This is a genomic window from Stenotrophomonas sp. KH_029 (assembly GCF_057839765.1).
The window spans coordinates 2,462,907-2,518,507 of record NZ_CM174498.1 but is presented as its reverse complement, the minus strand read 5'-3'; the positions used below and the strand labels follow the sequence as shown (position 1 = coordinate 2,518,507).

The window sequence follows — 55,601 nt, the reverse complement described above, 5'->3', positions numbered from 1 at the left end:
CCGGGGCGCGAACGAACCGTTCGCGATCCGCGATGGGCGCTTGATCACCGGGCAGCAGCAGTACAGCAGTGGGCTCACCGCCGAGCTGGTGCTCGATGCCCTGGACGAGTAGGGTCGTTGGGCAGGGCGGGCACCGGCATGGGCGGCGCCGTCGGCCTTCTTTGGTGGGTTGCGCGGTCAACAGGAAACAGAGGAGAGGGGACATGCACGTACTGATGGTGATGGCCGCAGGACTGCTCCTGCTGGGCGTATTCGTCCTGTTCGGCTGGCTCTGGGGCGCGAACGCGGCAGGCATGGTGCTGGCGGCCAAGGTCTTCGTGCCGGCCTGGCTGGTCGTGGCCGGTGTCAACATGTGGGTGGGCGTGGCGCATGCCGGTTACAGCGTGCGCGATGAGCTTCCGATCCTGCTGCTGGTCTTCGCGGTCCCCGCGATTGTTGCCGGCCTCATCGTCTGGCGCCTTTCGCATTCGTGAAGAACAGGATGACAGCCATGTCCAGCAGGCCCGGTTCGGAGCATCCGTTACTCCGCCATCGCGATGGCCACCACGCGCGGGTGACCTACGAAGAGCTGTTCTTTGATCTGGTCTACGTCTTTGCGGTGACCCAGCTCAGCCACGAGCTGCTGCACAACCTCACCGGCGTCGGCGTGCTCGAGACGCTTATCCTGTGGTTCGCGGTCTGGCTGGGGTGGCAGTACGCCTGCTGGGTGACCAACTGGTTCGATCCGGAAACACCGCGTATCCGCGGCATGATGTTCGTGACCATGCTGCTCGGGCTGGTCATGGCGGCCAGCATCCCGATGGCATTCTCCGATCGGGGGCTGATGTTCGCCGGCGCCTACGTGGCGATGCAGGTTGGAAGAACGGCTTTCATCGCGCTGCAATTGCGCGGCGGGCATCCGCTGGCGCCAAACTACCACCGCATGCTGGGCTGGGTGTCGATCTCGGCGGTGTTCTGGATCGCCGGGGCACTGGCGCAGCATGAGGCGCGTGCGCTGTTATGGCTGGTCGCCGTTCTTTGCGAATACGTCTCGCCCATGTTCGGCTTTGCCCTGCCGGGGATGGGCCGTTCTCGCACGCAGGAATGGACCATCGAGGGCGGCCACCTGGCCGAGCGCTGCCAGCTGTTCGTGATTGTGGCGCTGGGCGAGACGGTGCTCGCCAGCGGCGCCACCCTTGCCGCTGCGGCCACCTGGGATGTACCGGTGGTGCTGGCGCTGCTGGCCACCTTCATCGGCACATTGGCCATGTGGTGGCTGTATTTCGGCACGTCGAGCAAGGACGCGACGGCTGCCATCACACGCTCGGACGACCCCGGACGCATCGGCGCCTATTTCCATTACGTGCATGCCATCCTGATTGCCGGGGTCATCGCCTCGGCGGTCGGCAACGACCTGGTGCTCGCCCATCCCCATGCCCGTCCCGGCCTGGCGCAGACGGCCATCCTGCTTGCAGGGCCGGCGATCTACCTGCTGGGCAGTGCCATCTACAAGCGGGTGGTCTATGGCGTGGTGCCGGCGTCACACCTGGCCGGCGTGCTGATGCTGCTGGCCTTGGTGCCGGTGGCATGGGTCGTGGATTTGCTGGTCATGGGCTGGCTGACCACCCTGGTCGTGCTGGTGGTGAGTTTCTGGGAGGGGCGCCTGCTGCGGGAGCGTCGCCGCAACGACAGGGGATGAGGCACTCCCGTAGGGCGGGTTCCCGGCGCGAGCGGGTTTTGTGGGAAAGGATGAATGGATAAACTCGATCAGTACCGCATCTTCGTCCAGGTTGCCGAGATGGGGAGTTTCATCAAGGCCGCCCATGCGCTGGACGTACCGCGCGCGTCGGTATCGGCGGCGGTGCAGCAACTCGAATCGGCCATGGGCACGCGCCTGCTGCATCGGACGACGCGGCAGGTGCGGCTCACTGCCGATGGCGTGCAGTTGCTGGAGCGGGTACGCCTGTTCCTCTGCGACGCCGAAGACATCGAGCAGCTGTTTCATGCCAGCCAACGCAGGATTTCGGGGCGGCTCAACGTGGACGTGCCCAGCCGCATCGCGCGCCGGCTGATCGCCCCCGCGCTGCCAGGATTTCTGCGCCGCTATCCCGGCCTCCAGTTGGCATTGGGCTCGACCGACCGTGCGATCGATCTGGTGCACGAAGGGGTTGACTGCGCCGTGCGGATCGGCGCGCTGCACGACAGCAGTCTGGTCGCTCGTCCGCTGGGGCATATCGCCCTGATCAACTGCGCCAGCCCGGGCTACCTGCGTGAGCATGGCGTGCCGGCCGGGCCGGATGATCTGCTCCAGGGCCACCTGTCGGTGGGCTATGCCTCGCCTTCCACCGGGCGGGAGCTTCCCTGGGACTACGTTGTGTCGGGCCAGGAACGGCTGGTCGCCGTACCCAGCCGGGTGATCGTCAACAACGCCGAAAGCTACATCGCCTGCTGCGTGGCGGGGATGGGATTGATCCAGATCCCCCGGTTTGATGTCCAGCACCTGCTCGACAGGGGCGAACTTGTGGAAGTCATGCCCGGCTTTCGCGCCGCGCCCATGCAGGTATCGCTTGTCTACCCCAACCGCAGGCAGCGTTCGCGCCGGCTCAACGCGTTCATCGAGTGGTTCGAGGCCCTGGTGCGACCTCACCTGGACCTGTGAGACGGGCGAAGGCGGGGAGGGAAGTGTCGGTACCAACCTTGAGCGGCTGTGGGCGCAGTAGCAATGGTGGCGTTGGATGATGCGATATCCACACCGCGCCCGGGAGGGGATGCCAGTACGGTCCCTGGTATGCCATCGCCGGCGCAAGCGCCGTGCATTCCGGCTAAACTTCTTTGCGTCCGCACAACGGGTTATCGAAGATCGCCCGCAGCGCGTCTTGCCCCGGTTTGAGAGGAAGCCCCGTGAAGCTTGTCGCTGCCCAGATGCGGTCGGTTGCCGGTGATATTGAAGGCAACCTTCAAAGGCACATACGGTTCATCGAATTGGCAGCGTCCTACGGCGGCGCGGCGGTGTTCTTCCCCGAACTGTCGCTCACTGGCTATGAACCGCGCATGGCAGAAAAGTTGGCGATGACGCCGGCTGATGCGCGTTTGGGGGTGTTCCAGGCGCTTAGCGACCACCATCGGATGTTGATCGCAGTCGGCGCACCTTATCGCGGTCGTCGCGGGACGGAGATCAGCATGTTCGTCTTCCGCTGCCGCGAAGCGCCGGTGGTGTATTCCAAGAAAATGCTGCACGCCGATGAGCTTCCCTACTTCAGTCCTGGCGACAAGACCATGGTCTTCCCGCTGGGCGGCGCGGTGATTGCGCCGGCAATCTGCTACGAGTCGCTCCAGGAAGTACATGCACGTGCCGCGATGGAATCCGGAGCAACGGTGTATCTGGCCACTGTCGCCAAGGCCGCGCGTGGCGTCGATACCGCCTGCCGATATTATGCTTCTCTCGCGCGGCAGCACCGGCTGACCGTGATGATGACCAACGGCGTGGGCCCGGCCGATGACTTCATGCTGGCCGGGCGCTCCGCTGTCTGGCGCGACGGCGGCGCATTGGCATGCGCCGCCGATGCCGAGAACGAGGCCGTGGTGGTGTACGACCTGGCAACGGGCAGCGGCGAGGTACTGGTGCTTGCCGATCCTGCAGCTTGGTCTCCCTGAAGCGATGTTTCCTTCATGACGTCAGGCGTGCCCGCGCGATTGAGCATCGACGTGGCGCATGGGGCGGAACGGCCAGTGGTGATTTGCCTGCGGATTGTCTGAATGGATCACGGGCTCAGGGGGGGCCATGCGGCGGTGGCGAATCCCAGGGCGCGAGCGGCAGGAAATGAGCCAGCAGTTCGTCCACGGTGGCCCGGATCTTTGGCGCGAGGTCGCGGGTCGTTGGCCACATGGCTTGTATTGGCGTCCCTGGTACGCCCTGAGGTGCCAGGACGGCGATCAGTGCGCCGCTGCCAAGCGCATCGGCCACAAGCCAGGTCGGCAGTTGGGCAATACCCCGCCCATCGATCGCCGCCATCCGCAGCGCCTCCCCGTCACTGATGGTATGCCGGCCGTCGATCGCCACAGTAGTCGTGCCGGCCGTTTCCCCCGGCAGCGTCCAGGGCACGATGCCCCCTTCGCCTGCGAAGGTGAGGCAGTCGTGGGCGGCCAGATCGGCTGCACATGCCGGGGAGCCGCGTTCTGCAAGGTAGGCAGGCGACGCGCAGGTCACCACGCGCTGATGGCCCAGGCACCTGGACGACAGGAAGGCGCTGTTGCCTGGCTCGCCCAACCGCACCACCATATCGATGCCTTCCTCCAGAAGATCGACCGCACGATCGGAGAGCCGTATGTCCAGGCGAAGCAGGGGATGCCGTTTTGTCATCTCGAGCAGTTGCGGCAGGACCCACCGCCTGCCGAAACTCACCGGCAGGCTGATCCGCAACGTACCTGCTACCTCCCGCCGGCGTGACGCTGCCCGCGCTTCGGCTTCGTCCAGTTCGGCCAACACCCGTACGCAGCTTTGATAGAAGTCCGCACCTTCCTCGGTGAGGGACAGCCGGCGCGTGGTGCGCGCCAGCAACCGCACGCCCAGCCGTTGCTCGAGCGTTGCCACGCTCTTGCCGACGGCCGATTTGGTCACACCGAGCCGCTGGGCGGCGGCGGTGAAGCTGCCGCTGTCGACGGCGTGGACGAACACGCTGATGCCTTGAAGCCGGGACGCGCTGTAGGTCGTCATATCGGTGTCGATTGGAGAGTTGAAGTGGTCAGTCTATAGCGTGTAATTCAGCCATGAATACCATTTATCGCCAATAGACTGGCCGACCGCGATCCAGCGGGACACCTGAGGGTTGATGATGGGTAAATTGATGAGGGCATGGCAGCTTCCCCGATGGGGAATGGCGCATCTTGAGATGGTGCAACGCCCGGTCCCCCAGCCCGGACCCAATGAGTTGCTGATCAAGGTTGCCGCGGTATCGTTGAACTACCGCGATGCCCTGGTCATCAACGGCGCTCTGCTGCAGACGCCTCCGGCAATGCCCTTCGTGCCTGTATCGGACATGGCAGGCGAGGTGGTCGCGACCGGCACGGGCACCACACGATTCACCGCCGGCGACAGGATCGTTGGTAACTTCTGGACCCAGTGGCTGGATGATCCGCCGCCGGCTGAAATGCTCCGGCACGGGCTGTCGCTGGGCGGTCCGCTGCCGGGCATGCTCGCCGACTACGTGGTGATCCACGAAGATGTAGCGGTCCACGCGCCCAAGTCGGTTACTGATGAAGAAGCCTGCACGCTGCCGGTCGCCGCGCTCACCGCATGGTTCGCACTGACCGAAGCGGCGCAGGCGCGCGCGGGACAGACCGTCGTGGTCCAGGGGACCGGCGGCGTGTCGCTCTTCGGTCTGCAGTTTGCTACCGCCCTGGGCGCACGGGTGATCGTCACTTCGCGTAGCGAGGACAAGCTCAGCCGGGCAAGGGGCCTTGGCGCCTGGGCGACCATCAATACCCTGCAAACGCCCGACTGGGCCAGGGCGGTTGCCGACCTCACAGAGGACCAGGGCGCCGACCACATCCTGGAGATGATCGGCGGCGACAACCTGCGCCAGTCCGTGCAGGCCTTGGCCGGCGGCGGGCACATCCTCCAGATCGGCTTCATGGAGGACACCGAGCTGCGGATGCCAGCGATCCCGCTTCAGCTCCGGCGTGCCACATTGCGCGGTGTTTCCGTAGGGCATCGGCGCTCCTTCGAGGAGATGAACCGTGCCATCGACGCCTTCGACATCAAGCCGGTGATCGATCGGGTGTTTTCTTTCTCCGAAGCGCCTGCCGCGTTCAAGCGGCTTCAGGAGGGGCCATTCGGGAAGGTGGTCATTGGGGTTGCATGAGGCGCATCGGGGCCTGGATCACCGATTCCCCGCATTCGACCGGAACGAGCCTCACGCGCTTCATTCCACCAATGCCAACTGCCGCTTGAACCCCGGCCACAGCGCCAGCTTGTGGGTCACATTGGTGATGGTGCGCCGCGGGTCGGTCGGATGTGGCCGGGAGGAGGTGCTGCTGCGGCCCTGGCGCCACAGCCCGAACATCACGATCTCCGCCCCCAGCGGGAAGGACTGCAGCCAGGCGGCGTCCTCGTGGCCAACGCTGACTTCATAGAAATCGCGGCGGTCGGCAACGCCGGTGTGCTGGTATTTCGGGGCGCAGTTGAGGTAGGTGGCGGTGTAGGGCGCGCCGGGTTGCGGCGAACGGTGCGAACGCACCGTGCCGACCAGCGCCATCGGCAGCTCGCTGGCGGTGGCGCCCAGCCGTTCCCAGGCCTCGTCGTAGCGGTCCTGCTCGTAGAAGAAGTTGCTCCAGTCCACTTTTTTCTTGCCCAGGCGCAGGGTAAGGCCGGACGCCAGCAGGGCGTCGCTCTCGCACATCGCGCGCAGGGTCAGCAGGTCGGCGACGGTGCGCAGGTAACTGTCCAGGCGCTGGTCGGTGCTCTGCACGGCGATCGGCCGCCGCGCGCCGGCCGCACCGGCCGCGCTGGCGGCCTGGCCCTGGGCGCTGCCGCCGCCGCGTTTGAGTCCTTGCTGCAGGATCAACAGGCGCAGCTCATGCTTGCCATCTTCCAGCGCCTGCAGGAAATCCGGGTCCGATCCGGCGGCAAGAATGTGCTGCAGGCGCCCGGGCGCGTCGTAGCGGCAGCCCGGCTGGTGCTCGGCGCCCTTGTTCAAGCCGATGTAGGCCGGCACATGGATCGGCGTGGCGCGGTCGGCCCGGCTGCGGCTGTGTTCGGTGACGAACTTGACCGACGCGGCGCAGCCTGGGCTGTCGCACAGCAGGGTGGGCAGGGTCTGCTGGGCGTCGTGGCGCTTCTGCAGGTCGTCGATCCCGTGCCGGGTGCCGTGGGTTCCCACCGCCGTGCGCATCTTGATTCCGCGACTCATCTGCCATCACTGCTGCATTCAATGACGGCCATGATAGTCATCTTCGCGCCCGGCCAGCCGCAGGCGGGGCTGCGCGGTGCCGAGACCTGCCGGCCTGGCCCTCAATCGCCCTGGGTGGCGAACCGCAGCCGGTTGTGGTCCGGGTCCACCACCATCATCTCCCGGCCGCCCCAGGGCACATCGGCCGGCGCGCGGAATACCGGCGCACCGGCCGCGACGAACGCGGCGTGCAGCGCATCCACATCGGCGACGTGGAAGTACACCGCGCCGCCGGGCGCGCAGTCGCCGGCATGCTCGCTCAGGAACAACTGCTGCCCCTGGCGGCTGATCTGCACGAACAGTGGCATGCCTTCGGCGAAGCGGTGTTCCCAGTCGATGGCAAAGCCCAGCCGCTGGTAGAACGGCACGCTGATGCTGGCATCGGTCATGCGCAGCTGGGGAATGACGGTCTGCTGCATCGCCATCGCGCTCACCCCGGGTACGCCGGGAAGCGCTCGTCGGGGTGCCGCTTCTTCCATTCGGTATGGGCCACGGTGCCTTCCCAGGCCAGGAACGCCTTGGGCGGGCGCCCGCGGCCGCTCCAGGTTTCGCCGCTGTAGGGCAGCCAGAAGCGCGGCGGCAGTTCTTCCCGGGGCGCTTTGGCCGGCTTGGGCGCCTTGGCCGGGCCGGCCGGCGCGTCGGCGGCGACCGCAGCGCGGATCCGGCGCTGCTGTTCGGGGCTGAAATCGGCGTAGCTGGCCTCCAGCAGCGTGGTGATGCGCGCGAAGGCTTCCTTGGTGGCGGCCCGCAACAGTGCCTGCTCATCCATGCCCGATCGTTTGACGGCTGCCGCAAGTGCGGCCTTGACGGCGGAGGTGGATGCGGCGGCAGACGGCGTGCGGGGCATGGGATTCCAGGGGAAAGGGGCGACGGTGGGCACGATAGCAAATGCAGGCGTGAACTTCGGCATTGGGGGGGGCGGGGCTGCGGCGCCATCCAGCACCCCGGATTGCGCGATGGCCCGGCCAAGACCCAAGCCCTGGCCCGGGCAGGCCGCGGTCGCCGCATGCTGGCACCACCGGGATGGCCGGCTACACTCGCGGCCATACCCGCCCGTGGAAGGCTGATGCCCGCAACGCGTCTTGGTCCGCTCGCCCATGCATTGGCCCGGCAGGAATGCCAGGCGATCGCGCAGGCGCTTTGCCTGGAGGGCGATGGCCATGCGGCCGTGCATGCCGCGCGCAAGGCGGTGCGTCGGCTGCGCTCCCTGCTATCGCTGCTGGGGCGCAGCGGGCTGCAGCTGGAGCGGGCCGATCTGCGCCTGCGTCGGCTCGGCCAGGGGCTGTCCCGCCTGCGTGACGGCCATGTGGCGGTTGAAACCGCCGCCACGCTGGCCGGCCGCGAACCTGGCTTGCCATGGGCCGCGGTCATCGCGCAGCTGCAGCGGCGGCGCGACCGGCTGCTGCAGCGTGCGCTGGAAGCCGACCCGGGCTTTGGACGGCGGCACCGGGTGGTCGAGCAGGTCCTGCAGGACCTGGCGGCGCAGCCCTGGGACAGCATGCGTCGTGCCGACCTGCGCACCGGCCTGCGCCGCAGCCAGCGCCGGGTGCTCAAGGCCGGCGCGCGCGCAAGGCACAGCGGCGATGCCGACGCGCTGCACCGCTGGCGGCGCAAGGTGCGTCGTCTGCGCATGCAGGTGGAGGCGTTGCCGCAGTTGGGCATTCCCCTGGAGCGGGTGTATCGGGGCGAGCGCGACAAGCCGGCAAAGGCATTGCACCGGCTCAGCGACCAACTGGGGTGGTCGCAGGACCTGCAACTGCTGCGCAATCTGCTGCGGGGCATGCGCGAGGTGGAGGCCAAGCGCGCACTGCTCGACCAGATCGATGCCGAACAGGTGCGCGCTGCCGGCGTGGACTGGCGGCGCGGCGGCAGCGCCGCAGCGTAGGTCGGACCTGGCGGCAATCACCGGTTTGCGTGGCCGCCCGTCCCAGCCGTTTGCGGCGTCTCGCTCAGGGCTGCAGCCACGCCGGCAGTTCATGCTGGCGGCCACAGCCGATCAGCAGCCATAGCAGCAAGCGGGCCTTGCGCGGGCAGAGCAGGCCGGCCAGATGCACGCCCTTGCGCGCCAGATCCATTTCACCGCCGGCAAAACCGTAGGTGCTGCGCGCGGTGGCACCGGCCCCGGTGCGTGAGGCGACGATCACCGGGATGTGCGTGGCGATCGACGCCAGTGCCTGGGACCAGCTGGCGCTGACATGCCCGGCGCCGAACCCGGCCACCACCAGGCCGGCATAGTCCAGGGCCAGGACCTGTTCCAGCAGCGCGGTATCGGCCGACAAGCTGGCCTCCAGCAAGGCCACCTTGTGCGTGGTGCGCTGTGGCTGCGGCAGCACCCGGCGGGCGGGGGCGCCATGCAGGTAGTGCACGCGCTCTTCGATGATCAGGCCGGCAGGGCCACTGCTGGGCGAGCAGAATGCGTCCAGCGCCAGGGCGTCGGTCTTGCGTACCTGGCCGGCGGCATGCAGCCGGGCATTCATCACCACCAGCGCGCCGCGGCCACGGCTATGCGAATCCGCCGCCACCCGGCAGGCATCGAGCAGGTTGGCCGGGCCGTCGGCGCCGGCCTGGCCGGCCGGGCGCATCGCCCCGGTCAATACCAGCGGTTCGGGGTGGGGCCACAGGTAATCCAGCAACGTGGCGGTTTCTTCCAACGTATCGGTGCCCTGGGTGATCACTATCCCCTGGGCGCCCTGTTCGATCTGGTGGTTGGCCCAGCCCAGCACGCGCAGCAACTGGTCGATATCCAGCGATGCGCTGGGCAGCAGGCTCAGGCTGTCGACCTGGATCTGCGCCAACTGGGCCAGTTCCGGCAGGTGGGCAAGCAGTATTTCGCCGCCCGACGGCGGCAGTTCCCCCGCGCCAGGGCGACCGCGTTGCAGGCTCAGGGTGCCACCCAGGGTGGCAACGGCAATCTCCGGCAGGCTCATGGAACCTCTTGGTAGGCAGGGCGCGCGTGCACGGGATGGCACGGATCACTGTGCTGCAGTGGGGATTCTGCAAGAACACGCACGGCGCCAACAGGGGTTGGCCATGCAACTTTTCTTCGCTGAAACCGTGTTCGATGGCGGCAGTACATTGAACAAGGAATGCGCACAGAAACAGGGACTCTTGATCTGCGCGCCCTATGATCTGCGGTCAATCACGGAGGCGGCCACGTAGGTGGGGCGACCTGCCCGGCGCGCGGCCGCCAGCACGGCTGGCGGCGCTGGAATGCGGTTTCATCGGCGTAATCGCGGCACTCGTCGCAACGCCGCAGGCCTGGGCGATGCGGTGGCTACACTGGCGGCTACCACCCTGCGCCACAAGGAACCCGCATGCGCTTGCCCCTGATCTGTTCCGCGCTTCTGTTTGCCACCAGCGCGACCGCAACGGCGGCCCCGCCCGACCCGCTGACCGCCACGGTCAGCGCCCTGGATGCCAAGGTATTCGACGCCTACAACCGCTGCGACCTGGACACCTTCAGCACGTATTTCGATCCGGGCGTGGCGTTCTTCCATGACACCGGCGGCGCCACCTTCGACCGCGACACCGTGGTGGCCAATACCCGCGCCTACATCTGCGGCAAGGTCCGGCGTGAGTTGCTGCCGGCCACACTGCGCGTGTACCCGATCAAGGACTATGGCGCGATCGAAGAGGGCGAGCACCGTTTCTGCGAACTGGCCAGCGGGCGCTGCGAAGGCATCGCCAAGTTCGTGATGGTCTGGGCCAGGCGCGATGGGCAATGGCGCATCACCAACGTGCTCAGCTACGGCCACCGCAGCATGACCGAGGCCGAACAGCGCACGGCCGACGCGGCGGCACATCCGTTGCCGCCGGCCAACTAGGCGGCGCACGGCCAACCGGTACTTCGGCGGGAACTCCGCCGTTTCACGCCCCGGCCGGCACCGCCGTGCGTTCGGGTTTGTACTGGCAGCGCGGATAGCCCGAACAGGAATGGAACCGGCCATACGGGCCGTTGCGTTCGATGATCACGCCGGCATCGCAGGCCGGGCAGGGCTGCTCGTTGATCGCCTGGCCGGCCAGCGTGGTGACCTGCACCGCGCCATCGTCCACCAGCTCGGTGAGGAACGGCGAACGCCGCCCCTGCACGGTGAACATCGTTACCGTGCGGCGCGCGCGGGTCAGCGCGACATAGAACAGGCGGCGCTCTTCGCCCAGCGTGAAGTCATCGCCGTGGGGCATGGCCAGGCGCAGCACCGGGTCATCGGCGCGGGTGTTGGGGAAACTGCGTTCGACCATCCCGGGCAGGATCACGATATCGGCTTCGGCACCCTTGGCGCGGTGCACGGTGAGGAAGCTGAGGTCCAGCTGCTGGCCGAAACGGGCCTGCCAGTTGGGCGGCACGAAGCTGCGGTCGGCGTTGTAGCGGCCGAGCACGAAGATCGACAGTTTGCCGTTGCGGCCCGGCGCCATCTGGCCACTGAGCAGCTGGCGCTGCACCTGCAGCAGGTACTGGCCGACGGCATCGCAGATCTGCTCGCGCACGGCGACCTGGAAGGCCTGCAGTACCGGGCCATGGGCGGCGGTGACCGAACGCACCTGCTTGGGCAGCTGCGCCGGGTTGCGGGCGATGAAGCCGCTGGAGACATCGCACAGCGCCTGCGGGCAGCGGAAGGTCTGCTCCAGCTTGAGTACCCGGCCCTGCCCGAACCCGTCGATGAAGCCGGTCATCACCGACACATCGGCACCGGCGAAGCGGTTGATCGATTGCCAGTCGTCGCCCACCGCGAACAGGTGCCTGCCCGGCGCCTGCACCAGGGCCCGGCACAGCCGCGCGCGGGCGCGCGAGGCATCCTGGAACTCGTCGGCCATCACCAGATCGTAGGGCGAGCTGTAGCGGCCCTGCTCAAGGTGTTCGGCGGCCTGGTTGAGCATGTCCTCGAAATCGATGCCGTGCACGGCCGCCAGCGCGTCGTCCCAGGCGTGCAGGATCGGCGTGGCCAGTTCCAGGAACAGCCGGTGGCGGTGCTTGAACTGGTCCTCGGGCATCGCGCGCAGGCGCTGGGCCATGTCCTCCACCGACAGCGCGTTGCTCTTGGCGTGGCTGATGAAGGTGCGCAGCAGTGCGATCAGTTCGGTGTCGGGCATCGGCCTGGCGCCATCGCCGGGCAGCTCGCGGTCCGGGTTGGGGTCCAGCACGATCCCGCGCCGGGTCAGCGCCTGGCCCAGGTGGGTGAACAGCGCGCCGCTGCGCAGCTGGTGCGAGGTGGTCTCGACCAGGTCGGTGCCGCGGCGCGCATGCTCCTGGCGTTTCCACTGCAGGCTGTCCAGGTAGCCATTGAAGTGCGCGGGCGCATTGCCCTGCGCATCCAGCGCCAGGTGCTCGTGGTACAGCCCGATGCCGGGGTAGTGGAAATCGGGGCGGTACTGGCGGTACTGGTCGGTGGCCGTGTCGAATTCGTAGTGGCGCTCGTAGTTGTAGTCCACGCCGTTGTAGAACAGCCAGTCGGCGATCACGCATTCTTCGATGCTGCGGACCCGCTCCCCGCGCAGGGTGCGCACATAGCCGCTGCCGTCGGCATCCCAGCCATCGGCGCTGAGCGCACCGCCGATCGGCGGCAGGTCGCGGCCGAACACCAGCCGGAACATGTCCCACTGGGTGCGGAAATGCAGCGAGCGGTCCTTGAGCCGGTCGATCAGCTCGGCCAGCTGATGGAAACCCTGCGCCGCATCGACGGCCCAGTCGGGCACATCGGGCATGCGCCCGGTAGCCTTGCCGATGATCTGCCGGCCCAGCGCATGGAAGGTGCGCGCCTGCACCGCCTGTGCATCCAGCCCCAGCCGCGCGAAGGCCTGTTCGGTGCGTTGCTGCAGTTCCCCGGCGGCATCCTTGTTGAAGGCCAGCATGACGATGCGCTCCGGCGGCACCAGGCCGCGGTCGACCGCATAGGCGGCCTTGGCCACCAGGGTCGAGGTCTTGCCCGAGCCGGCCGCGGCCACCACCTGCACGCGGTTGTCGAAGCAGATCACCGCGCGGGCCTGTTCGTCGGTCAGCGGCTGGCGCTCGACCTGGTCCAGCAGCTCACCGGCCTGGACCAGCTCGCGCTGCAGGTACGCCTGGTTGCGCTGCTCCCAGACAGACGGCCAGTCGCTGCCCCAGCGGCTCAGTGCGTCTTCGATCTGCGCAGGCGGGCCGGGCAGCAGCGGGCGCAGCGCCGGATCATCGAATACTGCCCACAACGCGGCTTCCTCCACCGGCAGGGCCGGGCGACGCTGCAGCAGGGCCTGCTGCTGTTCCTGGGTGAACCAGCGGTGCTGCGCATCGGCCTGCTGCAGCTGGGCGTCGGCCAGCGCCAGCCAGTGCTGGACCTGCTCCAGGGCAGCGCAGCTGTCGGCCAGCCGTTGGTCCTGCTGCCGGTCCTGCTCCAGCTGGCGCAGGGCCTGGCGCAGGGTGCGTGCCTGCGCATGCGGCAGGCCGCCCAGGCGTGCCGCCTGCGGTTGGCCCGGGAACAGCTGCAGTTCGGTCCAGAGCAGCCGGCGGCGCAGGCTCGGCGATGCGGCGGCGTGCAGCGGGTGCAGCGCGCCGTCGATGTACAGTTCAAACTGCTGCCCGGCCAGGCGCAGCTGCCAGTGCGGCGAGCGCGTGATGCGTCGACCCCAGTACGAAGGGGTCCAGTGGTGCGTCATCCATACATCCAGAAGGCGGCCGGTTGCCAGAACCTGCAACGGCGGTGGGGTCAGACGGTCATGATAGGAAAATCCTGACCCCTGCGCCTACGGTTTTCCGAGTTGTGCTGGATGGCTTCGCTAGGGGCGGAACATCACCGATGCGGCGATCGCCGCCACGTTCTGTTCCAGGTCCGGATCGGCATCGGCCGGGTAGATCACGGCCATGCGCACATAGCGTTGGCCCGGCCACAGCGCCAGGTAATGCGCGAAGCGGCGCCCTTCCGGCAGGGTGCCGGTGACCACGATGCCATCGATGCCGGCGAAGCTGACACTGCGCTGGGACTGGGCAACTCCCTGGTCCAGTTCACGGGTGCCGGCGATCAAGGTGCGCGAGGTGGTCGCCGGGCTGGTTGCGCCGGCCGGCAACGCCAGCTGCGAGGCGATCACAATCAGCGGCTGCAGACCCTGCGGGTCCACATCCAGCGGGCCGGCGGTCATCCGCAGGCTCGAACCGCCCAAGGCGTCGATGATCCGAAACGGGCCGGCAGGCTCGGCGGTGAAGGGTAGAGCGGCAAGCTTGGTGGCCAGGGTTACCTCTCCCTGCAGGGTCACCGAGGCCAGCGTGTGCATCACCTGTGCATCGGTGATGGGCGAGCCGTCAGGCAACTGCACGGTCACCAGCACGGCATTGGCGCCGCGATAGAAGGCCGCCCATTTGCGGAAGGACTGGCCGTGGGCCCGCTGCGTGCCGGCCACCACCGGCACCTTGGCTCCCTGCGCCTGGATATGCGCCAGGGTATCCACCACGATGCCCTTGCTGGCAAAGGCGGTGCGCGCTGCAGGCAGGCTGTCGAACAACGTGCTGATCGGTTCGGCGGCCTCGGCCGGAAGCTCGGCCACCAGAATGCTGGCCTGGCCCTGTTCGCCGGTCAGACCGCTGAACTGGGTGGCCAGCTCCATCCCCGCCGGCGGCACCAGGCTGACCTGCGAACCGGGAATCTGCACCGGGTCGGCGGCCGCGCCCGGCGTGCAGCCCAGCAGGCAGGCGCCGGCCAGTGCCAGCAGCGTGCGCAGCAGGGCTCTGCTGCCTGCGCGCAGGCGGTGGGCCACGCCGGGGTGGGAGGAGGGAAGCTGCATGCTGTGGGTACCGCCAATGGCCAGGCGGTGCAGGGTAAGGGCGGGGCCGTGCGACGGCCATGCAATTTGTTTCAATCCGCCTGTGGTCGCCTTCGGCTGGCGCTGCGGTCAGCCTTGGCAGGCCGCCGCTGTGCCGGCGCGTGACCGTCGCTCAACCAGCATCGCCACGCCCCACAGCAGCAGGCCGCCCAGCGCGGTGGCGGCCCCCACATAGCCGGTGGTGGCCGGGCTGAAGCCGGCGCCGATGGCCATGCCGCCGAACCATGGGCCCAGGGCGTTGGCGGTATTGAAGGCGGCATGGTTGGAGGCCGCCGCCAGGGTCTGCGCTTCGCCGGCCACGTCCATCAACCGGGTCTGCAGCACTGCAGCCAGCGCGCCCATGGTGCCCACCGCGATGATCATCGGGAAGACACTCCATACCGACTGCGCGGCCAGCGGGTAGGCCAGCAGCACCAGGATCGACCAGACCAGCACCACCGCGGCGGCGCGGAAATGGAAGCGGTCCACCAGCCAGCCGCCGGCGACGTTGCCGATGATCGCGCCGACGCCGAAGATGCCCACCGCCAGCGGCATCCACGATTCGGCCAGGCCGGTGACCTGCACCAGGGTCGGCGCCAGGTAGGTGAACACACAGAACATGCCGGCAAAGCCGACCGACCCGATCGCCAGCGCCAGCCACACCTGGGTGCGGTTGAACGCGCGCAGCTCGCGCATCGGCGAGGTGCGCACTTCGTCCGGGTCGGGCAACAGGAAGCGGGCGATCATCGCCACGGTGGCGATGGCCAGCACGCTGACCAGGGCAAAGGCGGTGCGCCAGCTCAGTTGCTGGCCCAGCCAGGTGGTCAGCGGGTTGCCGACCAGGATCGCCACCGACAGCCCCAGCAGTACCTTGGACATCGCCGCGCCGCGCTGGGCCGGCGGGCTGATCGCCGCGGCCACCAGCATCGCCACGCCGAAGTAGGCGCCGTGCGGCAGCCCGGCGATGAAGCGGGCCAGCAGCATGGTGCCGTAGTTGGGCGCCAGCGCGCTGGCCAGGTTGCCCACCGCATAGAAACCCATCAGCGCCAGCAGCAGGGAACGCCGGGCGTAACCGGCGCCGGCGAAGGCCAGGACCGGCGCGCCGACCACCACGCCCACCGCATAGGCGCTGATCAGGTGCCCGACCTGGGTTTCGCTGATGGCCAGCCCGCGACTGATCTCCAGCATCAGCCCCATGCTGGCGAACTCGCTGGTGCCGATCGCAAAGCCGCCCAGCGACAGGGCCAGCAGGATGAAGGTGCGCTCGCGCGGGGACAGGCGCGCGGCCAGGGAAACGGGGGAGGAGCTCATGCGGGCAGGGCGTGACCAGGGGGCGGCCGCCCATTGTACTGCTGCGGCGCAGCATGCTGCCTGCCGCCGGCCTGGGACGCTGTGGTGCAGCGGTCGCGATCGACCCGGCGCCGGGCCAGCGGCCGCCGGGTCGGTATTTTCTGATTGGCAGCCTGCAGGCAGTGCTTTAGCATCGGCAGCCTGTCGTGGCGCGGGGAGCGTGCTTGATGGTCCAATACCCTCATGCCGTTCAGGTCAACGGCAGGTACCAGCTGGTAGCCCTGACATATTCGCCGGTGTACAGTCCGGGCGATGTGTTCGGCTATGCCGTGTTCACGTCCGAAGGGGCAAGGGTCACCGAGGTGCTGTCGCTGGAACAGGCGCGCAGCCAGTGGGCGTTGCTGTGTGACCAGGACGGTGGGACGCGGGTGCAGGACGAAATAGAACCGCGTACGACGCCGCGCAGGCGCCGGCGCAAGCAGTAGCGCCCCCGGGGCGCGTCATGGAGGATAGGGTTTGTCCACGCAGAAGATCGTTGTTGCCGTAGTTGTCACCCTGTTGACCGCGATTGCCGGCTACTGCCTTGCCGGGTATCTCACCTTGTTGCTGCTGGGCCTGGATACCGGGCTGTTCAAGTGGAACACCTACCTGCAGTACCTGCAGGCACTGGACCAGCCGGCCGTGGCGCCGTATGTGACCAAGATCAAGCTGGCCGGCGTGCTCGGTTTCGGCCTGCCGCTGCTGCTGTACCTGGTGGTGATGTTCCTGATGTTCCGGCCCAAGAAGACCTCGCTGCACGGCGACGCGCGCTTTGCCCAGGCCGCCGACCTGGCCAAGCACGGGCTGTTCAAGAAGACCGGCAACGGCATCGTGGTGGGCAGCTTCGGCGGCAAGCTGGTGCGCCTGAGCGGCCAGCAGTTCGTGATCCTGGCCGCCCCGACCCGCTCGGGCAAGGGCGTGGGCGTGGTCATCCCCAACCTGCTCGAGTACGACGAGTCGGTGGTGGTGCTGGACATCAAGCAGGAGAACTTCGACCTGACCAGCGGCTGGCGCGCCAGCCAGGGCCAGGAGGTGTACCTGTTCAACCCCTTCGCCGAAGACCGCCGCACCCACCGCTGGAACCCGCTCAGCTACGTCTCCAACGACCCGGCCTTCCGCGTCTCGGAGCTGATGAGCATTGCCGCGATGCTGTACCCGGATGGGTCGGACGACCAGAAATTCTGGGTCAGCCAGGCGCGCAACGCGTTCATGGCCTTCAGCCTGTACCTGTTCGAGAACCGCGACGACGCGCTCAGCTCCGGCTTCCCCGGCGTGCAGGACGTGCCCACCCTGGGCGCGCTGTTCCGCCTGTCCACCGGCGACGGCAGCGACCTCAAGAAGTACCTGCAGCGCCTGTCCGGGCAGACCTACCTGAGCGGCAACGCCAAATCGGCCTTCGCCAACATGCTGTCCCAGGCCGATGAGACCTTCGCCTCGATCATGGGTACCTTCAAGGAGCCGCTCAACGCCTGGATCAACCCGGTGCTGGACAAGGCCACCAGCGCCAACGACTTCCTGCTGACCGACCTGCGCAAGAAGAAGATGACCATCTATATCGGCATCCAGCCCAACAAGCTGGCCGAAAGCCGCCTGATCATCAACCTGTTCTTCAGCCAGATCATCAACCTCAACACCAAGGAACTGCCCAAGTCCAACCCGGACCTGAAGTACCAGTGCCTGCTGTTGATGGACGAATTCACCGCGATCGGCAAGGTCGACATCATCGCCTCGGCGGTGTCCTACATGGCCGGCTACAACGTGCGCCTGCTGCCGATCATCCAGAGCATGGCCCAGCTGGACGCCACCTATGGCCGGGATGTGTCGCGCACCATCATCACCAACCATGCCCTGCAGATCCTGTACGCCCCCCGCGAGCAGCAGGACGCCAACGACTACTCTGAGATGCTCGGTTACACGACCATCCGCAAGAAGAACGTCACCCATGCCCGCGAGAAGACCCACAGCTTCACCGAGGAGCGGCGCGCGCTGATGCTGCCCCAGGAGCTCAAGGCCATGGGCAACGATCACGAGGTGTTCCTGTACGAGGGGATCCCCCACCCGGTCAAGTGCGACAAGATCAAGTACTACAAGGATCGCTATTTCACGTCCCGTCTGCTGCCCAAAACTTCCGTACCAAATCTCGAAATTTGATCAAGTCGGTGTGAATTCCTGTGATGGACGTCAGATAAACGACATGTGAAGACGATTTTTGACTATGCTTTGACACCGAATTGACGCGCGGTTGTGGCATCGTATTTGTGATGGCCGTTCTATGCGCCGTGAATTTGTCGTTTAGAGTTCGCCGCACAAGGACAGCCGCAGGGTAGTTGGAGGAAATCATGGACGGTATTTTTCGAAGGGATGTGGGTGTGGGGCGACGGGGCCGGGCGATAAGCTCGGGACGCCTGCACATCGGTACATGCAGCCTTGGGCTGCGGGGACAGGGCGGGGGCCTGGTCACAACAATCCACGGTGTTTCATCGCTGTATCCGCAATCGCCATCTGCCTCCCGGGTCTTCATCCACCCGGTGCAGTGAATTGGCGTCAGCCACTCGAATCAAGTCGCGTTCCGTACGTCATAGGGAAGTCCGTATGAAGCAAGCGTATCTGTCACAGGGATTCATCGCCGTCGCCGCCGCACTGATGCTGGCCGGCTGCGCCACCAAGCCGGCCCCGGATATCGGCGGCCGCTGGAAGCCGGTCAACCGCTTCGCCAGCACCACCATGGAAATTCCGCTGTACACCAGTTACGTGTACCAGGCCACGCCCATGGACGGCACGCTCAAGACCATGCTGGAACGCTGGGCCAAGGATTCGGGCATGACCCTGGATTACCGGATCAGCTCGGACTACACGCTCTACGGCGCCGTCTCCACCATCGGCACCACCAATCCGCAGCAGGCGATGATCGACCTCAGCTCCGCCTATGCGGCGCAGGGCGTGTCGGTGTCCATCGTCGGCAACCAGATTGTCGTGCAGGCCGCCGCGTCGCCCACCGTCTCGACGGGCGCGGTCGACGCGTCCAGCGGTAGCTGACGCCGGCCGGGTATCGGTAAACGTGATGCTCCCCGCGCACCGCGCCGGGGTGCCACGCCCATTGACGTTCCAGCAGTACGGATGAACCCATGTTCCGAAAGAAGGAAACAGGCAGTAGCCAGAAGGTCGACCAGGCGGTCGCCAAAGCGGTGAGCTACGAGCTGACCGTGGCCGACATGGCACGCCGCAGCGAGCGCCGCGCATGGTGGGTGGCCTCGGCTTCGCTGGTGATGTCGCTGGCCCTGGCCGGCGGCTACTACTACATGCTGCCGCTGAAGGAGAAGGTGCCGTTCCTGGTGATGGCCGATGCCTATACCGGCACGGCGACCGTGGCGCGGCTCACCGGCAACTTCGAGAACCAGTCCATCACCGCCAGCGATGCGATCAACCGCAGCAATGTGGCGCAGTACGTGATGGCGCGCGAGTCCTATGACTTCGCGGTGATGGGGTTGCGCGACTGGCAGCTGGTCTTTGTGATGTCCGATGACCTGGTCAGCGGTTCGTTGAGGGCGCGCTACGCCAACAACAATCCGCAGAGCCCGTTCAACATGTACGGCAAGGAACGCGCGATCCGGGTCAAGATCCTCAGCATCACCCCGTTGGAGGCGCAGGCCAATGGGGGCTTCCGGGGCGCTTCGGTGCGCATCCAGCGCAGCATCTACGACAAGACCAAGGCGACCACCACCTACCTGGACAACCAGTTGGTGACCCTGCGATTCCGCTATGTGCCGAACCTGGCCTTGAACGAGCAGGAGCGCATCCTGAATCCGCTCAGTTTCCAGGTGTTCGAGTATCGAGTGGATAACGATTATTCACGTGGCGTGCCCGGCCCGGACCAGGCCGCGTTGCAGCAGCAGGCCGACCAGGCCCAGCAGATCGCCCAGCAGGGCGTGTACGACCCGAACAACCCCGCTGCGGCGACCATGGTGATCGACCCCGCTACCGGGCAGCCGGTAGTGGTGCCGGCCCCCGGCGCCCCGGGGCAGGCCTATCCGGGCCAGCCGATGCAGGGCGTGCCGCCGGTACCGGGGCAGCAGATCCAGGGCCAGGGGATGCCTGGCCAGGCGATACCGGGGCAGGCAATGCCCGGACAGCCGGCAATGACGCCGGCGCAGAACAATTCCACCGGAAGTGCTGATGGAGCAAGCAACCGATGAGTAGTCGAAAAGTCAGAGGGCGCGCATGGGCGTTGGTGTCGATGCTGTCATTGTTGTTCTCGGCCTCCGCGTTCGCGCAGGCAGTGGACTATTACGAGTATGAAAAGGACCGCATCTATCCGGTCCGCACCGGCTTGGGCCTGACCACCCAGATCGAACTGAGCCCGGACGAGAAGATCCTCGATTACAGCACCGGTTTCAGCACCGGCTGGGAGCTGACCCGTCGCGAGAACGTGTTCTATCTCAAGCCGAAGAACGTCGATGTGGACACCAATATGATGGTGCGCACCGAGACCCATTCCTACATCTTCGAGCTGAAGGTGGTGGCCACCGATTGGCGCCAGCTGGAACAGGCGCGTCGAGCCGGGGTGCAGTACAAGATTGCCTTCAGCTATCCGGCCGATACCGAATTCGGCATCGCGCAGGATGCCGTGCAGGAAGAGGCCAAGCCGCTGCTGAGCACCGAGCTGGCCAAGGACAGGCAGTACAACTTCGACTATTCCTATTCGACCCGCCGGGCCAAGAAGATGGGCTGGCTGGTTCCGGTCAATGCGTATGACGATGGTCGTTTCACCTACCTGCGTCTGCCCAATTCGCCTGAGTTCAAGACCGGTATCTTCCCGGCGGTATTCGGGCGGGATACCGAATACGGTGAAGACTTCGTGGTCAATACGACCGTGGAAGGCAACAACCTGATCGTCCACGGGACCTACCCGTACCTGGTCATCCGCCACGGCGAGTTCGTCGTCGGCCTGCGAAGGAACGTCAAGAAATGAGCCAGCACAACACTCCCGGAAACGATCCGAACGACGGACGCGACGAGAGCCAGGGCCATCACGGCGCAGGCAATGGTGCGCCCGATTCGCCCTCCAATCCGTACTTCGGGCAAGCGCAGGCCCAGCCGGCTCCCGATCTGGATGCCAGCGCACCGACGCTGCGTTCGGCCGAAGAGCAGCGCCTGAACCGCAAGGCCCTGGTGTTCATGGGTGGCATCCTGCTGCTGCTGATCGGCGTGGGTTACATGGTGTTCCACAAGTCGCGCAAGGACGAGGGGCCGGCTGCGGTGCGCGAAACGGCGCGTGCGGCCACCCCGGAATTGCCCAACTTTGGTCCGGCCGCGCAGCCGCAGGTCCAGACCCAGGCCGACCCGATCCCGATGTTGCCGGCCCTGCCGCAGGATCAGGATCAGACCCGGCTGGTGCCGATCGCACCGCCGGAGCCGATGATGCCGCGCGGCCCGACGCTGCTGGACCGGCGCATCGCCGGTTCCGAGGACGCGGCTTCGGCCGCGGGCAACCGCCAGGCACCGCAGCGCAGTGCGCTTGACGAAGCTACGCGGCAGGCGTTGCTGGCCAACCTGCCGGGCGCGCAGACCAACGAGGCTGGCAAGGTGCGCCGTGGCCCGGACGTGGAGGATGTTTCCAATGCAAGTTTCATCCGCAGCCCGGATGCCTTGCTGGTGCGTGGCACCTATCTGCGCTGCGTACTGGAAACCCGCATCATCACCGACTATGCCGGCTACACCTCGTGCCTACTGACCGAGCCGGTGTACTCGATCAACGGCCGCAGCCTGCTGCTGCCCAAGGGCTCCAAGATCTACGGCAGCTACGGCGGCCGCCCGACCGGCAAGCGTGTGGAGGTGATCTGGGATCGCATCACCACGCCCAATGGGCTGGACGTAGCCATGTCCAGCCCAGGCATCGATGGGCTGGGCAGTGCGGGCCATCCGGGCCAGTACGACGCCCATTGGGGCGCACGCATTGGCTCGGCGCTGATGATCAGCCTGATTGCCGACGCCTTCAAGTACGCCGCCGCCGAGAATGGCCCGGAAACCACTACGGTCACCGGCAGCGGTTTGGCGGTACAGTCGCCCTATGAGAGCGCCACGGCGCGGACCATGGAGCGGCTGGCTGGCGAAGCGCTCAGCGAGCGCAGCCCGCCGACCGTGACCATCAACCAGGGTACCGTGATGAATGTGTATGTCGCCAAGGATGTCGACTTCTCCGATGTGCTGGCACAGCGACGTTGATCGAGTGAACTGAACCATGGATGCCGAAGTGGCCCCCCTAGCTCTGGTTTCCAGCGACTTCCTGCGCTATCAGTACGAAGTGCTGGGCATCGCTGAGTACATGAATTCGCCGGAGGTGACGGAAATCTGCATCAACCGTCCCGGCGAGCTGTACCTGGAAACCCGGGCAGGGTGGCAGCGGGTGGATGTGCCGGGGCTGACCTTCGAGCGGGCCCGGCAGTTCTGCACCGCGGTGGTGAACGAAAGCAATACCGGCCAGCGCATCACCGATGCCGACCCGGTCGTGTCGTTGACCTTCCCGACCGGCCAGCGCGCCCAGTTCGTGATTCCGCCGGCCTGCGATGCCGGCAAGGTCTCGATCACCATCCGTTTGCCGTCCAAGCACACCAAGACGCTCAGCCAGTACAACGAGGATGGTTTCTTCAACCAGATTCTCGAACAGGATGGCAGCATCAGCGAGCAGGACCGTGAGCTGCTGGAGCTGCGCCAGTCGCGCAACTATGCCGAGTTTTTCCGGCGTGCGGTGATGTACCGCAAGAACATCGTGGTCTCCGGCGCCACCGGCAGCGGCAAGACCACTTTCATGAAGGCGCTGGTCAACCACATTCCTGACGACGAGCGTCTGGTCACCATCGAGGATGCGCGCGAGCTGTTCATCAGCCAGCCCAACGTCGTCCACCTGCTGTACTCCAAGGGCGGGCAGAGCGCCAGCAACGTCACCGCCAAGAGCTGCATGGAGGCGTGCCTGCGCATGAAGCCCGAGCGCATCATCCTGGCCGAGCTGCGCGGCGACGAGGCGTTCTATTTCATCCGCAACTGCGCGTCCGGCCACCCCGGTTCGATCACCAGCTGCCACGCCGGCAGCCCGGAACAGACCTGGGACCAGCTGGCGCTGATGGTCAAGGCGTCCACCGAAGGCTCCGGTCTGGAGTTTGCGGTGATCAAGCGGCTGCTGATGATGACCATCGATATCGTCGTGCATATCAAGGCGCACGCCGGGTCGCGCTACATCACCGGCATTGATTTCAATCCCGGCCGTGCGCAGGGACAGGAGGGCTGAACGATGATCGACATTACAACCGGACGTCGCTGCATCCACCACATCCGGGAGGCACTCTGATGCTGCCTGGAATGGAAGTGCTTGCCTGCCCAGAGATGGCCGTCTCGATGGACGTGATGAAACATGTCATCAATGTCGAATCTTCCCGCAACCCCTATGCCATCGGCGTGGTGGGTGGTGCCTTGGTGCGTCAGCCCAAGCAGCTGGAAGAAGCCCTCTCCACCGTGCGCATGCTGGAAGAGAAAGGCTACAACTTCTCCATCGGGCTGGCCCAGGTGAACCGCTACAACCTGGCCAAGTACGGCCTGGATTCGTATGAGAAGGCGTTCCAGCAATGCCCGAACCTGGTGGCCGGCTCGCGGATCCTCGCCGAGTGTTACAAGCGGTCCGGTGGCGACTGGGGCAAGTCGTTCAGCTGCTACTACTCGGGCAACTTCACCACCGGCTTCCGCCACGGCTACGTGCAGAAGGTGTTCGACTCGATCCAGCGCGGGCAGCAACTGGCCTCGGCCGGAGGTGTCGCGCCGATCGACGTGGTCAGCCGCGGCAGCCGGCGTACGGTCAAGGTCGAGCATCATCCGCAGCAGGTCTCGGCGGCGCAGTCGCGGATCGTGGCCCAGGCCGATGGTCCGCTGTATGCGCCCGAGCCGCCGGTCGATCCGGCGCGCGCCTATGTTGTGTACCCCTCGACCGGTGCCATGGCACGTGGCGCGCTGGTCAATCTTGCCGACCAGGCCCTGTCAAGAGTGGTATTGGGCGCGGTGGACCGCGCCGGTGCCGCAGCTCCGGCCCAGCAGGCCGCTTCACCGTATGCGCAGTACCCGCAGGAAGTGCAGGATGCGCTGAGCCAGGCCGGTGCACCACCTGTACCGCAGGCGCCTGTTGGTGGCGCCGCGCAACAGGCCGGCCAGCCAGTAATGCTGCGGCCGTGGAATGAACGCAGTACGCCAGCTGCCTTGCCCAGCCAGAACGGTGAAGCAACCAGGCAGCCGGTGCAACAGATTCCCGCAGGGGATGCGGCCTTCGTTTTCTGACGAAGTCGTGGCGTGGCCAGGCCCTCGACTGGTCAATTGAGTTATGTACGTCCAACTACAAGGAAACCCACCCATGAAGCGTTCCAACCTCGACCTCGTCCACGCCCAGCGCATGCTGAAGTCCATGCTGATGGCCGTCCTGTTCACCGGCGCGGTGTTCGCCCAGGAAGCGTTTGCTACCGCCGGCGGCGGTTTCGGCGGCACCGATACGAAGGTGTGCGGTTTCTTCACCAACATCAACGGCCTGCTCAACATCGCCTCGATCGCCGTGGTCACCATCGCGGTCATCTTCGCTGGCTACCAGATCGCCTTCGCCCACAAGCGCATCGCCGACGTCGCCCCGATCCTGATCGGTGGCCTGCTGATCGGCGCCGCCGGCCAGATCGCCAGCATGCTGCTGGGTGACAGCTCCAGCAGCAACTGCTCTGCCACCGCCATGCTGATCGACCAGGTGCAGCTGTACAGCCGTGCATAAGAACGTCGTCTTCCGGGGTTGTACGCGCCCAGCGATGTTTCTGGGCGTGCCCTACCTGCCTTTCTTCCTGGTGGTCGGTGGCCTGTTCCTACTGAGTGTCTACACGAACTTCTGGTACCTGCTGTCGATTCCGGTCGCGATCTTCATCATGCGGACCATGGCCAAGCGCGATGAAATGATCTTCCGGCTGCTCGGTCTGCGCTTCCAGTTCAAGCTGCGGGCGCGCAACGTGCAGGACCATGATGGCATGTGGGTGTTCAGCCCCAATCATTACCGCACCAAGCCGGCGCCCAAGGATTGAGGCGCCGGATCATCCCGGGCAGGCAGCCGCCTGCCCGGGTTGTCCCGGAAATGTCGCAGTAACCTCTACGGAAGCAGTCCCATGTTCAGCCCCGACACCTCCATCGCAGAGTTCATCCCGCTGTCATCGCACGTTTCGGCGAACGTGGTGAAGACTACGGGCGGTGATTACCTGTTGACCTGGCACCTGGAAGGCCTGCCCTTCGTCGGGCGCGAGGAATGGGAGCTCGAACACAAGCACAACACCTTCAACCGCCTGCTGCAGACGCTGCGTGCGCCGGATTTCGTCAATGTTGCGTTCTGGACGCACGACATCCGCCGCCGCCGCACGTTGAAGGGCCGGAGCGTGTTCAAACAGAAATTTAACCAGGACGTGTCCGACCAGTACATGGGGATGCTGTCCTCGCAGCGGATCATGCAGAACGAGCTGTACCTGACCATGATCTACCGGCCGGTGGTGGGAGGTAAGCGTTTCGTCGAGAAGTCCGCCAACGTGTCTAAGCTGCAGGCCGAGCAGGACCAGGCCGTCGACAAGCTGATGGAACTGGCCGGCAACGTGGAAGCGGTCATCCGCGACTACGCACCGTATCGCCTCGGCATGTATGAAGCCAAGAATGGCATCGTCTTCTCCGAGACCCTGGAATTCTTCGGTTACCTGATCAACCGCATCGACGAGCCGGTACCCGTGCTCTCTGCGCCGATCAAGGACTACCTTCCGGTCAGCCGACACATGTTCTCGGCAAAGACCGGCGATTTCGTGATCGCCACGCCCAACGGCGTCAATCACTTCGGCGCCATCCTCAATATCAAGGAATATGCCGAAGGTACCTACCCAGGCATCCTCAACGGCCTGAAATATCTCGATTTCGAGTACGTGGTCAGCCATTCGTTCAGTCCGATGGGCCGCCAGGACGCGCTCAAGGTGCTGGACCGCACCAAGGGCATGATGATCTCCTCCGGCGACAAGGCGGTCAGCCAGATCATCGAACTGGACCAAGCCATGGACCAGCTGTCCTCGGGCAACTTCGTGCTGGGCGAATACCACTACACCATCGCCGTGTACGGCGACAGCCAGGCCAAGCTCTCGCAGAACGTGGCTGCCACGCGTGCCGAACTCTCCAACGCCGGGTTCATCTCGGTCAAGGAAGACTTGGCCGTTACCTCGTCGTTCTATGCGCAGATTCCCGGCAACTGGCGCTATCGCACCCGCTTGGCCAACCTGAGTTCACTGAACTTCCTGGGCCTGTCGCCGCTGCACAACTTCGCCACCGGCAAACAGCACAACAACCCGTGGGGCGACTGCGTGACCACCCTGCAGACCACCAACGGGCAGCCGTACTACTTCAATTTCCACGCCACCCACCCGTCGGAAAACTCGCTGGGTGAGAAGGCGATCGCCAATACCATGGTGATCGGCAAGTCCGGTACCGGCAAGACCGCGCTGATCAACTTCCTGCTCAGCCAGGTGCAGAAGTACGACCCGTCGCCGACCATCTTCTTCTTCGACAAGGACCGCGGCGCGGAGATCTTCGTGCGTGCCTGCGGGGGCAACTATCTGGCGCTGGAGAATGGCGCGGCCACCGGCTTCAACCCGTTCCAGTGCGAACGCAACGAAGCCAACGTGCAGTTCCTGTCCGACTTGGTCAAGGTGCTCGCCGGCAAGCGCGAGTACAGCTCCCGCGAGGAGGAGGACATCTTCCGCGGTGTGGAGAACATGCTCGACACCCCGATGCACCTGCGCAGCATGACCAACTTCCAGAAGAGCCTGCCCAACATGGGCGACGACGGCCTGTATGCGCGCATGCGCCGCTGGACCTCGGGCAACTCGCTGGGCTGGGTGTTCGACAACCCGGTCGATACCATCGACCTGAGCCGGGCCAACATCATCGGCTTCGACTACACCGACATCATCGATAACCCCGAGGTGCGGGTGCCGGTGATCAACTACCTGCTGCACAAGCTGGAAACGTTGATCGACGGGCGGCGACTGATCTACGTGATGGACGAATTCTGGAAGATCCTGGACGGCGAGGGTGGCCTGAAGGAATTCGCCAAGAACAAGCAGAAAACCATCCGTAAGCAGAACGGCATGGGCATCTTCGCCACCCAGAGCCCGGAAGATGCGCTCAAGAGCGACATCTCCGCCGCCCTGATCGAGCAGACCGCCACCCTGATCCTGCTGCCCAATCCCAACGCCAGCAAAAGCGATTACATGGATGGCTTGAAGCTGACCGAGGCCGAGTTCCGCGTGGTGACCGCGCTGGACGAACGCTCGCGTTGCTTCCTGGTCAAGCAGGGGCATGCATCGAGTGTGTGCCAGCTCAACCTGCGTGGTATGGACGACATCCTTTCGGTGATTTCGGCATCCACCGATAACATCGACATCATGCACCGCGTGCTGTCCGACGCAGCAACCCGTGAAAAAGTGCTTGAGTCCGAACTGACGCCGGAGCAGTGGTTGAGTGAGTTCTACCGAAAGCGAAAGGGCTCTGGAAAGCCCGCATCCAACAGCCAGGAGGCCGTTGCATGAACAGCATCGTGAATCCGCCGACAAGACACCAGTCAAAATTGATGGAGAAGAACATGGACAACGTAACCCGCCAGAAGAAGAGCCGTTCCACCGCCACCCGTTTCCGTTCGACAGTGCTGGCTATGTCGCTGGGCGGCATGCTTGCCATGCCGGTGCAGGCCTATACGCTGCCTGTGGTGGAGATCGGCATGAACCTCTACAACGCCACCATGACCGAGGTGCATACCTTGACCAGTCAGGCCGAGGCGGTCCTCGAGTACGGGGAACAGTACAACCGTTTCCAAGATACGATGAGAAACTGGGAGCAGCGGCTGGCTCAGTTCAAGCAGATCATCGCTGCACCCATGATGCCCACAGGCGTGAAGCTCACGCCGGTTCTGCCTGAGTGGAACGTGGCCGAACGTTGCGGGGCCGGCTCGATCATGAGCGTGTCCGGGCTGGCGTCTGCACTGAACCTTACTCCGGGCGGCGACATCGTCGCAAAGCAGCGGAATATCTGTGCCGCGATCCAGATCCTCGAGAACCGCAAGTACAACGAAACCATCGAGGTCGTGCAGAAAAGCTTGCCTGAGATGCGTACGGTGCTCGATGAGATCAAGAAGATCCGCGTGGAGTCCAAAAAGGAAGGCACCATGGCCGAGGCCACCGCCAACGCCGCAGTCTCCGACGCCTATATGCAGGCAGATTTCAAGGCCTGGAGCGGGCAGATGGAAATGTACGACAAGCAGATCAGTGCGCTGACTGCTCAGCAGCAGATTCTGACGCGGATGACGCTCAAGGGAGCTCCGAGCCCGCTCGGCACCATGGTGAAGACTGCGGCGCTCAAAGGGGCGTTGTCGCTGTAACACGGATTCGGATCGGGACGGATCCCTCTTAATTATCAGGTGATGTTATGAGTCTAGGGATGGTGGACGGCATGTTCGGGCAAGGGGCGCTGCATTTTTTGCAGAACCTGCACGCGCAATCGTCGATTGGCGACTTCGTGTTCTTCCGGTTGATCCTCGATTACCTGCACAAGGAAATCGCGGAGTTCGGCGTGGAGCTGCTCGGGAGGATGATGAAGTGGGTCGGTGCCATGGCCTTGACGCTGATGACCCTGTGGGTGTTCATACAGGGCTTCCGCATCGTCACCGGTCGCAGCCGCGACTCATTGATGGTGCTGGTCACCGACATGGCCAAGGCGGCGTTGATCGTGTCAGTGGCCACCACCATGGCCATGTTCGGCAGCGACCTGCATTCCTTCCTCAACAAGGATGTCAAGAACGAGATCACCTACGTCATCACCGGCAAGAAGGAGTCGCCGGAGGACCTGATCGACAAGAACCTGGGCTACATGCAGTTGGGCTTGTCGTCCATCGACGCGCTGGATGCGATGGGGGATGTCACCCTAGACAGCGCCAAGACCCGCGCGATGTGGTTTGTGGGTCTGGGCACGGGCGGGCCGGCGGTCACGGCCGGCTCGATGCTGCTGCTGTATGAGGTCGCGCTGGCGCTGTTTATCGGTCTTGGCCCTCTGTTCATCCTGTGTCTGATATTTGAACAGACAAAGCAGCTGTTCCAGAAATGGCTGCTATACGGGATAGGCACGATGTTCTCGATGGCAGTGTTGGCGGCGATGACGGCCATTGCGATGGAGATGGTGGCCAAGGTGGCGGGCGCCTTCTGGGGCAGCACGTTGCTGGGCAAGCTGATGGGTGAGGACTTCAGCGACGGCATGTCCAGCATCGCGATGCAGCAGGGCGGCATGGGGTTGATTCTGACCACGCTGATCCTGACCGCCCCGCCGATGGCGGCGATGTTCTTCCAGGGCACGCTGGGCAGCTTCATGGCGTACTCGCAGATTGGTGGCTCGGGCGCCGGAGCACAGCCGGGCCCGCAGGGCCAGCCGCCAGGTGCGGTGGGCGGCGGTGGGTCCTACACGCCGGCAGCGCCGCAGAATGCGACTACTGGTGGAGCTAACGTTGACATGGGCCCTCGTATGGCGGGCGGTAGCCCAGCCGTAGCGCAACAAGCGTCAGGCTCCCGTGGGCTCGCCTCCTCCGGGCAGGCAAAGGAATAGTCGCGCCACTTTCTTTGGTTTTGATCTTTGCGTTCGAGGAGAGTGAGGCATGCAGCGCTTCGTAGTTCTATTGGTTCTGTTGATGGTAGCCATATTGCCTTCTAGCGAAGTCTGGGCTGAGGGGTCTTGTCCGCCTGGGTTCTATCCAATTGGCGGCCAGGGTGTGCAGGGTTGTGCGCCAATTCCTGGTGCCGCATCTTCTGGTCAAGCTCCAATAAGCGCTCCAGCGCCACCTAAGCCAACCGGTCGATGGCACGATGCGTGGGGTTCCGTGGCCCATTCCAATGCCACCTCGTGGGTCGGAGTGGCTACTGGGGAATCTTCGAAAGCTGCAGCAGAGAAAATTGCGCTTCAGAAATGTGCTCTTGAAGGTGCGAAGGATTGTTCAATTTTGATGTCTTACTACAATCAATGTTTCGCGTGGGTTGTCCCTGTGGCCAAGGTCAAGGGTTCACGGTCCGGAGTGGGTAGGGGGGCAACTCTGGAAATTGCAACACAAATAGCCAATAAGCAGTGCATCGATGCGTCTGGGAGTGCTTGCAAGATGTTCTATTCGGACTGCGCCAAGCCGACATTCGAAAAGTTCTGAGCGCAATACACGCCGGCCATTGGTTACGAATTGACCGAGAGGCGCGGTTCTGTAAGGCGGCGCTGGCGCCATTAGCACTGATGCTTCCGCATCGTCACCGCTCGCAGCCGCGACTCATTGATGGTGCTGGTCACCGATATGGCCCTGGCGGCGTTGATCGTGTCGGTGGCCACCACCATGGCCATGTTCGGCAGCGACCTGCATTCCTTCCTCAACGAGGACGTCAAAAACGAGGTCGCCTACGTCGCCCATAGTCGCCAGACGCGACTGTCCGTGTCGTGGAGAAGCATCTCTACCTCATCACTGGCCTTTTACGGACGCGTCGTGTTTGCGGGGTCTGAAAGCGACGTTGCATGCGAGAGATATCGTAGGAATTTCCTGATACAAGTGCCGAGGGCAATCCCTGTATTCTTTCCTCTCGCGGTTGCTGATGCTTGCTTCTCGTTCTGTGGCCGCTACGGAACAGCGCTCGTGACTTCGCTCTGGAGCTTGGTAGTGTCTCGGCAACAGGCGTAGGGAATGCCGGAAATGAAGGGAATATGTGCCATGTCTGTAATGCAACGTCTGTGTGCCGGCTTGATGGTTCTTGGCCTCGCGGCCTGCGCAACATCGCCTGTGGCCGGGAATAGCGGGGCCAACGCGGTCCAGCTGGCGGCCCAGGCACTGGTGGGGGAACCCGCTACAAAGGCGATGGAGCTGTTTGGACGGCCCGATCAGGGCATGGGTCCGTCGTCCTACGGGAGCGGCGGCTTCTACGCGTGGAACCGGATCCAGACCCGCGTTACCCCGGAGAAAATCTTCATCCAGACAGGGGTGGAGTATGTGGGGCAGCAGGAGAGGTGGGTCGGCATCGGCGGTGGTGGGCTCAAGGGCATCATGCCTATCAGTAGTGAGCCCATCTATCGCAAGACGGGCTACACAGAGAACGCGATTGCCATCGATTATTTTTGCAGCATCACCTTGTTTACCGATGGCAAGGATGTGATCACCGAGGTGAGCGTGATCAACTGCAATGATAAGAAGTAGGGTCGCAACGTCCGGCATGAACGGTGATCGCCTTCACTATCGCGAAGGCCATCAACGGCCATAATTGGCCCTGCGCCTCCCCTGCCATACGGCAGGTGGGCCGGCGTCCCTGCTGCCAGGATGCGACGGCCATGACGATCCGATCGAACCACGTGCTGCTTGCCGGCATCTTTACCCTTCTATCGACTACAGGATGTTCTGCCCTGGAAGAAGGCAAAAAAACACTTGTTTTCGATATTCGACAAACCGAACCGACGGCCAAGGCCGAGATATCGAAGTGGTTCCCAGTTGGTTCGTCGATGGAGGGTGCCCGCCAGGGTCTGCAGAGCAGTGGGTTCAAATGTTCGCCAAGCGAGGTTCCTTCCGCAGGTCTTAAGGGATTGCTTTGTCAACTCGATGTCCCGGACCCCATGGAGCCACCCGTAGCACGTATGGGGCCGGTCAGCTGGATCGTTTTTCTGGACGAGAGCAAGCAAGGCACGATTGAAAAAATTTCTGTCGATCGCGTGCCGCCGGAGAGTGAGGGCAGGCTGTGAGCGAGGGCGGTGCAAGAATCTGGATCGGGACCATTTCGCTTGTCGCAGGTCAACGTCACACCAGCCTGATCTTTGAAGCATCTGACGACAATAGAAGTGGCCCTTGCCGCTATGGCAGGCAATCGCTATCTCGACCGCGATTAACGGACGTAATTGGTCTTGCGCCACCCCAGCCATGCGGCAGGTGGACTAGGGCCTCTGCTGCCTGGATGCGACGGCCATGACCACCCGATCAAGCCGCATGCTGCTTGCCAGCATGGTGATGTCCCTTTCAATAACAGGATGTTCTGCCATGAATGACAGTAACAGCGAGGCTTCACGCATCTTTGACCGGCAGCAGAGCCGGCGCGAGGCAAGCGCGCTCCTGGCAACATGGTTTCCTTCAGGTACACCGATGGCTGCAGCGGTCGAAACAATGGAGAACAATGGATTCACCTGCGCCCCCGTGTATTTTCAAGCGGGTGAGAAGCGCGGGATGGGGTGTGATCTATCCATCCCCGAAGCGCCCGGCGTTCATGCCGCCCGGCTCGCGCTTACCGGTTGGACAGTGGTGCTGATTGAAACTCCGGCGCATACAGTGGAGCGCATTTCCGTAGGTCGCTTCCCGGAACACCTTGGTGATGAGCGTTGAGCGACCATGACGCAAAAATTCTGATCGGTTCCAGCCCGGTCGGCGGCGGCAAGCGTCACACTTATTTGATTTTCGAAGGCTCTGACGGGCAACAGACCGTTGTGCGCGGTGGCCCAATGCAGGACCCCGATGGTGACGCGATGGGGGCAATGCTTGACAGTGCGGTTCTCGGCACGGAGCGCTACGGAAGCATCAAGGTGTCATCTTCACCGTACCAGCCAACATACAAAACCTATCAGCGCGAGAACGGCGATGTTGTTGAGAATGTTCCGGTCGCCGAAGCGAATCCTTCCGACCCTTCCCTGCGTCGGGACAAGGAGGGAAATCCGATCATCTCCGAGCAACGGGGCATTGACTGGCCTTTGCAGGGTGAAACGCATGAGCGCCGGGTGCTCTGGACCGGCACGGATGCTCAATTGCAGGCCAAGCTGGGCATCGCACTGCAGGTCGGCCAGCAGATCACCCAGGCAGGGCTGGAGTACGCTCCACTTTCCAACAACTGCAACAATGTTTCCACCGCGCTGCTGAAGGCGGTCGGTGTCACACCGAGACTCCCTGTCATGGAAGACGGTACGGCTGTCTCGGCACCGGCTTTTGGCGAGCCCTTGCATCAGAACATTGGCCCTGCCGGTTGGCGGAGCGGCTACCGGTTCGACGGCAAAACCTGGATGTCCGAGGACGGGCTGGTCATTCCGCCGCCGATCAAGCCGAAAGCAAGCGGCTCGCCTGACAACGCTGCGCCCCCGTCACCCGGCTCGGGGTCGTCCGGTAGCGCGCAGATCGACGAGCCCATACGCAACAGCAGGAACCTGCTGGATCCCGCCAACGCCGACCACGGTCTGTACTTGCAGGCCTACGCTGGCGTAGCCAAGCTGGATGCCCGGTTCGGTCGCACGCCGGACCTGCAGTCGCAGCAACTTGCGGCTGCCCTGGCCGTGCAGGGCAAGGCCGATGGGCTGACCTCGATCCAACAGGTGCTTCTCAACGACGACGGCACCAGGGCGTTCGCCTTGGACAACGCCGATGCGTCCGCTCCATGGGCGCGGCGCTCCTCCGTCGAGGTAATGGCCGCGCTGCAACAGCCGCTGGAGGAGAGTGCCGCGCGGATGGGGCAGGCTAACGCACGTGCTGCCGAACAGCGGGACGTGGATGTGGTGCAGGCCCAGGCAGGGCCGCGCGTGGCCTAACGGCAAAGCGCGGCACCCCGGCCAGCGGCGGTGTGGTGTCGTCGATTCCGGCGGCTTGCAGATTGCAACGGGCGTGGCCCAAACCACAACAGCCATCCCGTCCCGGCGATGGCTGTTGTGGTCATGCCGTGGCGCGGCCTCACCCCATCATGGTGCGGCTGTTGCTCTGGACCTGTTCCTGGTTGCGTTCCTGTTCCTGGCGCTGGCTGACGGCCTGTTCTTCCACCTTGCGGCTGCTCTGCTCCAGGGGCGTGTTCATGGCCAGCATGGTGTCCACGGTGACGCGCAGGTGGGCCGGGTCGTTCTGGTTGCCCTGCACGGCGAAGGTGTTGGCCGCGTCGTTGCTCATCACCACCGAGTCGATGCGCTTGCCGCCGGCGGCGTGCATCTGTGCGGCCAGGGTGCCGGCGAGCTGGTCGCTGAGCTGGTCGGAAGGGCGGCCCACGCGGCTGTCCTGGGCGTAGACGCCACGCTGTGCGTCGTTGAACAGCGGATTGCCCGGGTGCCGACTGTCGTCCATGTTCAGGCTGGTATGGCTGTGCTGGCGCTTCTCGGCTTCGCGCCGGGCCGGTTCGCCGGCCGGCAACGGGCCGCGCAGGTTGTCGATCAGGTCGACCGCGCCACCGACCGGGCCGCGCGAGATGACGGTGGTCGCCCCGCGACGTTCGCCGATGTCATCGCGGTACTCATCGATCATGCGCGCATTGGTGCTGGCCCGGGTCTTGGCCTGCTCCGAGCCCAGTACCGAGCCGCTGTCGAGGAAGTTGACCATCTTGTGCGAGTCCAGCGATGCGGCCGCGGCGATCAACGGGCGATCGGGGATCAACGCGTTGTACTTGCTGTTGCTGAAGCCGGAGGCTTCCAGGGTCTTGATTTCCTGGGCGCTGGCGTAGATGCGGACCTGGCCGTAATGCGGCGAGGCGGCGCTGACCGGATCGGCGGCCATGACGTGGTTGATCATGCTGTCGCCGCCCTTGGGGATGCGGTAGCTCAGGCTGGCCGCGCCGAAGGCGTTGAAGGTTTCGCCCTTGAGGTCGAAGTGGTGGGCGCTGATCTGGGCCAGGGTGCCGCCCAGCGAGTGGCCGGTCACCGTAACGGCGGGCGCATGGCCGGTATTGGCGCCTTGTTTCTGCGCATATTCCATCGCGCGTTCGGTCAGGGCGATCGCATCCTTGGCCTGCAGGTTGGTGCGTGCGGTGACCATTGCACCGTCGGTGACCACGCCATCGAGGAAGATCTGCTCGGTGCCCCGGTGGGACACCACGATTTCCTTGGTGTCCACGCGCTGGTAGACCGTGCCCTGATAGCCATTACGGCTGTTGTTGACGTGCTCCAGCACCTTGTACTGGTGGCCATTGAGGGTGACCGCCTCCTCCTGGCCGGGCGCACGACGCCCTACGGCGCGATCCTTGTACGCATCTTCGGAGAGGGCTGCGTAGTCCTGGCTGGGGATGCTCATTGTTTGGCCTCTTTGGCGGTCAACGAGATCGAGAACAGCGCGTCGCGCAGTTCCGGCACGTAGTCGGTGGGATCTTCATTGCCGCTGTCCGGGTAGTCCTCGATGGAGGTCATGCCATGCGGTCCCTGCACCGGCGCGGCGCGCGGATAATCCCTGCGCGGGTAGTGGCGGGTGAGCGTTTTTCCGGCCGTCAGCTGGTCGGCATCGATGAAGGTGAGGAAGCGGGTTTCCTCATGCGCACCGGTGGCCTTGAGCAGGGCGCCGGTGCCGCCGAATTTCCAGCGGCACACACCGCGCCCGTAATAGTCCTCGTCCAGCATCTGGTCCAGGTAGACGGTGCCGTGGTATTCGTCATCGGCCACGCGCTTGAGGGTGAGCGGTTCCTGGCTGGTGATACGCCCGGCGGTGCCGGTGACCGGGTTGATGCGGCCGCATTCGGCTTCGTTGGCCACGTCGTACTGCGCGACCGCTTCGATGCGTTCGAACGGGCCCGGGGCGTTGTGCAGCTTGAGGACCACCTCATAGGCCTGGCGTGGCTGCGGGTTGAGTTTGGCGAGGCCGCGCCCGCCGCTTTCGACATCGGCTTCCGCGGCGGCGGTGGAAAGGTCTTGGCTCATGGTGTTCTCCGTACGACTGCAGGCGGTGATCAGAAGGGTGGCAAGGCAGATCTTCAGGACGCGGTGCAATGCCGGTCTCCCGTTGACGGTGGGGAAAGGCGGGTGGGGTGGTGCGGCGCTGTTGGCGCGGCCGTGGGATGGCGCGGAACGGGTCATGGCGCGTGTCCGTGGGTGGCCGGGGGAGTGCTGGACGAGATGCCGCGCAGGCCGGATGGACAGCGGCGCACGGTGGTTGCGCCGGCGTGGCCGCCGTCATTGGGGGCGGCGGTACCGGCCTGCAGCGGAAGGTGGGCAGGGGGGCGTCTGGCGCGTGCGGCATCGTGCGGATGCTGCGTCCGGTGCAGGGCCACGGTGCGACGATGGGCGATGGACGCGGCACACCTTGCCACCGCATCCATGCAGGTGATCGGGCCGAGCGTGCGGTGGGTCGGCAGGGAGCTGGGGGGCATCGAGTCTCCGTTCCATGGTGACGAAGCCCGAGTATAGGGGGGGAATGGGGGCGGATTTGTTCAAAATGCGCAAAATGCGACGAAAATTTGACGTTCAGGGCCGCGAGGGCGGTATTGCCCTGCACTGCAGCAATTTTTCTGTCGGTTGCGCACGCCATGCTGGGCTCACAACTTGTGATCGACATCAAATATTTTTATGGTGTGTAATGACGCCGAATTCACCTCTGGTGTAGGGTGGCGGCGTCAGGAAGCCGGCAGTAAGTCCGGTGGTGCGGTATCTGCGGCTGCATGCAACGACGGGGACCCCGGTATGTCGGGTGTTGTGGCCATATGCGTCAATACGCTGGTGTCGGGATCGTTGGCCGGGCTGCCGGCTGCACGTTGTGATATCCGTCGATACGGTTACTCCATTTAATAGTTCAAGGACGACATGATGCGAAATGCTTCGGTAGTTTCCCGGCGCTGTGGTAACCGCCCGCGCCTTGCTTCGCCTGCCGCATTGTTGTTGCTGCTGCCGATGGCGCTTGCCGCATTCGGTGCGCAGGCGCAGGCCGCGCCCGAAACGATGCCGGAGGTTGCGGCGGTTGAAGGGCAGATACAGCCGGCAGTTGCGCCGGTTGCCGAACAGGACGTGCCGCCGGCCGCCGATGCGCCGCCTGCGGTGGCCGCGGCCGATGCCGTCGTGGCTATGCCGGCCGCCGACGTAGCTGGCCCGGCCGTGCAGGATGCTGCCGTACCGACGGTGGTTGAGCCGGCGGTTGCTGCTGCGCCGGCCGTCGAACCGTCCGTCGATGTGCCGCCGGCGAGTGCGCCAATGCAGCCCGCGCCGATGGCGGCCGCACCGGCGGCTGAGCTGCAGGTGGCCGAGCCGGCGCCGGTTGCCGAGGTTGCCGCCGCCGAGGCGCCGCCAACCCAAGCCGCTGCCGAAACTGCTGCCGCCGATGTATCGCCGTCGGCATCGGTGGCCGCCGGGCAGCCTGCCGCCGCCGAGCCGACGGTGGTGGCGGCGGCCGCGCCGGTCGATGCCGCGCCGGTGGTGGCTGAACCGTCCGCTGTGGCGCCGCCGCCGGCTGCTGCGGTAGCCGAGGTGGTCGCGCCGGCCGTCGTACCGGCGCTGGCAGCCCCTGCCGCCGCTGCGCCGCAGGTCGCGGCTACAGCCGAGGTGCCGGCCGTTGCGCCAGCCGCCGCAGCACCGGCAGCACCTGCTGCTGCCGCGCCGCAGGTGGTGGTGGCGGCGGAAGTGCCGGCCATTGTGCCGGACGCTGCCGCGCTCCCGGCGCGCCCGCCAGCGCCCAAGGCCCCGGCGTTCGTCAATGACAACAACGCGATCGAGCGCCAGTTGGGCGCGCGTTGCCCGAACGATCTGGCCGCGCGCATGGCCAACCAGGGCGAGCTGTTGATCGGTGCCTGCCAGGGCACCATGCCGGCGCATCTGGCGGCGTTGCTGGTGGCCATTCCCGAGCAGCAGATCCACCTGCCGCGCGCCTGGCGCGAGCGCCAGGTGGCGCAGCGGGCCTGGTTCAAAGCGGTGCCGGGGCAGGGCCAGCGCCCGGACTTCCTGGCGGTGCAGGGCGGTATCTGGGTGCGCTCGTTCGAGGGCGCCGATGCGGCGACCACGGTCTACCTGGTCTCGGCGCCGTTCGACTGCGCCGATGGCCGCATGCAGGAGATCGGTGCGGCCGAACCGCAGCGGCTGCCGGCCGGCAGCTGCCGCCAGGCCTTCGTGCAGGAGCGGGTCTACCGGGTCAGTGCCGGTGCGGCGCCGGTGGACATCACCGCCGAGGCGATGCCGGCGCGGCCGGTGTTGAGCGAGGCCGAGAAGAAGCGGTATGAAGCGCGCGGCGGGCGCGTGGTGCTGGACCACAGCAAGCTGCAGTTCGGGCCGGCGATGCGCTGGCATGTGCACTTCGATGGCGCCGGCGAAATCAGCGAAGCACGGGGCTATGGCGATTGGGGCCGGGTGCACCTGGGCTTCGTGGCCTGGGATGGGCAGCGTTTCGTCCAGCGCGACACCCTGCCGCGCAGCCAGTGGCCGTGCGACCCGGTGGCGCCGGGCGACCGCCAGTGCGGTGGTTTTGCCGATGCCGGCCGCGATCCGTTCGTGGTCGCCGATGCGCCGGTGCAGAGCCAGGGCGCAACGCCCTGATCCAGCGCGGAGGGCACCTGCCCGGGATGGGCCCGCGCCGGCGCAACGGCGCAACGCCGGGCCAGCATCGCCTGATGCTGGTCCAGCTGTCAGCAGGTGAGTGATGCGCCGGCATCCACGTCCGGTCGGGGGTCTGGACGTGGATGCCGGTCACCGTTGTGGTCAGGCGCCCGCTGGCACCTGCGCGAAGCGCGGGCGCAGCTGGCCGTCCACCTCGACCTGCGCACGGAACATCGCATACGGGCGTACCCACAGCCCTGCGTCGTTGTCCAGCGGGCGGTACAGCACCAGCGGTTCCAGCGTCTCGCTGTGGCGGACCACGCCGATCACCTCGTAGTTGCCGCCCTTGAAATGGCGGTAGTGGCCGTGCGGCAGGGTGGGCAAGGGGGCAAGGTCGGACATGGCGGGGCTAGCGGTGGGGATGATGCGCAAAGTATCGCACCGCAGTGCAGGCCTGCCGCTGCCCCACCATCCCTGCGTGGAAGATTGCTGCGGCCAGGTCCGTACCGCCATCCCGTCCTTGTTGCCCCGGATACGATCACGCGCATCGGGGGATGCTTCAGCGGCGGGCAGGACCGTGCTCGCCGTGGCGAGCGTGGGGTGCCATCGGCTGCCTTTGTCGGGCCCCTGCCGCCACTGCGTTAAACTGCGGCCCTTGCCGGGGGCGCCTTCCGCCCGCGGCGGTCCGTTGGAGTGCCGATGCCGTCTTCCCGCAAACCCCCGTCCGCGCTGATCGATGCCCAGGTGCATGTCGAGGGCTTCGTGCAGGTGCGCGAGGCGCGCCGCTCGGAGCTGGTGGAAGACTACGTGGAACTGATCGCCGACCTGATCGCCGATGGCCGCGAGGCCCGTCAGGTGGATATCGCCACCCGGCTGGGGGTGGCGCAGCCGACCGTGGCCAAGGCGCTCAAGCGCCTGGTCAAGGAGGGCTGGGCGGTGCAGCGGCCCTATCGCGGCGTGTTCCTGACCCCGGCCGGCGAACAGCTGGCGGTGGAGATGCGCGCCCGCCACCAGACCGTAGAGCGTTTCCTGCTGGCGCTGGGGGTGGATGCCGATTCGGCGCGCCGCGATGCCGAAGGCATCGAGCACCATGTCAGCCAGGCCACCCTGGCCGCGTTCGAGGCATTCGTGCGCAAGGCCGGCGGCCATGGTTGAGCGCCTGCCCGCGCCGCCGCCGCTGGGCGTGCCGGTGCACGACCAGGACGAGCACTGGATGCGCCAGGCGCTGGCGCTGGCCGCGCGCGCCGAGCGCGAGTTCAACGAAATACCGGTGGGCGCGGTGCTGGTGGGGGCCGATGGCGCGGTGCTGGGCGAGGGCTGGAACCTCAACATCGCCGACCACGATCCCAGCGCGCATGCCGAGATCGTGGCGATGCGCCAGGCCGGGCGGGCGCTGGCCAACCACCGGTTGGTGGGCAGCACGCTGTATGTGACCCTGGAGCCGTGCGCGATGTGCGCCATGGCGATCGTGCATGCCCGCGTGGCGCGGCTGGTGTATGCGGCCAGCGACCCCAAGACCGGCGCCTGCGGCAGTGTGTTCGACCTGCTGGGCGATGCCCGCCACAACCACCGGGTGGAGATCCACGGCGGGGTGTTGGCCAAGGAGGCCAGTACGCGGCTGAGCAACTATTTCCGCGCCAAGCGCGGCAAGCCGCCGCTGCTGCTGGAATAGCCGCCGGCGCGACGGGGCGATGACGCGATGGCGGTATCATGGCGGCCATTCCATACACCGGCCGGCGCTGCGGCGACGGCCCTTGCACAAGGCGTAGACATGGCCGACAACGGCGCGGAAGGCGAACGACTGATCTGGATCGACCTGGAAATGACCGGTCTGGATACCGACAACGATGCCATCATCGAGATCGCCACGGTGGTCACCGATGCGCAGTTGAACGTGCTGGCCGAAGGCCCCGAGATCGCCATCGGCCATCCGCTGGCGCGGCTGGAGGCGATGGACGAGTGGAACCGCAACCAGCACCGTCGTTCCGGGCTGTGGCAGCGGGTGGTGGAGAGCACGGTGACGACCGGCCAGGCCGAGGCGCAGACGGTGGCCTTCCTGGCGCAGTGGATCAAGGCCGGCGCCTCGCCGATGTGCGGCAATTCGATCTGCCAGGACCGGCGCTTCCTGCACCGCGAGATGCCGCGGCTGGAGAAGTACTTCCACTACCGCAACCTGGACGTATCCACGGTCAAGGAACTGGCCAAGCGCTGGGCCCCGGCCGTGGCCGCCGGGGTGGGCAAGACCGCCAGCCATACCGCGCTGAGCGATGTGCACGATTCGATCGCCGAGCTGCGCCATTACCGCCGGTTCATGGGTGCGCTGTCGGGCCTGCCGGCCTGATACGGGGCTGCCGGGGCGCCGCCCACGGTGGCGGCCTGCCGGGAAGGCAGGGTGCCGGGCGAAGCCGCACGCACATGGTGTTCAAGCAACCGGGGCTATGATCGGTCGATGAACGCCATCTCCCGCAGCACGCCCCCTCCGCTGGACACCGAACTGCTGCCCGCCTCGCCGGACTGGGCCGACCTGCAGCGCGCCGTGGCGCTGCTGGAGGCGCCGACGTTGACCGCCAAGATGGCCAACCTGATCGGCTCGCCGCTGGAGTTTGCGGTGAAGAAGCTGCCGCAGTCGGTCTCCCGACGGATCCACGGCGCGGTCGAAGCGGCGTTGTTCAAATCGGCCCAGGCCGCGTTGTGGAGCATGGACAACACGCCGGGCAAGGCCGCCTCCACGCGCTGGCACAAGCTGGCCGCGGCCACCTCCGGCGCGGTCGGCGGGGCGTTCGGGTTCACCGCGCTGTTCATCGAGCTGCCGCTGTCGACCACGATCATGATGCGCGCGGTGGCCGATGTGGCGCGCAGCGAGGGCTTCGACCTGAGCCAGATGGCCACCCGCCATGCCTGCCTGGAAGTGTTCGCGCTGGGCGGCAATTCCGGGCAGGACGATGCCAGCGAGACCGGCTACTACATCACCCGCGGTTTCACCGCCGAGGTGATGCGCCACCTGTCGGCCGAGCTGGCCGGGCGCGCGGCCGGCGGCGGCGGGGTGATGATCGGGTTGACCCCGAAGGAGGCCGGCAAGTGGCTGGCCAAGATCGTGGAGAAGGTGGCCGCGCGCTTTGGCGTGGTGGTTACCGAGAAGTTCGCCGCGCAGGCGGTGCCGATCATCGGCGCGGTTACCGGGGCCACGCTCAATACGATGTTCACCGACTACTACCAGGACATGGCGCGCGGGCATTTCATCGTACGCCGGCTGGAGCGCCGCTACGGCTATGAAACGGTGCGTGCCGCCTACCAGAAGCTGGCCGGCGAGGGCCGCTGAGGCAGGGGCCGGGCGCCATCGTTGCGCCCACGGCACAACTGTTTTGCCTGGCGGCCCCTGTTGGACGTGGCCAGGCGTCTCCATCCTTGCCGGTGTCCCCGCTGCTGCGGGCTTCCCGTTGAAGGATGGTCATGCTTTTCTCCCCCTACCGCATGGGCGCGCTGACGCTGCCCAACCGTATCGTGATGCCGCCGATGACCCGCTCGCGCGCGGCCGATGGCAATGTGGTCACGCCGCTGATGGCCCGGTACTACGCCCAGCGCGCCTCGGCCGGCCTGATCGTCAGCGAAGGCACCCAGATCAGCCAGCAGGGCCAGGGCTATGCCTGGACACCGGGCATCCACGATGCGGCGCAGGTGGCCGGCTGGCGTGGGGTGACCGATGCGGTGCATGCCGCCGGCGGCCGCATCGTGGCCCAGCTGTGGCACGTAGGCCGGGTGTCGCATACCGCGCTGCAGCCCGGTGGCGGCGCGCCGGTGTCGTCCTCGGCGCTGCAGGCGCAGGGCGTCAAGGTATTCGTCGACCCGCAGGGCCGGGGCCCGCTGGGCGGGGTGGGCGAGATGGTGCAGCACTCGTTGCCGCGAGCGCTGGCGATCGAGGAAATCCCCGGCATCGTGCGCGATTACGCGCAGGCCGCGCGCAATGCGCTGGATGCCGGCTTCGATGGGATCGAGCTGCATGGCGCCAATGGCTACCTGATCAACCAGTTCATCGATTCGCAGGCCAACCAGCGCACCGATGGCTACGGTGGTTCGCTGCAGAACCGGCTGCGTTTCCTGCGTGAAGTCGTGGAAGCGGTGGCGGCCGAGATCGGTGCCGACCGGGTGGGGGTGCGACTGGCGCCGCTGACCACGCTGCAGGGCGCGGTGGATGACACCCCGCAGGCGACCTACCTGGCCGCAGCGCACCTGCTGGACGGACTGGGCGTGGGCTACCTGCACATCGCCGAGGCCGACTGGGAAGACGCACCGGTGATGCCGGTGGCGTTCAAGGAGGCCTTGCGCATGCTCTACCGCGGTACCTTGATCTACGCTGGCAAGTACACCGTGGAGCGCGCCGAGGAGGCCCTGGCCAAGGGCTGGGCCGACCTGATCGCCTTCGGCCGGCCGTTCATCGCCAACCCGGACCTGCCGCAGCGGTTGCGCCAGGGGATGGCCTTGAATGCGCCGGACAAGGCGACGTTCTTCGGTGGCGGGGCCGAGGGGTTCACCGATTATCCGGTGGCCGAGGCTGCTGCCCAAACCACCGACGCCTGAGCGGTAGTGCCACGCCCTGCGTGGCAGCCAAAAAACAACACCCCGCCTGTGCGGGGTGTTGTTCTTCATTTCACTGCCGAAAGGATCAGCCCTTCGCTTTGAGCTTGGCCAGGCGCAGCCAGGTATCGACCACGGTGTCCGGGTTCAGCGACACCGATTCGATGCCTTCCTGCATCAGCCATTCGGCCAGATCCGGATGGTCGGACGGGCCCTGGCCGCAGATGCCCACGTACTTGCCCTTGGCGCGCGCGGACTTGATCGCCATCGACAGCAGCTTCTTCACCGCCGGGTTCCGCTCGTCGAACAGGTGCGCCACGATCGACGAATCGCGGTCCAGGCCCAGGGTGAGCTGGGTCAGGTCGTTGGAGCCGATCGAGAAGCCGTCGAAGATCTCCAGGAACTCATCGGCGAGCAGTGCGTTGGACGGCACTTCGCACATCATGATGATCTTCAGGCCGTTTTCGCCCTGCTTGAGGCCATTCTGCTCGAGCACCTCGACGACCTTGCGGCCTTCTTCCAGGGTGCGCACGAACGGAATCATCACCCACAGGTTGTCCAGGCCCATCTCGTTGCGCACGCGCAGCACGGCCTTGCATTCCAGTGCGAAGGCGGCCGAGAAGCTCGGGTCGACGTAGCGGCTGGCGCCGCGGAAGCCGATCATCGGGTTCTCTTCGTGCGGCTCGTAGTTGCTGCCGCCGATCAGGTTGGCGTACTCGTTGGACTTGAAGTCCGACAGGCGCACGATCACCGGGTGCGGGGCGACCGAGGCGGTCAGCGTGGCGATGCCTTCGGCCAGGCGGCCGACATAGAAGCTGACCGGATCGGCGTAACCGGCGATCTTCTCGTCGATCTTCTTCTTGGTGGCCGCGTCCTGGCGGTCGTATTCCAGCAGCGCGTTCGGGTGGATGCCGATGTGGCTGGCGATGATCATTTCCAGGCGGGCCAGGCCGATGCCGGCGTTGGGCAGCTGGCCGAAGTCGAAGGCACGCTCCGGGTTGGCCACGTTCATCATGATCTTCAGCGGCGCCGGCGGCATGTTGCCCAGGTCGGTGGTGGTGCGCTCGAACTCCAGGATGCCGTCGTAGATGAAGCCGGTGTCGCCCTCGGCGCAGCTGACGGTTACCTGCTGGCCGTCCTGGATGAGCTGGGTGGCGTTGCCCGAGCCGACCACGGCCGGCACGCCCAGCTCACGGGCGATGATCGCCGCGTGGCAGGTGCGGCCGCCGCGGTTGGTGACGATCGCCGAGGCGCGCTTCATCACCGGCTCCCAATCGGGGTCGGTCATGTCGGCGATCAGCACATCGCCGGGCTGCACGCGGGCCATGTCGTCCAGCGACTTGACCACCCGCGCGGTGCCCGCGCCGATCTTGGCGCCGACGGCGCGGCCTTCGGCCAGCACCTTGCCGTCCTTCTGGTTCAGCGCGAAACGTTCGATCTGGGTGGCATGGCCACGCGACTTCACCGTTTCCGGGCGCGCCTGGACGATGAACAGCTTGCCGCTGACCCCGTCCTTGGCCCACTCGATGTCCATCGGGCGGCCGTAATGCTCTTCGATGACCAGCGCCTGCTTGGACAGTTCCTGCACGTCCTCGTCGCTGATGGAGAACACGTTGCGCAGCTCGGCCGGGGTGTCTTCCACCCGCACGCGCTCGCCGGGCACGTCCGAATACACCATGCGCAGCGCCTTGCTGCCCAGCGAACGGCGCAGGATCGCCGGCTTGCCGGCACGCAGGGTGGGCTTGTAGACGTAGAACTCGTCGGGGTTGACCGCGCCCTGCACGACCATTTCGCCCAGGCCGACGCTGGAGGTGACAAACACCACATCGCGGAAGCCGGACTCGGTGTCCAGGGTGAACAGCACGCCGGAGGCGCCCACGCCCGAGCGCACCATCAGCTGCACGCCGGCCGACAGGAACACGTCCTCGTGCTTGAAGCCGTGGTGGACGCGGTAGGCGATGGCGCGGTCGTTGTACAACGAGGCGAACACTTCCTTGACCTTGTGCACGACATCGTCGGCACCGGTGACGTTGAGGAAGGTCTCCTGCTGGCCGGCGAAGGAGGCATCGGGCAGGTCCTCGGCGGTGGCCGAGGAGCGCACGGCCACGGCGATGTCGCCGCCACCGTTCTCCTCGCAGAGCCTGGCGTAGGCGGTGCGGATGTCCTGGTCCAGCTGCGGCTGCAGCGGGGCATCGATCACCCAGCCGCGGATTTCCTTGCCGGCCAGGGTCAGCGCGGCGACATCTTCCACGTCCAGCGTGGCCAGCTTGTCGAAGATGCGCTTGGACAGGTCGTTGTGCGCAATGAAGTCCTTGAAGGCCTCAGAAGTGGTTGCATAACCGCCGGGGACAGACACCCCCAGGCCGGCCAGGTTGCCGATCATTTCGCCAAGCGACGAATTCTTGCCGCCTACGCGGGCCAGATCGGCCAGGCGCAGTTCGTGCAACCACAGGATGTTCTCGTTCAAGCGCGATGCTCCGTTTGGCCATCGCCCGAGGCGGGCTGTATGGCCACGTCCGTAGGAAGAAGCCGATATGATGCCGGGCACACTGCCATCGGCACAAGCTTGTATCGACGGCCCTTTTAAGCTGCGTAGGGGGTAAAAGCCGTATGTCGACGATCCGTCCGGTGTTCTACGTGTCCGATGGAACCGGTATCACCGCTGAAACCATTGGGCATAGCCTGCTGACCCAGTTCTCCGGGTTCAGCTTCATTACCGACCGGATGTCGTTCATCGACGACCCGGAAAAGGCCCGCGAAGCCTGTGAACGGATCCGCGCGGCCGGGGAACGCTACCAGGTGCGCCCGATCGTGGTCAGTTCCTGCGTGGACAGCGGGCTGAGCGTGATCCTGGCCGAGAGCGGCGGGCTGATGCTGGACGTGTTTGCCCCCTTCATCGAGCCGCTGGAGCGCGAGCTGGAGGTCAACCGGCACTCCCGGGTGGGCCAGGCGCACGGCATGGTCGACTTCGAGACCTACCACCGGCGGATCAACGCGATGAACTTCGCGCTGACCCACGACGACGGCATTGCGATCAATTACGACGACGCCGACGTGATCCTGGTGGCGGTGTCGCGGGCCGGCAAGACCCCCACCTGCATCTACCTGGCCCTGCATTACGGGGTGCGCGCGGCCAACTACCCGCTGACCGACGAGGACCTGGAGCAGGACCGCCTGCCGCCCCGGCTGCGTCCCTACCGCAAGAAGCTGTTCGGGCTGACCATCGACCCGGACCGGCTGCAGCAGATCCGCCAGGAGCGCCGGCCGAATTCGCGCTACGCCAACCTGGAGACCTGCAAGCGTGAAGTGGCCGCGGCCGAGACCATGTTCCGGATGGAGCGCATTTCGACCCTGAGCACCACCCATACCTCCATCGAGGAGATTTCCAGCAAGGTGCTGACCACGCTGGGGCTGCAGCGCGAATTGTATTGAGGCCGCGCCACGACCAACGGTCGTGGCCTACCGGGGTAGGTATCGACCGTTGGTCGATACGGGCGATGCGCCGGCCCCTTTGGCCGGGGCCTGGCCGCCCCCACGTTGGAGGATCAACGTGTAGGATCGAACCATGTCCCCGGCCACGCCCCGCATCGAACGCATCCCCCGGCTCAGCCGCCTGAGCTGGCTGATGGGGCTGTACGCGGAAAACTACCAGCACCTGGTGCGCCTGTTCGCGCCGGCTGAACTGGTGCCCGGCAGCTATGTGTCCTCGATCGGCGATGGGCTGGATGTACGCCTGGACGTGCTGCACTGCCACCGCTACACGGTGGAGCTGCGCCTGACCTACGACTTCGCCGACCCGGTCACCGGGCAGCCGGACCCGTCGGCGTACGTGCGGCTGTACCGCGACGCGCGCCAGGCCGAGACCACCCACTGCTATGTGGGCCGGCGCTGGCAGGACGTGGTGGGCATGTACCCGCCGCCGGCCGAACTGATCAGCCACCGCATGCGGATGAACACCTTCCTGGGCAAATGGCTGGAATACCTGGCCGAGGGTGGCCATGGGGTGGCCACCCTGCGCCGCGACGGCGACGCGCTGCCGGCCCCGGCAGACAACCGCCGCACCAGCGTGGCCAACTGATCCGGAGCGGATCGGCGCAGCGCGATCGCGCATAATCGCGGTTTGAGTTTCGTGAGCCTGTGCGTCATGCCCTATACCCCGATCGTGGCCACCCTTGGCTATGTGCTGTCGCCGGACGGCAAGCAAGCATTGATGATCCACCGCAACGCGCGGCCCGGTGACCACCACCTGGGCAAGTACAACGGGCTGGGTGGCAAGGTCGAGCGCGACGAGGACGTGGCCGCCGGCATGCGCCGGGAAATCCGCGAGGAGGCCGGGATCGAGTGCGGCACCATGCGCATGCGCGGCACCATCAGCTGGCCGGGCTTTGGCAAGCACGGCGAGGACTGGTTCGGTTTCGTGTTCGTGATCGACAGCTACACCGGCACCCCGCTGGGCGCCAACCCGGAAGGCACCCTGGAGTGGGTGGACGTGGACAAGCTGGAGGCGCTGCCGTTGTGGGAGGGCGACCGCCAGTTCCTGCCGCTGGTGTTCGACCAGGACCCGCGCCCGTTCCATGGGGTGATGCCCTACCGCGACGGGGCGATGCAGTCGTGGAGCTTTACCCGGCTGTGAGGGCCGGTCCGACCATGGGTCGGACCTACCGATGGTTACCGGCCATGGGTCGGACCTGCCAATGGTTACCGACCCTGAGTCGGACCTACCGATGGACATCCGACCACGGCCGGATGGGCCGGTCGTCGGGGCGGGCAGGGCCGCACCGTCGGCATCGGGCCGGGTCGTGCCGGCCATTCCCCATCCAGGGTGATCAATAAATAACCAGCGTCGCGGCGGGTGAGACCAAGTTGTCCACAGGGGGTGTGGATGACTGGTGCGCAAGTTTGTGGATAAGCGCTGGCAGCCCCCGCCGGTCCTCGCTGTCAAGATGGGTGGCCAAAAAATGACCGCCGGTGGCGGCGGCGTGAAGGGCGCGACAAGGCCGGAGGCCGCCCGCTCTGTCGCGGTTGCGGCCGCTCGCGGTACTCTCTTGGCATTGCCGTCAACAGACCTTCCATGAAACGTCACTTCTCGATGCTGCGCGAGTTCCACCTGGCGGACTGGTTCACCCTGGCCAACGCCTTCTGCGGCACCGGCGCGGTATTTGCCGCGATGCGCTTCCTGCAGGACGGGCAGCGCAGCTACCTGCTGTTCGGGATGGCGCTGATCCCGCTGGCCTTCATTTTCGATGCGCTGGACGGGCGCATCGCGCGCTGGCGCAAATCCAGTTCCACCCTGGGCCGCGAGCTGGACTCGCTGTCGGACGTAATTTCCTTCGGGGTCGCGCCGGCCGCGCTGGCCTATGCCTGCGGCATGCAGGGCGGCTGGGATTGGCTGGTGCTCAGCTACTTCGTGTGCTGCGGGGTGAGCCGGCTGGCCCGCTACAACGTCACCGCCGAGGCGCTGGCTGGTGAAGGCGACAAAGTGCCGTATTTCGAAGGCACGCCGATCCCGACCAGCCTGGCGCTGGTGGTGGTGCTGGCGGTAGCGGCCAGCATGGGCGCGATCGGACACGACCTGTGGCTGGGCGGCTGGCAGCTGGGTCCGTGGCAACTGCATCCGATGGTGCTGCTGTTCGCGCTGTCCGGTTCGCTGATGATCAGCAAGACCCTGCGCATTCCCAAGCCATGAGCCGCACCGTGACCGATCCGATTCCACCCTGCATTGCAGGTGCCTGCCGATGAGCACGGCCGGCAAGGGCGGCAACGCCGGTGATATCGAGGCCCTGGCGCGGCAGTATTTCGGCGCCTGGGGCGATGCCCTGCGCCATGCCGCCGTACCGCCCGGGTCGCCCGGGTCGCCGCCTGGCGGCGACGGGCAGGGCGGTTGGCAGCAGGCGATCGACTGGTGGGCCCGGCACATGCCCACCGCGGCCAGCGGCGCGGCCGATGACGCGGTGCACCGCTTTCGCGAACAGGCCGGTGGCTGGTACGGCACCATGCAGCAGGTGGCCGCGCAGTTCGCCGGCCGCGACGCCAGCAGCGCCGAGGTGGCCCAGGCCTGGAAGCAGGCGGTGCAGGGCCAGGGCGAGGGGCTGCTGCAGTGGATGCTGCAGGGCGCGCGCGGGCAGACCGCTGCCGGGGGGCCGGACCTGTTGATGCTGCTCGAGCGCCTGCAGCACGACCTGGGCCCGTGGCTGCAGAGCCCGGCGTTCGGCCCCGGCCGTGAGCACCAGGCACGCTGGCAGGCGCTGCTGCGTGCACAGCAGGAATACCAGACCCACTCGCGCGACTATGTCGAGCAGATCAAACAGGCGCTGGACGATGCGTTCGCCCTGTTCGAGCAGCGCCTGGCCGAACACGAACAGCCCGGCAGCCAGCTGACCAGTGCGCGGGCGATGTTCGACCTGTGGATCGAGGTGGCCGAGGAGGCCTACGCCAAGGTGGCCCTGTCCGAGCCGTTCCAGCGGGTGTATGCCGCGCTGGGCAACGCGCAGATGCGCTTGCGCGGGGCGACCCAGCAGGAAATCGAGCGGGTCTGCGAGGCGATCGGCCTGCCCACCCGCACCGAGATGGACGCTGCGCACCGGCGCATCACCGACCTGGAGCGGCTGGTGCGACGCATGGCCGAAGCCGGCGCGCCGGCGCCGGCGGGGCCGACGCAAACACCGACATCCGAGCCGAAGCCTAAGCCTAAGCCCGCAGCGAAAGCCACGCCCAAGCCGGCCAAGGCGTCCAAACCCAGGCGCGCCGCCACGCCCACGCCCGCCACGGCAGCGGCCACGCCGCGCAAGCGCAGGCCATGACCATGAAAGGGCCGCTGGGCTTCAATGCCGACGATCTGCTGCAGGAAACCCTGGCCATGCAGCGCAAGCTGCTGGACGGACTGAAGCTGCTGCCGTCGGTGGACGATGTCGATTATGGGGTGACCGCGCGCGAAGAGATCTGGCGCGACGGCAAGGTCGCCCTGTACCGCTTCGTTGGCGCGGCCGCACCGGTGCAGTCCACTCCGCTGCTGATCGTCTATGCGCTGGTGAACCGCCCGTACATGGTCGACCTGCAGGCCGACCGCTCGCTGGTGCAGCGCCTGCTGGCCCTGGGCCATGACGTCTACGTGCTGGACTGGGGCTACCCGGACCGCTCCGAGCGGTACCAGACGCTGGAGGACTACCTGCTGCGCTTCCTGGACGGGGCGGTGGACCAGCTGCGCGTGCGCAGCGGCGGCCCGGTCAACCTGCTCGGCATCTGCCAGGGCGGGGTGTTCGCGCTGTGCTATGCCGCGCTGCGCCAGCACAAGCTGGCCAACCTGGTCACCATGGTCACCCCGGTGGATTTCCACACCCCCGACAACATGCTCTCGCACTGGGCGCGGCAGGTGGACGTGGACCTGCTGGTGGACACGCTGGGCAACATCCCGGCCGACCTGATGAACGCCAGTTACCTGATGCTCAAGCCATTCCGGCTCAACGTGCAGAAGTACGTGGGCCTGCTGGACATCCTCGATGACAAGGCCGCGCTGGAGGATTTCCTGCGCATGGAAAAATGGATCTTCGACTCGCCCGATCTGGCCGGCGAAGCCTTCGGCGACTTCATCAAGCAGTTCTACCAGGGCAACGGGCTGATGCACGAGGGCGTGCGCATCGGCGAGCATCGTGTCGACCTGCGCCAGGTGACCTTGCCGGTGCTGAACATCTACGCCGAGCAGGACCACCTGGTGCCGCCGGATGCGTCACGCGCGCTGCGCGGCCGGATCGGCAGCACCGACTACACCGAGAGCAGTTTCCGCGGTGGGCATATCGGCATCTATGTATCCGGCCGCGCCCAGCGCGAGGTACCCGGTACCATTACCGATTGGCTGAAGGAACGTACATGATCACTCCCCGAATGATGGCCGTGCTGGGCGCGGGCCTGATCGCGCTGGGCAGCGCCCAGGCTGCCCCCACCGAGGCGGCAAAGCGCGAGATCGCCGGGCTGATCGGCGCGCTGGATGGTTCCAGCTGCCGCTTCCAGCGCAATGGCAGCTGGCACGACGCCGCCGAGGCGCGCGCGCACCTGCAGTGCAAGTACGACTACCTGCTCAAGAAGGACAAGGTGGACACCGCCGAGCAGTTCATCGAGCGCGCCGCCAGCCAGAGCAGCATGAGCGGCAAGCCCTACCGCATCGCCTGCCCGGGCCAGGCCGAACAGACCGCCTCGGTATGGTTCAACGCGCGCCTGAAGGCACTGCGCCGCAGCCCCTGAACGGCGGTAGCATGAGCTGCCTGTCCACCTGCCACTGGAGACCGCTGCCATGAACGCTGCTGCCCCGCGTACGCTGTCGCGTTCGCTCAACGACCGCATGATTGCCGGGGTGATGGGCGGCATCGCGCATCGCTTTGGCTGGAGCTCGACCCTGGTGCGGGTGCTGTTCGTGCTGGTGTCGATCGTGTCGGCGGCCTTCCCGGGGATGCTGGTGTATCTGATCCTGTGGCTGCTGATCCCCAACGAGGCCGATTGAGCCTGCCGCCGCTGGCACTGCGCCTGCTGCAGGCGCTGGGCGCGGTATGGACCGTGCCCAATACCCTGATCGGGCTGCTCGGTGGCCTGGCCGGAATGCTGGCTGGCGCGCGTCCGTCGTGGAACCGCCGCGACCTGGCCCTGGTATTCCGCGACTGGCCGTGGGGCCCGGGCGGGGCGATCACGCTGGGCAATGTGATCCTGCACACCGGGCCGACCCTGGAGGTGCCGTGCCGCACTTACGCGCACCAGGCCGGGCACTGCAACGAGCCGGTGATCGGCCTGCACGACCACGAACGCGCGCATGTGTACCAGTACCTGGTGCTGGGGCCGCTGTATCTGCCGGTATACCTGCTGTGCGGCGGGGTGAGCGCGCGCAACCCGTTCGAACGGGCGGCCGATGTCTACGCGATGACCGGGCGCGGCTGGTGGCCGTGAGGTTATTGCGGCGTTAAATCGGTGTAAATAAAACGTCGTGCAATGCGACGTCATCTGCATGCAAACAATGGTTATTAGCCTCCATGGCCAATCAGTCAGCTTCGGCGCGGTAAGCTGCACGCTGTTGTACATGCACGATGCTTTTTGGAGGAACACATCACATGGCAATCGTTCTTTATGTCGGTGGTAGCAAGGATGGCGACAAGGGCCTGGTGCCGCATGGTTTCAGCAAGTCGCGGGCCGATACCGAAAGTGGCCCGGAAATCTATACCGAGCGGTTCATGGAACTGCAGGGGATCGGCAAGGTGCGGGTGATGGCGCTGGAATCCATGCGCGATGAGGTCGCCCACCAGCGCGCCGCGCAGCATTACCGCTGAGGCGGTGAACCGGCCATGCCGGCCGGCCGCCGGTATGGCCGTGGCACGCAGCCTGCGACAGGTTCGGCGCGCGCTGTCAACGCCTTCCCCCCGCCGCCCGGCGTTGCCACAATCGGTGCTTTCCGCATAGTGGCTTCGGCCGGAAGCAATGCCAGACATCAAGCTCGCCCAGCAGATCGCCCAGACCATCGCCGATGAAATCGGCGCCCAGCCCGCCCAGGCGCGTGCCGCCATCGCCCTGTTGGACGAAGGCGCCAGCGTCCCGTTCATCGCCCGCTACCGCAAGGAAGTCACCGGCGGCCTGGACGATATCCAGCTGCGCAACCTGGAAACGCGCCTGACCTACCTGCGCGAACTGGAAGACCGCCGTGCCGCGGTGCTGTCCAGCATCGACGAGCAGGGCAAGCTCAGCGACGAACTGCGCAACGAGATCCTCGCGGCCGACACCAAGTCGCGCCTGGAAGACCTGTACCTGCCGTACAAGCCCAAGCGCCGCACCCGCGCGCAGATCGCGCGCGAAGCCGGGCTGGAGCCGCTGGCCGATGGCCTGCTGGCCGATCCCGGGCTGGACCCGCAGGTGCATGCCGCCGGCTTTGTCGATGCCGACAAGGGCGTGGCCGACGTCAAGGCCGCGCTGGACGGCGCCCGCGCGATCCTGATGGAGCGCTGGGGCGAGGATGCCGCGCTGGTGGGCGAACTGCGCACCTGGCTGGGCGAGGTGGGGGTGATCCGCGCCCGCGTGGCCGAAGGCAAGGAAGAACAGGGCGCCAAGTACCGCGATTACTTCGAACACGCCGAAGCGCTGGCGAAGATCCCCTCGCACCGGCTGCTGGCGCTGTTCCGCGCGCGCCGCGAGGAGATCCTGTTCCTGGAACTGGACCCGGGCAACGAGGCCGAAGCCGGCCACCAGTACGCCGAAGGCCGGGTCGCCTACAAGGCCGGCATCGGCGATGGCGGGCGCCCCGGCGACCGCTGGCTGCTGGACGCCTGCCGGATGACCTGGCGCGCCAAGCTGCACATGCACCTGCTGCTGGACCTGTTCAACCAGGCCCGCGAGAAGGCCGAGGCCGAGGCGATCGCGGTGTTCGGCGACAACCTCAAGGACCTGCTGCTGGCCGCACCGGCCGGCCCCAAGACCGTGCTCGGGCTGGACCCGGGCATCCGCACCGGCTGCAAGATCGCCGTGGTCGATGCCACCGGCAAGCTGGTGGCCACCGACACCATCTACCCGCACGAACCGCGCCGGCAGTGGGACCAGTCGCTGCACACGATCAAGCAGCTGTGCCAGAAGCACAACGTGGAACTGATCGCGATCGGCAACGGCACCGCCAGCCGCGAGACCGACAAGCTGGCCGGCGATGTGATCAAGGCGCTGGGCGACACCCGGTTGCAGAAGATCGTGGTCAGCGAGGCCGGCGCCTCGGTGTATTCGGCATCCGAGTTCGCCTCCCGGGAGTTCCCCGACCTGGATGTGTCCATCCGCGGCGCGGTGTCCATCGCCCGGCGCCTGCAGGATCCGCTGGCCGAACTGGTCAAGATCGACCCCAAGGCGATCGGCGTGGGCCAGTACCAGCACGATGTGGACCAGTACCGGCTGGCGCGCGCGCTGGATGCGCGGGTGGAGGACTGCGTCAACGCGGTCGGCGTGGAGGTCAATACCGCCTCGGCCGCGCTGCTGTCGCGGGTGTCCGGGCTGTCGTCGACGGTGGCCGAGAACATCGTGCGGCATCGCGACGACAACGGCCCGTTCAAGCGCCGCAAGGACCTGCTCAAGGTGCCGCGGCTGGGCGACAAGACCTTCGAGCAGTGCGCCGGCTTCCTGCGCATCGCCGATGGCGAGCAGCCGCTGGATGCCTCCTCGGTGCACCCGGAAGCCTACCCGGTGGTCGAGCGCATCGTGGCCGCCACCGCGCGCCCGATCAAGGCGCTGATCGGCGACGGCAGCTTCCTGCGCGGGCTGAAGGCCGAGCAGTTCACCGACGCCACCTTCGGTGTGCCGACCGTGCGCGACATCCTCAGGGAACTGGAAAAGCCCGGCCGCGATCCGCGCCCGGAGTTCAAGGCGGCGCGCTTTGCCGAAGGGGTGGAAGAACTCAAGGACCTGCAGCCGGGGATGATCCTGGAAGGGGTGGTCAGCAACGTGGCCGCGTTCGGGGCGTTCGTCGATATCGGCGTGCACCAGGACGGCCTGATCCACATCTCGGCGCTGTCGGATACCTACGTCAAGGACCCGCGCGATGTGGTCAAGGCCGGCGACATCGTCAAGGTCAAGGTGCTGGAGGTGGATGTGGCGCGCAAGCGCATCGCCCTGACCCGGCGCCTGGACGACAGCCCGGCCCCGGCCCAGGCGCCCGGCGAGCGCCAGGCGCGCCCGGCCGGCGGCGGCCGTCGCGAGGGCGGCGGTGGCGGTGGTCAGCGCAATGGCGGCCGTGGCGCCCCGTCCGGGCCGCGCCCGGGCAATGCGGCGCCCCCGGCCAACAACGCCCTGGCCGACGCCTTCGCCCGCGCCAAGCGCGGCGGCTGAACCGCCGTTACCGTACCCGCGACAGGCCGCCGCCCGGCGGCCTGTCGCGGTCTGTCGATCAGGAGGGCGCACCCGCCCACACGAGCGGCGCATCCCTGCCGGCCGGGCGACGCTGCTCAGCCGGTGTCGCCGGATGACGTAAGGCGACGCAGGAGTTCGGTCAAATGCCTGATTTCTGCATCGGTGAATTGCCTGGTGCGTTTGATGAAACGATCGCCCTTGCGCGCTACCGCCAACGCGATCTGGTCGCGACCGAAACGGGTGAGACCACAGACGACGCTCCGGCCGTCACCTTCGCCCTGGCGCGTGCTGACCAGGCCTGCGTCCACCAGCTGGCGAACCAGCCGGCTCACCACGCTGCGGTCGATGTCCAGCCCATCGGCAATCTCACTGGCCCTGGCTGGACCGTGATTGCCGAGCCATTGAAGAAGCTGGAATCCAGATGCGGTAACCGGCTGATCAAAGGCGGCGGCAGCATCGACAGCGACTGCCCGCAGTTCTGTCGCCAGCGTACTCAGTTCGGCGCCGAGCGCGCGCAGCGCATCCTCACGTTCCTGCCCTTTGGTCTGGCTTCCCATTACCGCTCCATGTAGTTGACATTTATCCATCATATCTGGAAAGTTGATGGACAATTGTCAATTATAGGTGCGCGCATGGCGGGCGGGAAGAAGATCGTTTTGACGGGCGGAACCAACGGGATCGGGCTGCTCGCCGCCAACACCCTTGCGTCCCGGGGCCATCACCTGGTGCTGCTCGCCAGGGACGAAACCAAGGCACAAGCCGTGCGCGTGGAGATCCTGCAAACGGCGCCGGCAGCGGCAATAGATATCGTCTACGCGGACTTTTCGCGCCTGGCTACGG

At 66.0% G+C, this 55,601-nt stretch carries 58 protein-coding genes (2 of these 58 cut by a window edge); 45 read left to right on the top strand and 13 right to left on the bottom strand.

All coding sequences use genetic code 11. The features are described 5' to 3' along the window. The 5 genes from AC3ITM_RS11435 to AC3ITM_RS11415 form a co-directional block, all read left to right on the top strand. Positions 1-112, top strand: partial view of a type 1 glutamine amidotransferase domain-containing protein gene (locus AC3ITM_RS11435; protein WP_489265098.1) — the final stretch only. The gene continues 644 nt to the left of window position 1, outside the view; 112 of the gene's 756 nt are visible here — the last part of the coding sequence; the start codon falls outside the window, past its left edge; it ends in the stop codon at positions 110-112. A gap of 91 nt (positions 113-203) precedes the next feature. Next, positions 204-473, top strand: a complete 270-nt coding sequence (locus AC3ITM_RS11430; RefSeq protein ID WP_489265096.1) for a hypothetical protein — start codon at positions 204-206, stop codon at positions 471-473. A gap of 17 nt (positions 474-490) precedes the next feature. Next, positions 491-1,678 (top strand): low temperature requirement protein A, encoded by a 1,188-nt coding sequence (locus AC3ITM_RS11425; protein WP_489265095.1) that lies wholly within the window; start codon positions 491-493, stop codon positions 1,676-1,678. 54 nt (positions 1,679-1,732) lie between these two features. Continuing rightward, entirely contained in the window at positions 1,733-2,638 is a 906-nt protein-coding gene (locus AC3ITM_RS11420; RefSeq protein ID WP_489265093.1) for a LysR family transcriptional regulator, read from the top strand. Positions 2,639-2,880: 242 nt separating this feature from the next. Continuing rightward, positions 2,881-3,633, top strand: a complete 753-nt coding sequence (locus AC3ITM_RS11415; RefSeq protein ID WP_489265091.1) for a carbon-nitrogen hydrolase family protein — start codon at positions 2,881-2,883, stop codon at positions 3,631-3,633. 115 nt (positions 3,634-3,748) lie between these two features. Here the strand turns inward: AC3ITM_RS11415 and AC3ITM_RS11410 are convergent, their stop codons facing one another. Then, a complete protein-coding gene (locus AC3ITM_RS11410; RefSeq protein ID WP_489265089.1) occupies positions 3,749-4,693 on the bottom strand; it encodes a LysR family transcriptional regulator in 945 nt (314 codons plus the stop codon). A gap of 160 nt (positions 4,694-4,853) precedes the next feature. Here AC3ITM_RS11410 and AC3ITM_RS11405 point away from each other — a divergent pair, with 160 nt between their 5' ends. Next, on the top strand, positions 4,854-5,840 hold the full coding sequence (locus AC3ITM_RS11405) for a zinc-dependent alcohol dehydrogenase family protein (protein ID WP_489265088.1): 987 nt from the start codon (positions 4,854-4,856) through the stop codon (positions 5,838-5,840). A gap of 60 nt (positions 5,841-5,900) precedes the next feature. Here the strand turns inward: AC3ITM_RS11405 and AC3ITM_RS11400 are convergent, their stop codons facing one another. The 3 genes from AC3ITM_RS11400 to AC3ITM_RS11390 form a co-directional block, all read right to left on the bottom strand. Beyond that, a complete protein-coding gene (locus AC3ITM_RS11400) occupies positions 5,901-6,887 on the bottom strand; it encodes a hypothetical protein (protein WP_489265086.1) in 987 nt (328 codons plus the stop codon). 101 nt (positions 6,888-6,988) lie between these two features. Beyond that, entirely contained in the window at positions 6,989-7,345 is a 357-nt protein-coding gene (locus AC3ITM_RS11395) for a bleomycin resistance protein (protein ID WP_489265085.1), read from the bottom strand. An 11-nt stretch (positions 7,346-7,356) separates the two neighbouring features. Continuing rightward, entirely contained in the window at positions 7,357-7,695 is a 339-nt protein-coding gene (locus AC3ITM_RS11390; RefSeq protein WP_489265083.1) for an H-NS family nucleoid-associated regulatory protein, read from the bottom strand. A 297-nt stretch (positions 7,696-7,992) separates the two neighbouring features. Between AC3ITM_RS11390 and AC3ITM_RS11385 the strand changes: the two genes are divergently transcribed. After that, positions 7,993-8,811, top strand: a complete 819-nt coding sequence (locus tag AC3ITM_RS11385) for a CHAD domain-containing protein (RefSeq protein ID WP_489265081.1) — start codon at positions 7,993-7,995, stop codon at positions 8,809-8,811. Between the two features lie 64 nt (positions 8,812-8,875). Here the strand turns inward: AC3ITM_RS11385 and AC3ITM_RS11380 are convergent, their stop codons facing one another. After that, on the bottom strand, positions 8,876-9,853 hold the full coding sequence (locus AC3ITM_RS11380) for an asparaginase (RefSeq protein ID WP_489265079.1): 978 nt from the start codon (positions 9,851-9,853) through the stop codon (positions 8,876-8,878). A gap of 387 nt (positions 9,854-10,240) precedes the next feature. Between AC3ITM_RS11380 and AC3ITM_RS11375 the strand changes: the two genes are divergently transcribed. Continuing rightward, complete coding sequence (locus AC3ITM_RS11375; RefSeq protein ID WP_489265077.1) at positions 10,241-10,750, top strand: nuclear transport factor 2 family protein; 510 nt, start codon at positions 10,241-10,243, stop codon at positions 10,748-10,750. Between the two features lie 43 nt (positions 10,751-10,793). Here AC3ITM_RS11375 and AC3ITM_RS11370 read toward each other — a convergent pair whose 3' ends face one another. The 3 genes from AC3ITM_RS11370 to AC3ITM_RS11360 form a co-directional block, all read right to left on the bottom strand. Next, complete coding sequence (locus AC3ITM_RS11370; protein ID WP_489265075.1) at positions 10,794-13,553, bottom strand: UvrD-helicase domain-containing protein; 2,760 nt, start codon at positions 13,551-13,553, stop codon at positions 10,794-10,796. Positions 13,554-13,673: 120 nt separating this feature from the next. After that, a complete protein-coding gene (locus AC3ITM_RS11365) occupies positions 13,674-14,672 on the bottom strand; it encodes a hypothetical protein (protein WP_489265074.1) in 999 nt (332 codons plus the stop codon). Positions 14,673-14,780: 108 nt separating this feature from the next. After that, positions 14,781-16,001 carry an MFS transporter gene (locus AC3ITM_RS11360; protein WP_489265072.1) on the bottom strand — a complete coding sequence of 407 codons (1,221 nt, stop codon included), beginning with the start codon at positions 15,999-16,001 and terminating at the stop codon, positions 14,781-14,783. Positions 16,002-16,207: 206 nt separating this feature from the next. Between AC3ITM_RS11360 and AC3ITM_RS11355 the strand changes: the two genes are divergently transcribed. The 19 genes from AC3ITM_RS11355 to AC3ITM_RS11265 all read left to right on the top strand — a co-directional run bounded on the left by AC3ITM_RS11355 (position 16,208) and on the right by AC3ITM_RS11265 (position 33,668). Further along, the gene (locus tag AC3ITM_RS11355; protein ID WP_489265070.1) at positions 16,208-16,465 is read left to right on the top strand and encodes a hypothetical protein; all 258 of its coding nucleotides are present in this window, start codon (positions 16,208-16,210) and stop codon (positions 16,463-16,465) included. A gap of 46 nt (positions 16,466-16,511) precedes the next feature. Further along, positions 16,512-18,170 carry a type IV secretory system conjugative DNA transfer family protein gene (locus AC3ITM_RS11350; protein ID WP_489270093.1) on the top strand — a complete coding sequence of 553 codons (1,659 nt, stop codon included), beginning with the start codon at positions 16,512-16,514 and terminating at the stop codon, positions 18,168-18,170. 441 nt (positions 18,171-18,611) lie between these two features. Continuing rightward, positions 18,612-19,055, top strand: a complete 444-nt coding sequence (locus AC3ITM_RS11345) for a hypothetical protein (protein WP_489265068.1) — start codon at positions 18,612-18,614, stop codon at positions 19,053-19,055. A gap of 89 nt (positions 19,056-19,144) precedes the next feature. Beyond that, positions 19,145-20,212, top strand: a complete 1,068-nt coding sequence (locus tag AC3ITM_RS11340) for a VirB8 family type IV secretion system protein (RefSeq protein ID WP_489265066.1) — start codon at positions 19,145-19,147, stop codon at positions 20,210-20,212. Further along, positions 20,209-20,988, top strand: coding sequence for a TrbG/VirB9 family P-type conjugative transfer protein (locus AC3ITM_RS11335; RefSeq protein WP_489265064.1), 780 nt, complete (start codon positions 20,209-20,211; stop codon positions 20,986-20,988). Before AC3ITM_RS11340 ends, AC3ITM_RS11335 begins: the two co-directional genes overlap by 4 nt. Continuing rightward, positions 20,985-22,241, top strand: coding sequence for a TrbI/VirB10 family protein (locus AC3ITM_RS11330; RefSeq protein ID WP_489265062.1), 1,257 nt, complete (start codon positions 20,985-20,987; stop codon positions 22,239-22,241). The genes AC3ITM_RS11335 and AC3ITM_RS11330 overlap by 4 nt, the downstream gene beginning before the upstream one ends. A 16-nt stretch (positions 22,242-22,257) precedes the next feature. Beyond that, the gene (gene virB11 / locus AC3ITM_RS11325; RefSeq protein ID WP_489265060.1) at positions 22,258-23,301 is read left to right on the top strand and encodes a P-type DNA transfer ATPase VirB11; all 1,044 of its coding nucleotides are present in this window, start codon (positions 22,258-22,260) and stop codon (positions 23,299-23,301) included. A gap of 71 nt (positions 23,302-23,372) precedes the next feature. Next, a complete protein-coding gene (locus tag AC3ITM_RS11320) occupies positions 23,373-24,335 on the top strand; it encodes a lytic transglycosylase domain-containing protein (RefSeq protein ID WP_489270092.1) in 963 nt (320 codons plus the stop codon). A 73-nt stretch (positions 24,336-24,408) separates the two neighbouring features. Then, on the top strand, positions 24,409-24,810 hold the full coding sequence (locus AC3ITM_RS11315; RefSeq protein ID WP_489265059.1) for a TrbC/VirB2 family protein: 402 nt from the start codon (positions 24,409-24,411) through the stop codon (positions 24,808-24,810). After that, entirely contained in the window at positions 24,803-25,111 is a 309-nt protein-coding gene (locus AC3ITM_RS11310) for a VirB3 family type IV secretion system protein (protein ID WP_489265057.1), read from the top strand. Before AC3ITM_RS11315 ends, AC3ITM_RS11310 begins: the two co-directional genes overlap by 8 nt. Positions 25,112-25,192: 81 nt before the next feature. Further along, positions 25,193-27,640 carry a VirB4 family type IV secretion/conjugal transfer ATPase gene (locus AC3ITM_RS11305; RefSeq protein ID WP_489265055.1) on the top strand — a complete coding sequence of 816 codons (2,448 nt, stop codon included), beginning with the start codon at positions 25,193-25,195 and terminating at the stop codon, positions 27,638-27,640. Continuing rightward, complete coding sequence (locus tag AC3ITM_RS11300; protein WP_489265054.1) at positions 27,637-28,485, top strand: hypothetical protein; 849 nt, start codon at positions 27,637-27,639, stop codon at positions 28,483-28,485. The genes AC3ITM_RS11305 and AC3ITM_RS11300 overlap by 4 nt, the downstream gene beginning before the upstream one ends. A 47-nt stretch (positions 28,486-28,532) precedes the next feature. Then, entirely contained in the window at positions 28,533-29,699 is a 1,167-nt protein-coding gene (locus AC3ITM_RS11295; protein ID WP_489265052.1) for a TrbL/VirB6 family protein, read from the top strand. Between the two features lie 49 nt (positions 29,700-29,748). Continuing rightward, complete coding sequence (locus tag AC3ITM_RS11290) at positions 29,749-30,288, top strand: DUF4189 domain-containing protein (protein WP_489265050.1); 540 nt, start codon at positions 29,749-29,751, stop codon at positions 30,286-30,288. 120 nt (positions 30,289-30,408) lie between these two features. Next, positions 30,409-30,804, top strand: coding sequence for a hypothetical protein (locus AC3ITM_RS11285; RefSeq protein WP_489265048.1), 396 nt, complete (start codon positions 30,409-30,411; stop codon positions 30,802-30,804). Between the two features lie 30 nt (positions 30,805-30,834). Next, positions 30,835-31,314: a hypothetical protein gene (locus tag AC3ITM_RS11280; protein WP_489265047.1), complete on the top strand. Its 480-nt coding sequence runs from the start codon at positions 30,835-30,837 to the stop codon at positions 31,312-31,314. 131 nt (positions 31,315-31,445) lie between these two features. Then, positions 31,446-31,850, top strand: coding sequence for a hypothetical protein (locus tag AC3ITM_RS11275; protein WP_489265045.1), 405 nt, complete (start codon positions 31,446-31,448; stop codon positions 31,848-31,850). Positions 31,851-32,070: 220 nt separating this feature from the next. Next, positions 32,071-32,481, top strand: coding sequence for a hypothetical protein (locus AC3ITM_RS11270; protein ID WP_489265043.1), 411 nt, complete (start codon positions 32,071-32,073; stop codon positions 32,479-32,481). After that, positions 32,478-33,668: an XVIPCD domain-containing protein gene (locus AC3ITM_RS11265; protein ID WP_489265041.1), complete on the top strand. Its 1,191-nt coding sequence runs from the start codon at positions 32,478-32,480 to the stop codon at positions 33,666-33,668. Before AC3ITM_RS11270 ends, AC3ITM_RS11265 begins: the two co-directional genes overlap by 4 nt. 139 nt (positions 33,669-33,807) lie before the next feature. Here AC3ITM_RS11265 and AC3ITM_RS11260 read toward each other — a convergent pair whose 3' ends face one another. Then, on the bottom strand, positions 33,808-35,127 hold the full coding sequence (locus AC3ITM_RS11260) for an XVIPCD domain-containing protein (protein ID WP_489265040.1): 1,320 nt from the start codon (positions 35,125-35,127) through the stop codon (positions 33,808-33,810). Further along, positions 35,124-35,744 carry a hypothetical protein gene (locus tag AC3ITM_RS11255; protein ID WP_489265039.1) on the bottom strand — a complete coding sequence of 207 codons (621 nt, stop codon included), beginning with the start codon at positions 35,742-35,744 and terminating at the stop codon, positions 35,124-35,126. Before AC3ITM_RS11255 ends, AC3ITM_RS11260 begins: the two co-directional genes overlap by 4 nt. Before the next feature lie 966 nt (positions 35,745-36,710). Between AC3ITM_RS11255 and AC3ITM_RS11250 the strand changes: the two genes are divergently transcribed. Next, entirely contained in the window at positions 36,711-38,339 is a 1,629-nt protein-coding gene (locus AC3ITM_RS11250) for a hypothetical protein (protein ID WP_489265037.1), read from the top strand. A gap of 162 nt (positions 38,340-38,501) precedes the next feature. Here the strand turns inward: AC3ITM_RS11250 and AC3ITM_RS11245 are convergent, their stop codons facing one another. Continuing rightward, positions 38,502-38,741: a DUF1653 domain-containing protein gene (locus AC3ITM_RS11245; RefSeq protein ID WP_489265035.1), complete on the bottom strand. Its 240-nt coding sequence runs from the start codon at positions 38,739-38,741 to the stop codon at positions 38,502-38,504. 297 nt (positions 38,742-39,038) lie between these two features. On the opposite strand from AC3ITM_RS11245, the gene mntR reads away from it, so the two are divergent. The 5 genes from mntR to AC3ITM_RS11220 all read left to right on the top strand — a co-directional run bounded on the left by mntR (position 39,039) and on the right by AC3ITM_RS11220 (position 42,914). Continuing rightward, positions 39,039-39,494, top strand: coding sequence for a manganese-binding transcriptional regulator MntR (gene mntR / locus AC3ITM_RS11240; RefSeq protein WP_489265033.1), 456 nt, complete (start codon positions 39,039-39,041; stop codon positions 39,492-39,494). Beyond that, on the top strand, positions 39,487-40,011 hold the full coding sequence (gene tadA, locus AC3ITM_RS11235; RefSeq protein ID WP_489265031.1) for a tRNA adenosine(34) deaminase TadA: 525 nt from the start codon (positions 39,487-39,489) through the stop codon (positions 40,009-40,011). The genes mntR and tadA overlap by 8 nt, the downstream gene beginning before the upstream one ends. Before the next feature lie 99 nt (positions 40,012-40,110). Beyond that, a complete protein-coding gene (gene orn, locus AC3ITM_RS11230) occupies positions 40,111-40,680 on the top strand; it encodes an oligoribonuclease (protein WP_228886497.1) in 570 nt (189 codons plus the stop codon). 108 nt (positions 40,681-40,788) lie between these two features. Next, on the top strand, positions 40,789-41,658 hold the full coding sequence (locus AC3ITM_RS11225; protein ID WP_489265029.1) for an EcsC family protein: 870 nt from the start codon (positions 40,789-40,791) through the stop codon (positions 41,656-41,658). Positions 41,659-41,789: 131 nt separating this feature from the next. Next, positions 41,790-42,914 carry an alkene reductase gene (locus tag AC3ITM_RS11220; RefSeq protein ID WP_489265027.1) on the top strand — a complete coding sequence of 375 codons (1,125 nt, stop codon included), beginning with the start codon at positions 41,790-41,792 and terminating at the stop codon, positions 42,912-42,914. 85 nt (positions 42,915-42,999) lie between these two features. Here AC3ITM_RS11220 and ppsA read toward each other — a convergent pair whose 3' ends face one another. Continuing rightward, a complete protein-coding gene (ppsA, locus tag AC3ITM_RS11215; protein ID WP_489265025.1) occupies positions 43,000-45,378 on the bottom strand; it encodes a phosphoenolpyruvate synthase in 2,379 nt (792 codons plus the stop codon). A gap of 143 nt (positions 45,379-45,521) precedes the next feature. Between ppsA and ppsR the strand changes: the two genes are divergently transcribed. The 11 genes from ppsR (at position 45,522) to AC3ITM_RS11160 (ending at position 54,740) form a co-directional block, all read left to right on the top strand. Next, positions 45,522-46,343, top strand: coding sequence for a posphoenolpyruvate synthetase regulatory kinase/phosphorylase PpsR (gene ppsR, locus AC3ITM_RS11210; RefSeq protein WP_489265023.1), 822 nt, complete (start codon positions 45,522-45,524; stop codon positions 46,341-46,343). A gap of 133 nt (positions 46,344-46,476) precedes the next feature. Next, complete coding sequence (locus tag AC3ITM_RS11205) at positions 46,477-46,989, top strand: DUF1249 domain-containing protein (protein ID WP_489265021.1); 513 nt, start codon at positions 46,477-46,479, stop codon at positions 46,987-46,989. Positions 46,990-47,055: 66 nt separating this feature from the next. Further along, the gene (locus AC3ITM_RS11200) at positions 47,056-47,544 is read left to right on the top strand and encodes an NUDIX hydrolase (protein ID WP_489265020.1); all 489 of its coding nucleotides are present in this window, start codon (positions 47,056-47,058) and stop codon (positions 47,542-47,544) included. 438 nt (positions 47,545-47,982) lie between these two features. Continuing rightward, positions 47,983-48,597 (top strand): CDP-alcohol phosphatidyltransferase family protein, encoded by a 615-nt coding sequence (locus tag AC3ITM_RS11195; protein WP_228886503.1) that lies wholly within the window; start codon positions 47,983-47,985, stop codon positions 48,595-48,597. A gap of 49 nt (positions 48,598-48,646) precedes the next feature. After that, complete coding sequence (phaE, locus tag AC3ITM_RS11190) at positions 48,647-49,711, top strand: class III poly(R)-hydroxyalkanoic acid synthase subunit PhaE (protein WP_489265018.1); 1,065 nt, start codon at positions 48,647-48,649, stop codon at positions 49,709-49,711. 2 nt (positions 49,712-49,713) lie between these two features. Further along, positions 49,714-50,778 carry a class III poly(R)-hydroxyalkanoic acid synthase subunit PhaC gene (phaC, locus tag AC3ITM_RS11185; protein WP_489270091.1) on the top strand — a complete coding sequence of 355 codons (1,065 nt, stop codon included), beginning with the start codon at positions 49,714-49,716 and terminating at the stop codon, positions 50,776-50,778. Continuing rightward, positions 50,775-51,146: a YfeK family protein gene (locus tag AC3ITM_RS11180; protein ID WP_489265016.1), complete on the top strand. Its 372-nt coding sequence runs from the start codon at positions 50,775-50,777 to the stop codon at positions 51,144-51,146. Before phaC ends, AC3ITM_RS11180 begins: the two co-directional genes overlap by 4 nt. A 49-nt stretch (positions 51,147-51,195) precedes the next feature. Next, the gene (locus AC3ITM_RS11175; RefSeq protein WP_228886507.1) at positions 51,196-51,402 is read left to right on the top strand and encodes a PspC domain-containing protein; all 207 of its coding nucleotides are present in this window, start codon (positions 51,196-51,198) and stop codon (positions 51,400-51,402) included. Next, positions 51,399-51,839 (top strand): hypothetical protein, encoded by a 441-nt coding sequence (locus tag AC3ITM_RS11170; RefSeq protein WP_489265014.1) that lies wholly within the window; start codon positions 51,399-51,401, stop codon positions 51,837-51,839. Before AC3ITM_RS11175 ends, AC3ITM_RS11170 begins: the two co-directional genes overlap by 4 nt. Positions 51,840-52,000: 161 nt before the next feature. After that, positions 52,001-52,216 carry a hypothetical protein gene (locus tag AC3ITM_RS11165; protein ID WP_489265012.1) on the top strand — a complete coding sequence of 72 codons (216 nt, stop codon included), beginning with the start codon at positions 52,001-52,003 and terminating at the stop codon, positions 52,214-52,216. Between the two features lie 148 nt (positions 52,217-52,364). Then, positions 52,365-54,740, top strand: coding sequence for a Tex family protein (locus AC3ITM_RS11160; RefSeq protein WP_489265011.1), 2,376 nt, complete (start codon positions 52,365-52,367; stop codon positions 54,738-54,740). A 116-nt stretch (positions 54,741-54,856) separates the two neighbouring features. Here the strand turns inward: AC3ITM_RS11160 and AC3ITM_RS11155 are convergent, their stop codons facing one another. After that, complete coding sequence (locus AC3ITM_RS11155) at positions 54,857-55,318, bottom strand: MarR family winged helix-turn-helix transcriptional regulator (protein ID WP_489265009.1); 462 nt, start codon at positions 55,316-55,318, stop codon at positions 54,857-54,859. 75 nt (positions 55,319-55,393) lie between these two features. Between AC3ITM_RS11155 and AC3ITM_RS11150 the strand changes: the two genes are divergently transcribed. Then, on the top strand, positions 55,394-55,601 hold the 5' portion of the coding sequence (locus AC3ITM_RS11150) for an SDR family NAD(P)-dependent oxidoreductase (RefSeq protein WP_489265007.1). Its footprint extends 656 nt past the window's final position; only the first 208 of its 864 coding nucleotides appear in the window; the start codon lies at positions 55,394-55,396; its stop codon lies off the right edge, out of view.

Coding starts and splice junctions, on each gene's coding strand:
- AC3ITM_RS11385 (WP_489265081.1), top strand. CDS start 7,993: ATGCCCGCAACGCGTCTTGGTCCGCTCGCCCATGCATTGGCCCGGCAG.
- AC3ITM_RS11320 (WP_489270092.1), top strand. CDS start 23,373: ATGGAAGTGCTTGCCTGCCCAGAGATGGCCGTCTCGATGGACGTGATG.
- AC3ITM_RS11155 (WP_489265009.1), bottom strand. CDS start 55,318: ATGGGAAGCCAGACCAAAGGGCAGGAACGTGAGGATGCGCTGCGCGCG.
- AC3ITM_RS11345 (WP_489265068.1), top strand. CDS start 18,612: ATGAAGCAAGCGTATCTGTCACAGGGATTCATCGCCGTCGCCGCCGCA.
- AC3ITM_RS11285 (WP_489265048.1), top strand. CDS start 30,409: ATGGTGCTGGTCACCGATATGGCCCTGGCGGCGTTGATCGTGTCGGTG.
- AC3ITM_RS11245 (WP_489265035.1), bottom strand. CDS start 38,741: ATGTCCGACCTTGCCCCCTTGCCCACCCTGCCGCACGGCCACTACCGC.
- AC3ITM_RS11380 (WP_489265079.1), bottom strand. CDS start 9,853: ATGAGCCTGCCGGAGATTGCCGTTGCCACCCTGGGTGGCACCCTGAGC.
- AC3ITM_RS11255 (WP_489265039.1), bottom strand. CDS start 35,744: ATGAGCCAAGACCTTTCCACCGCCGCCGCGGAAGCCGATGTCGAAAGC.
- AC3ITM_RS11340 (WP_489265066.1), top strand. CDS start 19,145: ATGTTCCGAAAGAAGGAAACAGGCAGTAGCCAGAAGGTCGACCAGGCG.
- AC3ITM_RS11260 (WP_489265040.1), bottom strand. CDS start 35,127: ATGAGCATCCCCAGCCAGGACTACGCAGCCCTCTCCGAAGATGCGTAC.
- AC3ITM_RS11195 (WP_228886503.1), top strand. CDS start 47,983: ATGAAACGTCACTTCTCGATGCTGCGCGAGTTCCACCTGGCGGACTGG.
- AC3ITM_RS11175 (WP_228886507.1), top strand. CDS start 51,196: ATGAACGCTGCTGCCCCGCGTACGCTGTCGCGTTCGCTCAACGACCGC.
- AC3ITM_RS11280 (WP_489265047.1), top strand. CDS start 30,835: ATGTCTGTAATGCAACGTCTGTGTGCCGGCTTGATGGTTCTTGGCCTC.
- AC3ITM_RS11375 (WP_489265077.1), top strand. CDS start 10,241: ATGCGCTTGCCCCTGATCTGTTCCGCGCTTCTGTTTGCCACCAGCGCG.
- tadA (WP_489265031.1), top strand. CDS start 39,487: ATGGTTGAGCGCCTGCCCGCGCCGCCGCCGCTGGGCGTGCCGGTGCAC.
- AC3ITM_RS11430 (WP_489265096.1), top strand. CDS start 204: ATGCACGTACTGATGGTGATGGCCGCAGGACTGCTCCTGCTGGGCGTA.
- AC3ITM_RS11400 (WP_489265086.1), bottom strand. CDS start 6,887: ATGAGTCGCGGAATCAAGATGCGCACGGCGGTGGGAACCCACGGCACC.
- AC3ITM_RS11290 (WP_489265050.1), top strand. CDS start 29,749: ATGCAGCGCTTCGTAGTTCTATTGGTTCTGTTGATGGTAGCCATATTG.
- AC3ITM_RS11355 (WP_489265070.1), top strand. CDS start 16,208: ATGGTCCAATACCCTCATGCCGTTCAGGTCAACGGCAGGTACCAGCTG.
- AC3ITM_RS11365 (WP_489265074.1), bottom strand. CDS start 14,672: ATGCAGCTTCCCTCCTCCCACCCCGGCGTGGCCCACCGCCTGCGCGCA.
- AC3ITM_RS11250 (WP_489265037.1), top strand. CDS start 36,711: ATGGCGCTTGCCGCATTCGGTGCGCAGGCGCAGGCCGCGCCCGAAACG.
- AC3ITM_RS11305 (WP_489265055.1), top strand. CDS start 25,193: ATGTTCAGCCCCGACACCTCCATCGCAGAGTTCATCCCGCTGTCATCG.
- AC3ITM_RS11205 (WP_489265021.1), top strand. CDS start 46,477: ATGTCCCCGGCCACGCCCCGCATCGAACGCATCCCCCGGCTCAGCCGC.
- AC3ITM_RS11330 (WP_489265062.1), top strand. CDS start 20,985: ATGAGCCAGCACAACACTCCCGGAAACGATCCGAACGACGGACGCGAC.
- AC3ITM_RS11390 (WP_489265083.1), bottom strand. CDS start 7,695: ATGGATGAGCAGGCACTGTTGCGGGCCGCCACCAAGGAAGCCTTCGCG.
- mntR (WP_489265033.1), top strand. CDS start 39,039: ATGCCGTCTTCCCGCAAACCCCCGTCCGCGCTGATCGATGCCCAGGTG.
- AC3ITM_RS11405 (WP_489265088.1), top strand. CDS start 4,854: ATGGCGCATCTTGAGATGGTGCAACGCCCGGTCCCCCAGCCCGGACCC.
- AC3ITM_RS11200 (WP_489265020.1), top strand. CDS start 47,056: ATGCCCTATACCCCGATCGTGGCCACCCTTGGCTATGTGCTGTCGCCG.
- AC3ITM_RS11425 (WP_489265095.1), top strand. CDS start 491: ATGTCCAGCAGGCCCGGTTCGGAGCATCCGTTACTCCGCCATCGCGAT.
- AC3ITM_RS11300 (WP_489265054.1), top strand. CDS start 27,637: ATGAACAGCATCGTGAATCCGCCGACAAGACACCAGTCAAAATTGATG.
- AC3ITM_RS11395 (WP_489265085.1), bottom strand. CDS start 7,345: ATGCAGCAGACCGTCATTCCCCAGCTGCGCATGACCGATGCCAGCATC.
- AC3ITM_RS11160 (WP_489265011.1), top strand. CDS start 52,365: ATGCCAGACATCAAGCTCGCCCAGCAGATCGCCCAGACCATCGCCGAT.
- AC3ITM_RS11360 (WP_489265072.1), bottom strand. CDS start 16,001: ATGAGCTCCTCCCCCGTTTCCCTGGCCGCGCGCCTGTCCCCGCGCGAG.
- AC3ITM_RS11270 (WP_489265043.1), top strand. CDS start 32,071: ATGACCACCCGATCAAGCCGCATGCTGCTTGCCAGCATGGTGATGTCC.
- AC3ITM_RS11420 (WP_489265093.1), top strand. CDS start 1,733: ATGGATAAACTCGATCAGTACCGCATCTTCGTCCAGGTTGCCGAGATG.
- AC3ITM_RS11275 (WP_489265045.1), top strand. CDS start 31,446: ATGACGATCCGATCGAACCACGTGCTGCTTGCCGGCATCTTTACCCTT.
- phaE (WP_489265018.1), top strand. CDS start 48,647: ATGAGCACGGCCGGCAAGGGCGGCAACGCCGGTGATATCGAGGCCCTG.
- AC3ITM_RS11335 (WP_489265064.1), top strand. CDS start 20,209: ATGAGTAGTCGAAAAGTCAGAGGGCGCGCATGGGCGTTGGTGTCGATG.
- AC3ITM_RS11180 (WP_489265016.1), top strand. CDS start 50,775: ATGATCACTCCCCGAATGATGGCCGTGCTGGGCGCGGGCCTGATCGCG.
- AC3ITM_RS11225 (WP_489265029.1), top strand. CDS start 40,789: ATGAACGCCATCTCCCGCAGCACGCCCCCTCCGCTGGACACCGAACTG.
- phaC (WP_489270091.1), top strand. CDS start 49,714: ATGAAAGGGCCGCTGGGCTTCAATGCCGACGATCTGCTGCAGGAAACC.
- AC3ITM_RS11370 (WP_489265075.1), bottom strand. CDS start 13,553: ATGACGCACCACTGGACCCCTTCGTACTGGGGTCGACGCATCACGCGC.
- AC3ITM_RS11295 (WP_489265052.1), top strand. CDS start 28,533: ATGAGTCTAGGGATGGTGGACGGCATGTTCGGGCAAGGGGCGCTGCAT.
- virB11 (WP_489265060.1), top strand. CDS start 22,258: ATGGATGCCGAAGTGGCCCCCCTAGCTCTGGTTTCCAGCGACTTCCTG.
- AC3ITM_RS11165 (WP_489265012.1), top strand. CDS start 52,001: ATGGCAATCGTTCTTTATGTCGGTGGTAGCAAGGATGGCGACAAGGGC.
- ppsR (WP_489265023.1), top strand. CDS start 45,522: ATGTCGACGATCCGTCCGGTGTTCTACGTGTCCGATGGAACCGGTATC.
- AC3ITM_RS11410 (WP_489265089.1), bottom strand. CDS start 4,693: ATGACGACCTACAGCGCGTCCCGGCTTCAAGGCATCAGCGTGTTCGTC.
- AC3ITM_RS11315 (WP_489265059.1), top strand. CDS start 24,409: ATGAAGCGTTCCAACCTCGACCTCGTCCACGCCCAGCGCATGCTGAAG.
- AC3ITM_RS11220 (WP_489265027.1), top strand. CDS start 41,790: ATGCTTTTCTCCCCCTACCGCATGGGCGCGCTGACGCTGCCCAACCGT.
- orn (WP_228886497.1), top strand. CDS start 40,111: ATGGCCGACAACGGCGCGGAAGGCGAACGACTGATCTGGATCGACCTG.